At 63.8% G+C, this 54,652-nt stretch carries 59 protein-coding genes; 51 read left to right on the top strand and 8 right to left on the bottom strand.

Annotated elements, in window-relative coordinates; genetic code table 11:
• Positions 1 to 507: 507 nt before the first annotated feature.
• The 5 genes from rplJ (at position 508) to P6U27_RS14335 (ending at position 12,677) form a co-directional block, all read left to right on the top strand.
• Positions 508 to 1,026: a 50S ribosomal protein L10 gene (rplJ, locus tag P6U27_RS14315; protein ID WP_025037001.1), complete on the top strand. Its 519-nt coding sequence runs from the start codon at positions 508 to 510 to the stop codon at positions 1,024 to 1,026.
• Between the two features lie 54 nt (positions 1,027 to 1,080).
• Positions 1,081 to 1,461 (top strand): 50S ribosomal protein L7/L12, encoded by a 381-nt coding sequence (gene rplL, locus P6U27_RS14320; protein WP_122402689.1) that lies wholly within the window; start codon positions 1,081 to 1,083, stop codon positions 1,459 to 1,461.
• A gap of 517 nt (positions 1,462 to 1,978) precedes the next feature.
• Positions 1,979 to 6,103 carry a DNA-directed RNA polymerase subunit beta gene (rpoB, locus tag P6U27_RS14325; RefSeq protein WP_122402690.1) on the top strand — a complete coding sequence of 1,375 codons (4,125 nt, stop codon included), beginning with the start codon at positions 1,979 to 1,981 and terminating at the stop codon, positions 6,101 to 6,103.
• 129 nt (positions 6,104 to 6,232) lie between these two features.
• Positions 6,233 to 10,429 carry a DNA-directed RNA polymerase subunit beta' gene (rpoC, locus tag P6U27_RS14330; RefSeq protein ID WP_122402691.1) on the top strand — a complete coding sequence of 1,399 codons (4,197 nt, stop codon included), beginning with the start codon at positions 6,233 to 6,235 and terminating at the stop codon, positions 10,427 to 10,429.
• Positions 10,430 to 10,622: 193 nt separating this feature from the next.
• Positions 10,623 to 12,677 carry an FAD-dependent oxidoreductase gene (locus tag P6U27_RS14335; protein WP_122402692.1) on the top strand — a complete coding sequence of 685 codons (2,055 nt, stop codon included), beginning with the start codon at positions 10,623 to 10,625 and terminating at the stop codon, positions 12,675 to 12,677.
• Here the strand turns inward: P6U27_RS14335 and P6U27_RS14340 are convergent.
• Positions 12,674 to 12,811: a hypothetical protein gene (locus P6U27_RS14340; protein ID WP_407194258.1), complete on the bottom strand. Its 138-nt coding sequence runs from the start codon at positions 12,809 to 12,811 to the stop codon at positions 12,674 to 12,676. The genes P6U27_RS14335 and P6U27_RS14340 overlap by 4 nt on opposite strands.
• Between P6U27_RS14340 and P6U27_RS14345 the strand changes: the two genes are divergently transcribed.
• The 32 genes from P6U27_RS14345 (at position 12,810) to rplQ (ending at position 35,087) form a co-directional block, all read left to right on the top strand.
• Positions 12,810 to 14,789 (top strand): ABC transporter ATP-binding protein, encoded by a 1,980-nt coding sequence (locus tag P6U27_RS14345; RefSeq protein WP_129145683.1) that lies wholly within the window; start codon positions 12,810 to 12,812, stop codon positions 14,787 to 14,789. The genes P6U27_RS14340 and P6U27_RS14345 overlap by 2 nt on opposite strands.
• Before the next feature lie 905 nt (positions 14,790 to 15,694).
• Positions 15,695 to 16,066, top strand: a complete 372-nt coding sequence (gene rpsL / locus P6U27_RS14350; RefSeq protein WP_007603006.1) for a 30S ribosomal protein S12 — start codon at positions 15,695 to 15,697, stop codon at positions 16,064 to 16,066.
• A gap of 15 nt (positions 16,067 to 16,081) precedes the next feature.
• Positions 16,082 to 16,552 carry a 30S ribosomal protein S7 gene (gene rpsG / locus P6U27_RS14355; RefSeq protein WP_018647239.1) on the top strand — a complete coding sequence of 157 codons (471 nt, stop codon included), beginning with the start codon at positions 16,082 to 16,084 and terminating at the stop codon, positions 16,550 to 16,552.
• A gap of 33 nt (positions 16,553 to 16,585) precedes the next feature.
• Positions 16,586 to 18,658, top strand: a complete 2,073-nt coding sequence (fusA, locus tag P6U27_RS14360) for an elongation factor G (protein WP_122402694.1) — start codon at positions 16,586 to 16,588, stop codon at positions 18,656 to 18,658.
• A 40-nt stretch (positions 18,659 to 18,698) separates the two neighbouring features.
• Complete coding sequence (gene tuf / locus P6U27_RS14365; protein WP_027574053.1) at positions 18,699 to 19,889, top strand: elongation factor Tu; 1,191 nt, start codon at positions 18,699 to 18,701, stop codon at positions 19,887 to 19,889.
• A gap of 81 nt (positions 19,890 to 19,970) precedes the next feature.
• A complete protein-coding gene (gene rpsJ, locus P6U27_RS14370; protein WP_002712302.1) occupies positions 19,971 to 20,279 on the top strand; it encodes a 30S ribosomal protein S10 in 309 nt (102 codons plus the stop codon).
• 52 nt (positions 20,280 to 20,331) lie between these two features.
• A complete protein-coding gene (gene rplC / locus P6U27_RS14375) occupies positions 20,332 to 21,045 on the top strand; it encodes a 50S ribosomal protein L3 (RefSeq protein WP_122402695.1) in 714 nt (237 codons plus the stop codon).
• Between the two features lies 1 nt (position 21,046).
• Positions 21,047 to 21,667, top strand: coding sequence for a 50S ribosomal protein L4 (rplD, locus tag P6U27_RS14380; RefSeq protein WP_091894751.1), 621 nt, complete (start codon positions 21,047 to 21,049; stop codon positions 21,665 to 21,667).
• Entirely contained in the window at positions 21,664 to 21,966 is a 303-nt protein-coding gene (locus P6U27_RS14385; RefSeq protein ID WP_025036992.1) for a 50S ribosomal protein L23, read from the top strand. Before rplD ends, P6U27_RS14385 begins: the two co-directional genes overlap by 4 nt.
• A gap of 12 nt (positions 21,967 to 21,978) precedes the next feature.
• A complete protein-coding gene (gene rplB / locus P6U27_RS14390) occupies positions 21,979 to 22,812 on the top strand; it encodes a 50S ribosomal protein L2 (RefSeq protein ID WP_060736369.1) in 834 nt (277 codons plus the stop codon).
• Between the two features lie 12 nt (positions 22,813 to 22,824).
• Complete coding sequence (gene rpsS, locus P6U27_RS14395) at positions 22,825 to 23,103, top strand: 30S ribosomal protein S19 (protein ID WP_008136357.1); 279 nt, start codon at positions 22,825 to 22,827, stop codon at positions 23,101 to 23,103.
• Positions 23,104 to 23,113: 10 nt separating this feature from the next.
• Complete coding sequence (rplV, locus tag P6U27_RS14400) at positions 23,114 to 23,500, top strand: 50S ribosomal protein L22 (protein WP_008549264.1); 387 nt, start codon at positions 23,114 to 23,116, stop codon at positions 23,498 to 23,500.
• 17 nt (positions 23,501 to 23,517) lie between these two features.
• Positions 23,518 to 24,240, top strand: coding sequence for a 30S ribosomal protein S3 (rpsC, locus tag P6U27_RS14405; protein ID WP_122402696.1), 723 nt, complete (start codon positions 23,518 to 23,520; stop codon positions 24,238 to 24,240).
• 30 nt (positions 24,241 to 24,270) lie between these two features.
• On the top strand, positions 24,271 to 24,684 hold the full coding sequence (gene rplP / locus P6U27_RS14410) for a 50S ribosomal protein L16 (RefSeq protein WP_008136349.1): 414 nt from the start codon (positions 24,271 to 24,273) through the stop codon (positions 24,682 to 24,684).
• 5 nt (positions 24,685 to 24,689) lie between these two features.
• Complete coding sequence (rpmC, locus tag P6U27_RS14415) at positions 24,690 to 24,896, top strand: 50S ribosomal protein L29 (protein ID WP_011088144.1); 207 nt, start codon at positions 24,690 to 24,692, stop codon at positions 24,894 to 24,896.
• A gap of 13 nt (positions 24,897 to 24,909) precedes the next feature.
• Positions 24,910 to 25,158: a 30S ribosomal protein S17 gene (gene rpsQ, locus P6U27_RS14420; RefSeq protein ID WP_024342452.1), complete on the top strand. Its 249-nt coding sequence runs from the start codon at positions 24,910 to 24,912 to the stop codon at positions 25,156 to 25,158.
• An 84-nt stretch (positions 25,159 to 25,242) separates the two neighbouring features.
• Positions 25,243 to 25,611, top strand: coding sequence for a 50S ribosomal protein L14 (gene rplN / locus P6U27_RS14425; protein WP_007603030.1), 369 nt, complete (start codon positions 25,243 to 25,245; stop codon positions 25,609 to 25,611).
• Positions 25,611 to 25,925, top strand: a complete 315-nt coding sequence (gene rplX, locus P6U27_RS14430; protein ID WP_122402697.1) for a 50S ribosomal protein L24 — start codon at positions 25,611 to 25,613, stop codon at positions 25,923 to 25,925. Before rplN ends, rplX begins: the two co-directional genes overlap by 1 nt.
• Positions 25,918 to 26,475, top strand: a complete 558-nt coding sequence (gene rplE, locus P6U27_RS14435) for a 50S ribosomal protein L5 (RefSeq protein WP_122402698.1) — start codon at positions 25,918 to 25,920, stop codon at positions 26,473 to 26,475. The genes rplX and rplE overlap by 8 nt, the downstream gene beginning before the upstream one ends.
• A 46-nt stretch (positions 26,476 to 26,521) precedes the next feature.
• Complete coding sequence (gene rpsN / locus P6U27_RS14440; protein ID WP_122402699.1) at positions 26,522 to 26,827, top strand: 30S ribosomal protein S14; 306 nt, start codon at positions 26,522 to 26,524, stop codon at positions 26,825 to 26,827.
• Positions 26,828 to 26,841: 14 nt separating this feature from the next.
• Complete coding sequence (gene rpsH, locus P6U27_RS14445) at positions 26,842 to 27,240, top strand: 30S ribosomal protein S8 (protein WP_122402700.1); 399 nt, start codon at positions 26,842 to 26,844, stop codon at positions 27,238 to 27,240.
• 16 nt (positions 27,241 to 27,256) lie between these two features.
• Complete coding sequence (rplF, locus tag P6U27_RS14450) at positions 27,257 to 27,790, top strand: 50S ribosomal protein L6 (protein WP_122402701.1); 534 nt, start codon at positions 27,257 to 27,259, stop codon at positions 27,788 to 27,790.
• A gap of 11 nt (positions 27,791 to 27,801) precedes the next feature.
• Positions 27,802 to 28,164, top strand: coding sequence for a 50S ribosomal protein L18 (rplR, locus tag P6U27_RS14455; RefSeq protein ID WP_122402702.1), 363 nt, complete (start codon positions 27,802 to 27,804; stop codon positions 28,162 to 28,164).
• Positions 28,165 to 28,211: 47 nt separating this feature from the next.
• A complete protein-coding gene (gene rpsE, locus P6U27_RS14460; RefSeq protein WP_014494507.1) occupies positions 28,212 to 28,808 on the top strand; it encodes a 30S ribosomal protein S5 in 597 nt (198 codons plus the stop codon).
• Positions 28,809 to 28,833: 25 nt separating this feature from the next.
• On the top strand, positions 28,834 to 29,028 hold the full coding sequence (rpmD, locus tag P6U27_RS14465; protein ID WP_122402703.1) for a 50S ribosomal protein L30: 195 nt from the start codon (positions 28,834 to 28,836) through the stop codon (positions 29,026 to 29,028).
• Between the two features lie 75 nt (positions 29,029 to 29,103).
• The gene (rplO, locus tag P6U27_RS14470; protein WP_036011044.1) at positions 29,104 to 29,589 is read left to right on the top strand and encodes a 50S ribosomal protein L15; all 486 of its coding nucleotides are present in this window, start codon (positions 29,104 to 29,106) and stop codon (positions 29,587 to 29,589) included.
• Positions 29,590 to 29,737: 148 nt separating this feature from the next.
• A complete protein-coding gene (gene secY / locus P6U27_RS14475) occupies positions 29,738 to 31,069 on the top strand; it encodes a preprotein translocase subunit SecY (RefSeq protein WP_129145684.1) in 1,332 nt (443 codons plus the stop codon).
• A 277-nt stretch (positions 31,070 to 31,346) separates the two neighbouring features.
• Complete coding sequence (locus P6U27_RS14480; RefSeq protein ID WP_122402705.1) at positions 31,347 to 32,210, top strand: adenylate kinase; 864 nt, start codon at positions 31,347 to 31,349, stop codon at positions 32,208 to 32,210.
• A gap of 187 nt (positions 32,211 to 32,397) precedes the next feature.
• Entirely contained in the window at positions 32,398 to 32,766 is a 369-nt protein-coding gene (rpsM, locus tag P6U27_RS14485; RefSeq protein WP_027574068.1) for a 30S ribosomal protein S13, read from the top strand.
• A gap of 122 nt (positions 32,767 to 32,888) precedes the next feature.
• The gene (gene rpsK / locus P6U27_RS14490; protein ID WP_007603045.1) at positions 32,889 to 33,278 is read left to right on the top strand and encodes a 30S ribosomal protein S11; all 390 of its coding nucleotides are present in this window, start codon (positions 32,889 to 32,891) and stop codon (positions 33,276 to 33,278) included.
• A 112-nt stretch (positions 33,279 to 33,390) separates the two neighbouring features.
• Positions 33,391 to 34,422, top strand: coding sequence for a DNA-directed RNA polymerase subunit alpha (locus P6U27_RS14495; protein WP_029674561.1), 1,032 nt, complete (start codon positions 33,391 to 33,393; stop codon positions 34,420 to 34,422).
• A 248-nt stretch (positions 34,423 to 34,670) separates the two neighbouring features.
• A complete protein-coding gene (gene rplQ / locus P6U27_RS14500; RefSeq protein WP_122402706.1) occupies positions 34,671 to 35,087 on the top strand; it encodes a 50S ribosomal protein L17 in 417 nt (138 codons plus the stop codon).
• 79 nt (positions 35,088 to 35,166) lie between these two features.
• Here rplQ and P6U27_RS14505 read toward each other — a convergent pair whose 3' ends face one another.
• Entirely contained in the window at positions 35,167 to 36,048 is an 882-nt protein-coding gene (locus tag P6U27_RS14505; RefSeq protein WP_244607969.1) for a tripartite tricarboxylate transporter substrate binding protein, read from the bottom strand.
• 282 nt (positions 36,049 to 36,330) lie between these two features.
• On the opposite strand from P6U27_RS14505, the gene P6U27_RS14510 reads away from it, so the two are divergent.
• From P6U27_RS14510 to P6U27_RS14520, 3 genes are all read left to right on the top strand, one after another.
• The gene (locus tag P6U27_RS14510) at positions 36,331 to 37,119 is read left to right on the top strand and encodes an SDR family NAD(P)-dependent oxidoreductase (RefSeq protein WP_122402708.1); all 789 of its coding nucleotides are present in this window, start codon (positions 36,331 to 36,333) and stop codon (positions 37,117 to 37,119) included.
• Between the two features lie 8 nt (positions 37,120 to 37,127).
• Positions 37,128 to 37,424 carry a DUF1330 domain-containing protein gene (locus P6U27_RS14515; protein WP_122402709.1) on the top strand — a complete coding sequence of 99 codons (297 nt, stop codon included), beginning with the start codon at positions 37,128 to 37,130 and terminating at the stop codon, positions 37,422 to 37,424.
• Positions 37,425 to 37,485: 61 nt separating this feature from the next.
• Positions 37,486 to 37,992 carry a hypothetical protein gene (locus P6U27_RS14520; protein WP_244607970.1) on the top strand — a complete coding sequence of 169 codons (507 nt, stop codon included), beginning with the start codon at positions 37,486 to 37,488 and terminating at the stop codon, positions 37,990 to 37,992.
• 196 nt (positions 37,993 to 38,188) lie between these two features.
• Here the strand turns inward: P6U27_RS14520 and P6U27_RS14525 are convergent, their stop codons facing one another.
• Positions 38,189 to 39,202, bottom strand: a complete 1,014-nt coding sequence (locus P6U27_RS14525) for a zinc-binding alcohol dehydrogenase family protein (RefSeq protein WP_122402710.1) — start codon at positions 39,200 to 39,202, stop codon at positions 38,189 to 38,191.
• A 121-nt stretch (positions 39,203 to 39,323) separates the two neighbouring features.
• Between P6U27_RS14525 and P6U27_RS14530 the strand changes: the two genes are divergently transcribed.
• A complete protein-coding gene (locus P6U27_RS14530; protein ID WP_122402711.1) occupies positions 39,324 to 39,698 on the top strand; it encodes a helix-turn-helix domain-containing protein in 375 nt (124 codons plus the stop codon).
• Between the two features lie 156 nt (positions 39,699 to 39,854).
• Here the strand turns inward: P6U27_RS14530 and P6U27_RS14535 are convergent, their stop codons facing one another.
• Positions 39,855 to 41,456, bottom strand: a complete 1,602-nt coding sequence (locus tag P6U27_RS14535; RefSeq protein ID WP_122402712.1) for an OprO/OprP family phosphate-selective porin — start codon at positions 41,454 to 41,456, stop codon at positions 39,855 to 39,857.
• A gap of 411 nt (positions 41,457 to 41,867) precedes the next feature.
• On the opposite strand from P6U27_RS14535, the gene P6U27_RS14540 reads away from it, so the two are divergent.
• From P6U27_RS14540 to blaOXA, 8 genes are all read left to right on the top strand, one after another.
• Complete coding sequence (locus tag P6U27_RS14540) at positions 41,868 to 43,274, top strand: DegQ family serine endoprotease (RefSeq protein WP_162500231.1); 1,407 nt, start codon at positions 41,868 to 41,870, stop codon at positions 43,272 to 43,274.
• Positions 43,271 to 44,608, top strand: a complete 1,338-nt coding sequence (locus P6U27_RS14545; protein ID WP_122402713.1) for a replication-associated recombination protein A — start codon at positions 43,271 to 43,273, stop codon at positions 44,606 to 44,608. Before P6U27_RS14540 ends, P6U27_RS14545 begins: the two co-directional genes overlap by 4 nt.
• Before the next feature lie 52 nt (positions 44,609 to 44,660).
• Positions 44,661 to 45,875 carry an RluA family pseudouridine synthase gene (locus P6U27_RS14550; RefSeq protein ID WP_122402714.1) on the top strand — a complete coding sequence of 405 codons (1,215 nt, stop codon included), beginning with the start codon at positions 44,661 to 44,663 and terminating at the stop codon, positions 45,873 to 45,875.
• Between the two features lie 40 nt (positions 45,876 to 45,915).
• Positions 45,916 to 46,212: a hypothetical protein gene (locus P6U27_RS14555; protein ID WP_122402715.1), complete on the top strand. Its 297-nt coding sequence runs from the start codon at positions 45,916 to 45,918 to the stop codon at positions 46,210 to 46,212.
• 75 nt (positions 46,213 to 46,287) lie between these two features.
• Complete coding sequence (locus P6U27_RS14560; protein ID WP_122402716.1) at positions 46,288 to 47,076, top strand: ATP12 family chaperone protein; 789 nt, start codon at positions 46,288 to 46,290, stop codon at positions 47,074 to 47,076.
• Positions 47,077 to 47,130: 54 nt separating this feature from the next.
• A complete protein-coding gene (locus P6U27_RS14565; RefSeq protein WP_162500232.1) occupies positions 47,131 to 48,735 on the top strand; it encodes a flagellar hook-length control protein FliK in 1,605 nt (534 codons plus the stop codon).
• Positions 48,732 to 48,995 carry an EscU/YscU/HrcU family type III secretion system export apparatus switch protein gene (locus P6U27_RS14570; RefSeq protein ID WP_122402717.1) on the top strand — a complete coding sequence of 88 codons (264 nt, stop codon included), beginning with the start codon at positions 48,732 to 48,734 and terminating at the stop codon, positions 48,993 to 48,995. The genes P6U27_RS14565 and P6U27_RS14570 overlap by 4 nt, the downstream gene beginning before the upstream one ends.
• A gap of 51 nt (positions 48,996 to 49,046) precedes the next feature.
• A complete protein-coding gene (gene blaOXA, locus P6U27_RS14575; RefSeq protein ID WP_376707289.1) occupies positions 49,047 to 49,886 on the top strand; it encodes a class D beta-lactamase in 840 nt (279 codons plus the stop codon).
• Here blaOXA and P6U27_RS14580 read toward each other — a convergent pair.
• The 3 genes from P6U27_RS14580 to P6U27_RS14590 form a co-directional block, all read right to left on the bottom strand.
• Complete coding sequence (locus P6U27_RS14580) at positions 49,883 to 50,272, bottom strand: hypothetical protein (RefSeq protein WP_245162850.1); 390 nt, start codon at positions 50,270 to 50,272, stop codon at positions 49,883 to 49,885. The genes blaOXA and P6U27_RS14580 overlap by 4 nt on opposite strands.
• Positions 50,273 to 50,581: 309 nt before the next feature.
• Positions 50,582 to 51,178 (bottom strand): hypothetical protein, encoded by a 597-nt coding sequence (locus P6U27_RS14585; RefSeq protein WP_129146123.1) that lies wholly within the window; start codon positions 51,176 to 51,178, stop codon positions 50,582 to 50,584.
• 169 nt (positions 51,179 to 51,347) lie between these two features.
• On the bottom strand, positions 51,348 to 51,752 hold the full coding sequence (locus tag P6U27_RS14590; protein ID WP_122402720.1) for a DUF4260 domain-containing protein: 405 nt from the start codon (positions 51,750 to 51,752) through the stop codon (positions 51,348 to 51,350).
• Between the two features lie 142 nt (positions 51,753 to 51,894).
• Between P6U27_RS14590 and P6U27_RS14595 the strand changes: the two genes are divergently transcribed.
• Entirely contained in the window at positions 51,895 to 53,427 is a 1,533-nt protein-coding gene (locus tag P6U27_RS14595) for an acyl-CoA carboxylase subunit beta (RefSeq protein WP_122402721.1), read from the top strand.
• A gap of 131 nt (positions 53,428 to 53,558) precedes the next feature.
• The gene (locus tag P6U27_RS14600) at positions 53,559 to 53,906 is read left to right on the top strand and encodes a hypothetical protein (RefSeq protein WP_122402722.1); all 348 of its coding nucleotides are present in this window, start codon (positions 53,559 to 53,561) and stop codon (positions 53,904 to 53,906) included.
• 7 nt (positions 53,907 to 53,913) lie between these two features.
• On the opposite strand, the gene P6U27_RS14605 is transcribed toward P6U27_RS14600, so the two are convergent.
• On the bottom strand, positions 53,914 to 54,567 hold the full coding sequence (locus P6U27_RS14605; RefSeq protein WP_122402723.1) for a glutathione S-transferase family protein: 654 nt from the start codon (positions 54,565 to 54,567) through the stop codon (positions 53,914 to 53,916).
• Positions 54,568 to 54,652: the final 85 nt, after the last annotated feature.

Consider the following 54,652-nt stretch of genomic DNA (forward strand, 5'->3'; position numbering starts at 1 on the left):
CCGGAGCGGTTAAAGAACCGCCTCCGGACGTGCCGGCCTCGGCTGGCGCGTCCGTGCACGCATTCCGGAAACCCGACACGGCAGGAGATCATTCCTTTTCAGGACGTCCGCAAGGATTTGCCGGAAAAGGAAGGAAAACCCGTCGGTTGGCTGGGGTGCGGGCAGAGGTCGGACGGTTCGCCGGCTGACCTTGTCCTGTCCAAGACTGCAGGCGCCCGCGGGAAATTTCGATTTCTCAACGGCTTAATCGCATGGCCTGCATAGACGGGTGAAGACCGGATTTCACTTCGCACCCAGCTTTAAGGGCTGGCTTCGCGAAAAGGGTCTGGTTCGGACCTCGACACGCCGTGGGCCTCTAACGGGCTCCCGGAGGGCAGGCTTTGAATTGTCGTCTTGCCCGGCGTGTCTGATGGGTTTTTGACCCGGAGGTTCAGGTTTGGGCGGGACGATGGGTGCAACCCGGCGGTCCCGCTTCTCGCGATGACCGCCAACCGGAGAGAGCTTGCTGTGGAACGAGCGGCAAAAAAAGAAGCGGTCGAACAGCTCAATGAGGTCTTCAAGACCACGAGCGTCGCGGTCGTTGCTCAATATTCCGGCCTCACCGTCGCCCAGATGCAGAAGCTGCGCCAGCAGATGAAGCAGGCGGGCGCTGCGGTGAAGGTCTCGAAGAACCGTCTCGCCAAAATTGCTCTTGAAGGCACTGACGTCGTTGCCATCGGTCCCATGCTGAAGGGACCGACCGTGATCGCCACTTCGAACGATCCGGTAGCGGCGCCGAAGGTCGCCATCGAATTCGCCAAGGCGAACGAAAAGTTCGTCATCGTCGGCGGATCGATGGGTAAGACCGTCCTGAATGTCGACGGCGTGAAGGCGCTTGCCTCGCTGCCGTCGCTTGACGAACTGCGCGGCAAGATCGTCGGCCTCATCGTGGCCCCGGCGACCAAGCTGGCCCAGCTCGCCAACGCGCCCGCGGGCAAGCTCGCGCGCGTCATCCAGGCTCATGCCTCAAAGGGCGAAGCGGCCTGACGCCCTTCGCAAAACTCAAACCCGAACCAGACTTACACTCAAGGAAACTGAACAATGGCTGACTTGCAGAAGATCGTTGACGACCTCTCGAGCCTCACCGTGCTCGAAGCTGCTGAACTCGCGAAGCTCCTCGAAGAGAAGTGGGGCGTTTCGGCTGCCGCGGCTGTCGCCGTTGCCGGCCCGGCGGGTGCTGGCGGCGGCGCTGCCGCTCCGGCGGAAGAGAAGACCGAGTTCACGGTCGTTCTCGCCAGCGCCGGCGACAAGAAGATCGAGGTCATCAAGGAAGTCCGCGCCATCACCGGTCTCGGCCTGAAGGAAGCAAAGGACCTCGTCGAGGGTGCTCCGAAGCCGCTGAAGGAAGGCGTGAACAAGGAAGAAGCCGACAAGATCAAGGCCCAGCTCGAGAAGGCTGGCGCGAAGGTCGAGCTGAAGTAACGCAAGTTACTTCAGCGAAATCCCGGGCTCGCGAAGCGAGGCCCGGGATCTTGTCCGAAGATCGTGGATGGCCGGGTCAAGCCCGGCCATGACGACCTGAAAGACAGGGGCCGAATGCAAAAGGCATGCGACGGAACGACCCTACGCAGGCCGAACACGAAAAAGTGTGGGGATTTGAGGGTTTGACCCTCGAATCTGCACTATTGTCGCCCCATATCGGGTCGGCAGCACGAAAGCGCGGTGGGCAGGGATGCCGGATTTCCCTGTAAGCCGTTGGGAGAGCAGGCTATTTCGGGCTTTTGCAGTCCGTGAAGACGATCGTTGTGACGGGCGGGCGCGCATCTGCGCCTCGCGCGTCGTTTTGCGTTTTGAAGGTCTGAAGAACGGATTCAGGACATTCGCACCTGAAGCTGCGTCTCTGGCCCCCAAGACGGGTTCGAAAATTCAACCCGGAAAGCGGTGGCAGCCGCGTTCCGGACGGCGCGCCCAGAGCGGGCGACGAAAATGAGAGGCCACGATGGCGCAGCAGACATTCACCGGTCGCAAACGCGTTCGCAAGTTCTTCGGACACATCAAGGAAGTCGCCGAGATGCCGAACCTCATCGAGGTTCAGAAGGCGTCCTATGACCAGTTCCTGATGGTCGACGAACCCCCGGGCGGCCGTCTCGACGAGGGTCTGCAGGCGGTGTTCCGCTCGGTGTTTCCGATCTCCGACTTCTCGGGCACCTCGATGCTGGAATTCGTCCGCTACGAGTTCGAGCAGCCGAAATACGACGTCGACGAGTGCCGCCAGCGCGGCATGACCTTCGCCGCACCCCTCAAGGTGACGCTGCGCCTCATCGTGTTCGATATCGACGAGGAAACCGGCGCCAAGTCGGTGAAGGACATCAAGGAGCAGGACGTCTACATGGGCGACATCCCGCTCATGACGATGAACGGCACCTTCATCGTCAATGGCACCGAGCGCGTCATCGTCTCGCAGATGCACCGGTCGCCCGGCGTGTTCTTCGATCACGACAAGGGCAAGACCCATTCCTCGGGCAAGCTGCTGTTCGCAGCGCGCGTCATCCCGTATCGCGGCTCCTGGCTCGACATCGAGTTCGACGCCAAGGACATCGTCTATGCGCGTATCGACCGTCGCCGCAAGATTCCGGTGACGTCGCTGATGTTCGCGCTCGGCCTCGACGGCGAAGCGATCCTGTCCACGTTCTACAAGAAGATCCTCTACAAGCGGACCAAGGAAGGCTGGCGCGTTCCGTTCGACGCCAACCGTTTCCGCGGCTACTCGACCGTCAACGACCTGATCGATGCCGACACCGGCAAGGTCGTGCTCGAGGCCGGCAAGAAGCTCACCGTCCGCGCCGCCCGCCAGCTCCAGGAGAAGGGGCTGAAGGCGCTGCGCATGGCGGACGAGGAGCTGGTCGGCAACTACGTCGCCGAGGACCTCGTCAATCCGAAGACCGGCGAGATCCACGCCGAAGCCGGCGAGGAGATCACCGACAAGCTGATGAAGGCTCTCAACGAGCAGGGCTACAAGGAGCTGCCGCTGCTCGACATCGACCACGTCAATGTCGGTCCCTACATTCGCAACACGCTCGCGGCCGACAAGAACATGACGCGTGAGGACGCGCTGTTCGACATCTACCGCGTCATGCGTCCGGGCGAGCCGCCGACGCTGGAATCGGCCCAGGCCATGTTCCAGTCGCTGTTCTTCGACGCCGAGCGCTACGACCTCTCCGCGGTCGGCCGCGTCAAGATGAACATGCGCCTCGACCTCGATGCGCCGGACACCCAGCGCACGCTGCGCAAGGAGGACATCCTCTCCGTCATCAAGACGCTGGTGGATCTGCGCGACGGCAAGGGCGAGATCGACGACATCGACCATCTCGGCAACCGCCGTGTGCGTTCGGTCGGCGAGCTCATGGAGAACCAGTACCGCATCGGCCTGCTGCGCATGGAGCGCGCGATCAAGGAGCGCATGTCCTCGGTCGACATCGACACGGTCATGCCGCAGGACCTGATCAACGCGAAGCCTGCGGCTGCCGCCGTGCGCGAGTTCTTCGGCTCCTCGCAGCTCTCGCAGTTCATGGACCAGACCAACCCGCTCAGCGAGATCACCCACAAGCGCCGTCTCTCGGCGCTTGGACCGGGCGGTCTGACCCGCGAGCGCGCCGGCTTCGAGGTGCGCGACGTGCATCCGACGCATTACGGCCGCATCTGCCCGATTGAGACGCCGGAAGGTCCGAACATCGGCCTGATCAACTCGCTCGCGACCTTCGCGCGCGTGAACAAGTACGGCTTCGTCGAGACGCCGTATCGGAAGGTCAAGGATGGTCGTGTCACCGACGAGGTCGTGTACCTGTCGGCGATGGAGGAAGGGCGCTATTCCGTGGCCCAGGCCAACGTGCCGGTCGACGCCAAGGGCCGCTTCACCGAAGACCTCGTGGTCTGCCGCTCGAGCGGGACGCGCGACGTCGTGCCGATGACGCCCGACAAGGTCGACTACATGGACGTGTCGCCGAAGCAGCTCGTTTCGGTCGCCGCGGCGCTGATCCCGTTCCTCGAGAACGACGACGCCAACCGCGCGCTGATGGGCTCGAACATGCAGCGCCAGGCGGTGCCGCTGGTCCGCGCCGAGGCGCCGTTCGTCGGCACCGGCATGGAGGGCGTCGTTGCCCGTGACTCCGGCGCCGCGATCGCGGCGCGCCGCTCGGGCGTGATCGACCAGATCGACGCCACCCGCGTCGTCATCCGCGCCACGGAAGATCTCGATCCGACCAAGTCGGGCGTCGATATCTACCGTCTGATGAAGTACCAGCGCTCAAACCAGTCGACCTGCATCAACCAGCGTCCGCTGGTGAAGGTCGGCGACATCGTCAAGAAGGGCGACATCATCGCCGACGGTCCGTCGACCGATCTCGGCGAGCTCGCGCTCGGCCGGAACGTGCTGGTCGCGTTCATGCCGTGGAACGGCTACAACTTCGAAGACTCGATCCTGCTCTCCGAGCGGATCGTGAAGGAAGACGTCTTCACCTCGATCCACATCGAGGAGTTCGAGGTGATGGCCCGCGACACCAAGCTCGGACCTGAGGAAATCACCCGCGACATTCCGAACGTCTCGGAAGAAGCGCTGAAGAACCTCGACGAAGCCGGTATCGTCTACATCGGTGCGGAAGTGCGCGCCGGTGACATCCTCGTCGGCAAGATCACGCCGAAGGGCGAAAGCCCGATGACGCCGGAAGAGAAGCTCCTGCGCGCCATCTTCGGCGAGAAGGCCTCCGACGTCCGCGACACCTCGCTGCGCGTTCCTCCGGGCGTGCAGGGCACGATCGTGGAAGTGCGCGTGTTCAACCGTCACGGCGTCGACAAGGACGAGCGTGCGCTGGCGATCGAGCGGGAAGAGATCGAGCGCCTCGCCAAGGACCGCGACGACGAGCAGGCGATCCTGGACCGCAACGTCTACAACCGTCTTGCCGAGCTGCTCGAGGGGCGGCAGGGCATTGCGGGTCCGAAGGGCTTCAAGAAGGACACCAAGATCACCCGTGCGGTGCTCGAGGAGTACCCGAAGTCGCAGTGGTGGCTGTTCGCTTCGCCCAACGACAAGCTGATGGCCGAGATCGAGGCCATGCGAAAGCAGTACGACGAGTCGAAGAAGGGGCTGGAACAGCGCTTCCTCGACAAGGTCGAGAAGCTTCAGCGCGGCGACGAATTGCCGCCCGGCGTGATGAAGATGGTCAAGGTCTTCGTCGCGGTGAAGCGCAAGATCCAGCCCGGCGACAAGATGGCCGGCCGCCACGGCAACAAGGGCGTGGTGTCGAAGATCGTGCCGATCGAGGACATGCCGTTCCTCGAAGACGGCACGCATGCCGACATCGTGCTCAATCCGCTCGGCGTGCCCTCGCGCATGAACGTCGGACAGATCCTCGAGACCCATCTCGGCTGGGCCTGCGCCGGTCTCGGCAAGCGTATCGGCCAGACGGTCGATGCCTATTTGTCGAAGCAGGACATCAAGCCGCTGAAGGAAACCTTGAAGAGAGTCTACGGCGAGGACGAGACGATCAAGTCGCTCAACGACAACGAGCTGCTCGAACTCGGCCATAACCTCAGCCGCGGCGTGCCGATCGCGACGCCGGTGTTCGACGGTGCCAAGGAAGCCGATATCGAGGAGATGCTGAAGCTTGCCGGTCTCGATGCTTCGGGGCAGTCGACCGTCTATGACGGCCGCACCGGCGATCCGTTCGATCGCAAGGTGACGGTGGGCTACATCTACATGCTCAAGCTGCACCATCTCGTCGACGACAAGATCCATGCGCGTTCGATCGGTCCGTACTCGCTCGTCACCCAGCAGCCGCTGGGCGGCAAGGCGCAGTTCGGCGGTCAGCGCTTCGGCGAAATGGAGGTGTGGGCGCTCGAGGCTTACGGCGCGGCGTACACGCTCCAGGAGATGCTGACGGTGAAGTCGGACGACGTCGCCGGCCGCACCAAGGTGTACGAGGCGATCGTGCGCGGCGACGACACGTTCGAGGCCGGTATTCCGGAATCGTTCAACGTGCTGGTCAAGGAAATGCGCTCGCTCGGCCTCAACGTCGACCTGCACAACTCCAAGATGGGACCGGCGCCGACGTCGGAAGCGGCCGAGTAATTCGACCTGTCATGCCCGGCCTTCACGGCCGGGCATTGGCGCCCCTCCCGAGGCCTTGAGGGCAGGGCGCCCCGCTTGAGTGATTTTCGAATTTGCGGCCGGAGGCGACCGGCACGCGAGGAGAAGACGATGAACCAAGAAGTTATGAATCTCTTCAACCCGACGACGCCGGCTCAGGTCTTCGACCAGATCCGGATCTCGATCGCGTCCCCCGAGAAGATTCTGTCCTGGTCCTACGGCGAGATCAAAAAGCCCGAGACCATCAACTACCGGACCTTCAAGCCCGAGCGCGACGGTCTGTTCTGCGCCCGCATCTTCGGGCCGATCAAGGATTACGAGTGCTTGTGCGGCAAGTACAAGCGCATGAAGTACAAGGGCATCATCTGCGAGAAGTGCTCGGTCGAGGTCACGCTGTCGCGCGTCCGGCGCGAGCGCATGGGCCATATCGAGCTCGCAGCCCCCGTCGCCCACATCTGGTTCCTGAAGTCGCTGCCCTCGCGCATCGGCCTCCTGCTCGACATGACGCTGAAGGATCTCGAGCGGATCCTCTACTTCGAATACTACGTCGTGCTCGAGCCGGGCCTCACCGCGCTGAAGGACCGCCAGCTCCTGTCGGAAGACGAGTATCTGAAGGCGCAGGACGAGTACGGCCAGGATTCCTTCACCGCCATGATCGGTGCCGAGGCGATCCGCGAGCTGCTCAAGGGCATGGACCTCGAGAAGCTCGAAGCCTCGCTGCGTGCCGAGATGCAGGAGACCGACTCCGACATCAAGCACAAGAAGCTCGCCAAGCGCCTGAAGATCGTGGAAGCGTTCCGCCACTCCGGCAACAAGCCGGAATGGATGATCATGACCGTGGTCCCGGTGATCCCGCCGGACCTGCGTCCGCTGGTGCCGCTCGACGGCGGCCGCTTCGCGACGTCGGACCTGAACGACCTCTACCGCCGCGTCATCAACCGCAACAACCGCCTGAAGCGGCTGATGGAGCTGCGCGCGCCCGACATCATCATCCGCAACGAGAAGCGCATGCTTCAGGAGGCGGTCGATGCGCTGTTCGACAACGGCCGGCGCGGCCGCGTCATCACCGGTGCCAACAAGCGCCCGCTGAAGTCGCTCGCCGACATGCTCAAGGGCAAGCAGGGCCGCTTCCGCCAGAACCTGCTCGGCAAGCGCGTCGACTATTCGGGCCGTTCGGTGATCGTGGTTGGTCCCGAGCTGCGCCTGCATCAGTGCGGCCTGCCGAAGAAGATGGCGCTCGAGTTGTTCAAGCCGTTCATCTATTCGCGGCTCGACGCCAAGGGCCTGTCCACCACCGTGAAGCAGGCCAAGAAGCTGGTCGAGAAGGAGCGACCCGAGGTCTGGGACATCCTGGACGAGGTGATCCGCGAGCATCCGGTGCTGCTCAACCGCGCCCCGACGCTGCATCGCCTCGGCATCCAGGCGTTCGAGCCCGTGCTGATCGAGGGCAAGGCGATCCAGCTTCACCCGCTGGTCTGCTCCGCGTTCAACGCCGACTTCGACGGCGACCAGATGGCCGTGCACGTCCCGCTGTCGCTCGAGGCGCAGCTGGAAGCGCGCGTCCTGATGATGTCGACCAACAACATCCTGCATCCGGCGAACGGCCAGCCGATCATCGTGCCGTCGCAGGACATCGTGCTCGGTCTGTACTACGTCTCGATCATGCGCGAAGGCCTGCCCGGCGAAGGCAAGGTGTTCGGCGACATGGCCGAGCTCGAGCACGCGCTGCATGCGAAGGTCATCCACCTCCACACCAAGATCAAGTACCGGTGGGAAGGCATGGATGAGACCGGCAAGGTCTCCAAGCGCTGGATCGAGACCACCGCCGGCCGCGTCATGCTCGGCAACCTGCTGCCGAAGAATCCGCGGATCTCGTACGAGATCATCAACAAGCTGATGACGAAGCGCGAGATCTCGGGCGTCATCGACCAGGTCTACCGCCACTGCGGCCAGAAGGAGACGGTGATCTTCTGCGACCGCATCATGGCGCTCGGCTTCTACAATGCGTTCAAGGCCGGCATTTCGTTCGGCAAGGACGACATGGTCGTGCCGCACGGCAAGTGGAAGATCGTCGACACCACTCGTACGCTGGCGAAGGATTTCGAGCAGCAGTACAACGACGGTCTGATCACCCACGGCGAGAAGTACAACAAGGTCGTCGATGCCTGGTCGAAGGCCACGGAAGAAATCGCCAAGGCGATGATGAAGGAGATCTCCGCCACCAAGAAGACGGCGAGCGGAGCCGACGCCGACATCAATTCGATCTACATGATGGCTCACTCCGGTGCCCGCGGTTCGCCGGCCCAGATGCGCCAGCTCGCCGGCATGCGCGGCCTGATGGCCAAGCCGTCGGGCGAGATCATCGAGACGCCGATCATCTCGAACTTCAAGGAAGGCCTCTCGGTGCTCGAGTACTTCAACTCGACCCACGGCGCCCGCAAGGGCCTCGCGGACACCGCGTTGAAGACCGCGAACTCCGGCTACCTGACCCGTCGTCTCGTCGACGTGGCGCAGGACTGCATCATCACGCAGAGTGACTGCGGCACCAAGCTCGGCATCAAGATGCGCGCCATCGTCGACGCCGGCACCGTGGTCGCCTCGCTCGGCTCGCGCATCCTCGGACGCACGGCCTGCGAAGACGTGCGTGACGGCTCGGGTAAGGTGATCGTCAAGCGCGACACGCTGATGGAAGAAAGCCACGTGGATGCCATCCATCAGGCCGGCATCCAGGAGGTGAAGATCCGCTCGGCGCTGACCTGCGAACTCGTCAACGGCATCTGCGGCAAGTGCTACGGCCGCGACCTCGCCCGCGGCACGCCGGTCAATCACGGCGAAGCGGTCGGCGTCATCGCGGCGCAGTCGATCGGCGAGCCGGGCACCCAGCTCACCATGCGCACCTTCCATATCGGCGGTGCGGCGCAGCTCAACGAGCAGTCTTTCGTCGAAGCCAACTTCGACGGCAAGATCGTGATCAGGAACAAGTCCATCGCCCGCAACAGCGAAGGTCACCTGATCGCGATGGTGCGCAACATGGTCGTTGCGATCGTCGATGCCGACGGCACCGAGCGTGCGACGCACCGTATCCAGTACGGTTCGCGCCTGCACGTCGACGAGGGCGACATGGTCAAGCGCGGCCAGCGTATCGTGGAGTGGGATCCCTACACCCGTCCGCTGCTCACCGAAGTCGAGGGAACCATCGGCTTCGAGGATCTGGTCGAGGGTCAGTCGATCTCGGAAACGCTCGACGAAGCCACGGGTATCGCCAAGCGCGTGGTCATCGACTGGCGCTCGACGCGCGGCGGCTCGGACCTGCGTCCGGCCATCGTGGTCAAGGGCAAGGACGGCAAGGTGCTCAAGCTCGCCCGTGGCGGCGATGCCCGCTACATGCTGTCGGTCGACGCCATTCTCTCGGTCGATATCGGAGCCAAGGTCCAGCCGGGCGATATCCTCGCCCGTGTCTCGACCGAAAGCGCCAAGACGCGTGACATCACCGGCGGTCTGCCGCGGGTGGCGGAACTGTTCGAGGCTCGGCGCCCGAAGGATGCGGCGATCATCGCCGAAATCGCGGGCACCATCCGGTTCGGGCGCGACTACAAGAACAAGCGTCGCATCTCGATCGAGCCGATGGACAAGACCGACGAGCCGCGCGAGTACCTGATCCCGAAGGGCAAGCACATCCACCTTCAGGACGGCGACGTCGTCGAAAAGGGCGACTTCATCGTGGAAGGCAACCCGGCGCCGCACGACATCCTTGCGGTGAAGGGCATCGAGGAACTCGCGGCCTATCTGGTCAACGAGATCCAGGAGGTCTACCGGCTGCAGGGCGTGCTCATCAACGACAAGCACATCGAGGTGATTGTCCGTCAGATGCTCCAGAAGGTGGAAATCACCGATCAGGGCGATACGGACATGATCTCCGGCGAGCAGGTCGACAAGATCGAGTTCGACGCGCTGAACGCGAAGGCCAAGGAAGAGGGCAAGAAGCCCGCCACGGGAACGCCGGTCCTGCTCGGCATCACCAAGGCGAGCCTCCAGACCCGGTCCTTCTTCTCGGCGGCATCGTTCCAGGAGACCACCCGCGTCCTCACAGAGGCGGCGGTCAACGGCAAGATCGATCCGCTCGAAGGCCTCAAGGAGAACGTCATCGTCGGCCGGCTGATCCCGGCGGGTACCGGCGCCTCCATGGCCAAGATCCGCGAAGTCGCCATGAAGCGCGACAAGCTGATCCTGGATGAGCGCGAGAAGCAGGCGGCCGTCGTGTCGCCCGCGCCGGAAGCGGAGCCGATGGCGCTGCCGCCTGCGGAATGATGATTCATCCGTAGGAATACTGGGGACAATGAAAAGGCCGGCTTTTGCCGGCCTTTTTTTGCTGTTTCCTTCGCCTGCTGCGATGCGGGAAAATCTTTGTTCATCTTTCCTTCAGCCGCAAAAGCGCTTCTGCTAGGAGAGCTTAGCCCGGTGGTCCCGCGACGGGGCAGGGGCCGAAGACCACGGAACTCTCATGCTTGATCTCGCAATCGTAGGCGGCGGCCCCGGCGGGCTGATGAGCGCCTGGTATCTGAAGCGCAAACTCGGCGATCTCTGCCGCGTCACCATCTACGAGGCCTCCGACCGGCTCGGCGGCAAGATCGTCACGCGCAAATTCGATTCGGCACCCGCCATGTACGAGGCCGGCGTTGCCGAGATCTACGATTACTCGATGACCGGCCCCGATCCGCTGCGCGAGCTGATCCAGCATTTCGGCCTCCAGACCATTCCCATGGACGCCGAGCAGGTGCATTTCGGCGGCGAGCTCCTCAATGACGTGCCGGGCATGCGCCGCAAGTACGGCGCCAAGACCGCGGCCGCGATCGAGGCGTTCCGCAAGCGCTGTACCGAGGTGATGTCGCCGATCGAATATTACGAGGGCGTCGGCGCGCACGACAACGAGAATCCCTGGGCCTACAAGACCGCCGAGCAGGTGCTCGACGAGGAGGTCGAGGACGACACGGCAAAGCGTTTCTTCAAGGTGATGGCGCGCTCCGACATCGCGACCGAGAGCCACAACACCAACGGTCTCAACGCGCTGAAGAACTATCTGATGGATGTCGACGGCTATATCGGCCTCTATTCCATCCAGAATGGCAACGAGCAGCTGATCGAGTGCCTGCAGTCGGAGGTCAATGCCGACATCCAGCTCAATCACCGCGTGCTCACCGTCGGCAAGGCGCCGACCGGCCGCTATCAGCTCAAGATGATGAACGGCAAGGGACCGGAGACCCGCGACTTCGATCTCGTGCTGGTCTGCCTGCCGCATTCCTGGCTCGCCACCCTCGGCTGGGAGGGCGAGCAGCTGCGCAAGTCGATGGTCAAGCACGTCGCCTATTTCGACCGCCCCGCGCATTATCTGCGCGTCTCGATCCTGTTCGACGAGCCGTTCTGGGGCGAGAAGATTCCGGGCGCCTGGTTCATGTCGGAGGCCTTCGGCGGCTGCTGCGTTTACAACGAGGGCGCGCGCCACGACGTCGGCAAGCATGGCGTTCTGAACTGGCTCATTCCCGGCTCCGACGCGCTGGCTTTTGCCAATCTGTCGGATCAGGAGCTGATCGATGCCGCCCTGAAATCGCTGCCGGCTTCCCTCGGCGATGCGCGTTTGCATTTCATGGAAGGCAAGATCCACCGTTGGCTGTCGTCGGTGAATGCGCTGCCGGGCGGCTTGCCCGTGCGCGACGTCATGACCAATCACCGGCCCGAGCCGAAGGAGCATCCCGGCATCGTGGTGGTCGGCGACTATCTGTTCGATTCGACGCTGAACGGCCTGCTCGACTCCTCGGACGCGGCGACCGACATCATCCTGACCGAGATGATGCGCCTGCGCCGCGAACGCGCGCAGCAGAACGAGCCGCTCTCGAACAAGATCGATCGCGATTATTTCGAGAACTATCGCGGCCTCGGCCCCTATCACGAAGCGTGGCGGCACTTCACCGATCCCGATTACCTCGCCAGACTGATCGACATCGTCTGGGGCAAGGCTGCGGGGGCCAAGCTGCTGGTCGCGGGCTCCGCCAGCGGCGAGCTGGTCGGCGCGCTGCGCGATCGCGGCATCGACGCATGGGGAATCGAGAACAATCGGGCGATCCATGCCAAGACGCCGAAAGCGCTGAAGAAGTACAACAAGCTCGGATCAATCACCGACCTGCCGTTCAAGGACGGCACGTTCGACTTCGTCTTCGAGACCAGCCTCTGCCACGTCTCCCCGAAGCAGGTGACCCGCGCCATCCGCGAGCTCAACCGCGTGGTCAAGACCGGCCTCGTGTTCGGCTCGATCACCTCGGACATGGCGCCGGCATTGATCGACCGCTACGACCTCCTGCGTGGGGTCAAGAAGCTCGGCACCTGGTGGGAATGGTCCGAACTGTTCTTCGGCAACGGTTTCGAGCTTTCGATGCACCGCAAGGATTGTACCGATGCGCTCTGGGAGGCGACGCTCGCCGCCAACAAGGGGCCGGGGCAGTGGTATGCGGACGCGGACTCCTTGCGCTATTCGTTCTTCGATAAAGTCGAGGACGAGGACTAGCCGCGGGGCAGGTCGGATTCGCCAATTGTTTTGCCGAATTCATCCTGATCGCATAGAATCGGTGCAATAGCGGTTGCCGCTATTTTCTGGTTCTCTCTGCGGTCAGGCCGGCCGTCAGCATCGGTTGGTTTCATGGCGTCCAAGCCCCTCCCGCCCGACAAACAGAAGCTCGCCGCGGAAGAGGCGGCCGAGCTCGACGACAAGCTTGCCCTCGCCAAGCCGGACCTCGAAGACGACGAGGATCAGGAGGATGACGAGCTGGAGCTCGACGACGAGGACGAGGACCTCGTCGTCTTTACCGCGCGGGAAGCCGCCGGCGCGCTCGCGACCATCGTCGGGTTCGTCAAACCCTATCTCTCCAACTACAAGCGGATGCTGTCGTTCGTCGCATTCGGCGTCGTGGTCGAGACGTTGTTCAACGTCATCATGCCGCTCAGCCTCAAGTTCCTGATCGACGACGCACTCGGCGAGGAGGATTTTCAGGCGCTCTATAAGATACTCGGCGCGCTCGCCGTCGCCGGCATCTTCACTTCGATCGTTGCGGTCTGGTACGAGCGCTGGGACGCGCGGCTTGCCGCCTGCATCATCTCCGATGTCCGCAAGCGCCTGTTCGAGCACGTCCAGGACCTGCCGGCGGCCTATTTCGGCCGCACCAAGCGCGGCGAGATCCTGTCACGCTTCTCGGTCGACCTCTCGGCCTTCGAAGGCTCGGTCAAGACCTTTGCCAACAGCGCCGCGCTGCCGTTCCTGGAGTTGATCGCCGGCATCATCCTGATGCTGTTCCTGAACTGGCAGCTCGCGGTGGTCGCGCTTCTGGTGTTCCCGATCACGCTGATTGGCCCGCGCATCCTCACGCCGAAAGCGGTGCAGGCCAATTACGAGCAGAAGCTCAACGAGAGCGCGCTGCTCGGAATGGTGCAGGAGAACGTGGCGGCGCAGGCCGTGATCAAGGCGTTCAGCCTGCAACGCAAGATGTTCGGCTTCTTCACCTTGCGCAACGACGAGACCCGCAACAAGATCGCCTCGGCCGCGTTCCTGTCGACCATGGTGGAGCGGACGGTCACCGTCTCGGTGCTGCTCCTGCACCTCGTGGTGCTCGCGATCGGCGCCTATCTGGCGACCAAGGGCCAGATCACCATCGGCACCTTCGTCACCTTCGAGAGCGCGTTCTGGGAGGTCTCCTACAACATCGCCCACGTGATGCACTTCATCCCGGTGTCGATCTCCTCGGCCGCCGCGATCCGCCACATCCAGGAGCTGCTGGACGAGCCGACCCGCGGTGCCGATCGCCCCGGCGCGCCCGATCTGCCGCGCATCACCAACGACATTACTTTCGATCACGTCACCTTCCAGTACGAGGGCAGTCAGACACCGGTACTGGACAATCTCAGCCTCAAGCTCAAGGCCGGCAAGCGCATCGCCATCGTCGGCCCCTCAGGCTCCGGCAAGAGCACGCTGCTCAATCTGATTCTGCGGCTCTACGTGCCCAATGAAGGCCGCGTCACCATCGACGGCGTCGATGTCCGCAAGGTGACGTTGGATTCGCTGCGTCGGAGCATGGCGGTGGTGTTCCAGGAGAATATGCTGTTCAACATGTCGATCCGCGAGAACATCCGGCTCGGCAAGGAGGGGGCGACCGACGAAGAGGTGGAGGAGGCGGCCAAGAAGGCCGAGATCCACCGCTACATCATGAGCCTGCCGCAGCAATACGACACGCAGGTCGGCGAGCGCGGAGACACGCTGTCGGGTGGCCAGCGCCAGCGCATCGCGATCGCGCGTGCGATCATCCGTAACCCATCCGTTCTGCTGCTGGACGAAGCCACCTCGGCCCTCGACCAGACCACGGAAGCCGCGATCAACCGCACGCTGCTGAAGCTCGCCAAGGGCCGCACCATGATTTGGTCGACCCACCGCCTCGCGTCGGTGGTCGAGATGGACGAGATCATCGTGATTTCAGGGGGCAGGGCGATCGAGCGCGGCTCCCATGCCGAGCTGCTCGCCAAGAACGGCACCTATCGCAAGCTGTGGAACGATCAGATCCACCAGCCGCATGGCGTGTCGGCTCACGCCGACGACGACAGCGACGAGGACGACGAGGACGAGGAGGAGTGACCGGAGGCGTTCGGCTCCAAGGGAGCCGGCTTGGCCGATCCATGTCTCGTCTCCCAAGCGCGTGTGGTCCAGCACCGACTCATTGATTCTGTTGCGCAAGGCGTTCGGCCGACGTGGAGCCGCCAACTTTTTTCGACAAGCGGTTTGGGGGATCGGCCCCCGCGGATCGACCACTCCCATCGAAATCCCCGCGAGACCGCCCAACGCGGCACGCCGGGAATGCTGGAAAGCCTGTTCGCCAGCCGTCAGATCTGTGTATGGGCAGAAAAAAGCCCTCTGTTTGATAATAAAACTATATTTAATCCGGGTATAATCCTCTTTCGAGCCTAGCAGATCGGACTCTTCGTTCCCATGTCGGACGGGTGCGCGGAGGCGGCCAGGAGGCTATTTCTGCAGGCACGTGAGGCGCTTTGTGACTGTCGTTTCACCTTGACTTGACCGATTCTCACTTATAGAAAGCGCCTCACTTAACGACAGGCGGTGAGCATCGCCAGCGTCGGAACGGGCCACCCGTTGATCCCCAAGGACTAGATCCATAAGGGGTCGTAAAGGCGGGCACCAACCTCGACGAATGCCGCTCAAACGCTGTCGATCATAGCTAGGCAATGCCAGTGCGACTTTAGTTCTCTTGAGCATGTTCTCTTGAGATCGAATTCGGATGCATGACCTCAGTGCGCGGGCCGCGGCGTTACGCTGAACGGCCTCACTACTGCGGTCCTCTGTGGCGTCGAAGCGCTTTCCGCTCGTTGATGGAGCGGTTGGCGCAATTTCGCTTTGCGTGGGTTATTTCGCGCAAGGTGGCCCCTCGGGCGGGTGGCTCGAACAGAATTTGCGGACCCGGTGACGGGCCGCGGCAAGACAGCGGACCCGAGAGGGGCCGCGGCAGAAAAAGGGTGAAGGCCAGAATGCCGACGATCAACCAGCTGATCGCTCAACCGCGGGAAGTGCAGAAGTCGCGCAAGAAGGTGCCGGCGCTGCAGCAATCGCCGCAGAAGCGTGGTGTTTGCACGCGCGTCTACACCACGACCCCGAAGAAGCCGAACTCGGCGCTTCGTAAGGTTGCCAAGGTGCGCCTGACCAACGGCTTCGAGGTGATCGGCTACATCCCCGGCGAGGGTCATAACCTCCAGGAGCACTCGGTGGTCATGATCCGCGGCGGCCGCGTCAAGGACTTGCCCGGCGTGCGCTACCACATCCTCCGCGGCGTTCTGGATACCCAGGGCGTCAAGAACCGTAAGCAGCGCCGTTCGAAGTACGGCGCCAAGCGTCCGAAGTAAGCGGGAACCAAGCCTATGTCTCGTCGCCACTCTGCGGAAAAGCGCGAAGTTCTCCCGGATCCGAAGTTCGGGAACATCATCGTCACGAAGTTCATGAACTCGGTGATGTACGCCGGAAAGAAGTCGGTCGCCGAAGGTATCGTCTACGGCGCGTTCGGCATCATCGAGTCCAAGACCAAGCAGAACCCGCTCGGCGTGTTCGAGCAGGCGCTCGAGAACGTCATGCCGACGATCGAGGTGCGCTCCCGCCGCGTCGGCGGCGCGACCTATCAGGTTCCGGTCGAGGTTCGCTCGACCCGCCGGCAGGCCCTGGGCATCCGCTGGCTGATCGCGGCCGCGCGCGAGCGCAATGAGAAGACGATGACCGAGCGGCTCTCGGCGGAGCTCTTGGACGCATCGAACAACCGGGGGAACGCCGTCAAGAAGCGCGAAGACGTGCACCGCATGGCGGAAGCCAACCGCGCCTTCTCGCATTATCGCTGGTAACGGCGAAACAAACGGACTCGCAAGGAACACCCCATGCCCCGCCAACATGCCATCGAGGACTACCGTAACTTCGGTATCATGGCGCATATCGACGCCGGCAAGACCACGACGACCGAGCGCATCCTCTATTACACCGGCAAGAGCCACAAGATCGGCGAAGTGCACGAAGGTGCCGCGACGATGGACTGGATGGAGCAGGAGCAGGAGCGTGGCATCACGATCACCTCGGCTGCGACCACCGCCTTCTGGAACGGCAAGCGCCTGAACATCATCGACACGCCCGGCCACGTCGACTTCACCATCGAAGTCGAGCGTTCTCTGCGCGTGCTCGACGGCGCCGTCTGCGTGCTCGACTCCAACCAGGGCGTCGAGCCCCAGACCGAGACCGTCTGGCGCCAGGGCGACAAGTACAAGGTTCCGCGTATCGTCTTCGCCAACAAGATGGACAAGATCGGTGCGGACTTCTTCAAGTGCCTGTCCGACATCGTTGACCGTCTGGGTGCCAAGCCCGTCGCGATCCAGCTCCCGATCGGTGCCGAGAACAACTTCAAGGGTCTCGTCGATCTCGTGAAGATGAAGGGCGTCGTCTGGAACGATGAATCGCTCGGTGCGAAGTTCGATTATGTCGATATTCCGGAAGATCTCGTCGACCAGGCCAAGGAATACCGCGAGAAGATGGTGGAAGCCGCCGTCGAGCTCGACGACGACGCCATGGCCGCCTATCTCGACGGCAAGGAGCCGGACGAGGCGACGCTGAAACGCCTGATCCGCAAGGCGGTGCTGACCGGCGCGTTCTATCCCGTGCTGTGCGGCTCGGCCTTTAAGAACAAGGGCGTGCAGCCGCTGCTCGACGCCGTCGTCGACTATCTGCCGTCGCCGCTCGACGTGCCCGCGATCAAGGGCACGGACGACAAGGGCAACGAAGTCGTGCGCAAGGCGGACGACAAGGAGCCGCTGGCGCTGCTCGCGTTCAAGATCATGGACGACCCGTTCGTCGGCACCATCACCTTCTGCCGCATCTATTCCGGCATTCTGCAGAGCGGCACCGGCGTCGTGAACTCGACCCGCGAGAAGAAGGAACGGATCGGGCGCATGCTGTTGATGCATGCAAACAACCGCGAGGACATCAAGGAAGCCTATGCCGGCGACATCGTCGCGCTGGCCGGCCTGAAGGAAGCGCGCACCGGTGACACGCTGTGCGATCCCGACCATCAGGTCATCCTCGAGAAGATGGAATTCCCCGAGCCGGTCATCGAGATCGCGATCGAGCCGAAGTCCAAGGCCGACCAGGAGAAGCTGGGCGTGGCGCTGGCCAAGCTCGCGGCGGAGGATCCGTCCTTCCGCGTGTCGACCGACCATGAGTCCGGCCAGACCATCCTCAAGGGCATGGGCGAACTCCATCTCGACATCAAGGTCGACATCCTCAAGCGCACCTACAAGGTCGACGCCAACATCGGCGCGCCGCAGGTGGCGTTCCGCGAGCGCATCACCAAGCGGGTGGAGCACAGCTACACCCACAAGAAGCAGACCGGCGGTACCGGCCAGTTCGCGGCCGTGTCGTTCATCGTCGAGCCGAACGAGCCCGGCAAGGGCTTCGAGTTCGAATCGAAGATCGTCGGCGGTGCGGTGCCGAAGGAATACATCCCCGGCGTCGAGAAGGGCCTGGAGAGCGTGCTGTCGTCCGGCGTGGTCGCGGGCTTCCCCGTGGTCGACGTCAAGGTGCAGCTCGTCGACGGCAAGTATCACGACGTCGACTCGTCGGCGCTCGCCTTCGAAATCGCTTCGCGTGCCTGCTTCCGCGAAGCGCTGCAGATGGGCAAGTCCGTCCTGCTCGAGCCGATCATGAAGGTCGAAGTTGTGACCCCGGAAGACTACACCGGCTCGGTCATCGGCGACCTGAATTCCCGGCGCGGTCAGATCCAGGGGCAGGACATGCGCGGCAACGCCAACGTCATCAATGCGATGGTGCCGCTCATGAACATGTTCGGTTACGTGAACAACCTGCGCTCCATGAGCCAGGGTCGCGCGACCTTCACCATGCAGTTCGACCACTACGCAGAAGCGCCGGCCAACGTGTCGGCAGAAGTCCAGAAGAAGTTTGCCTGATTATCGTCGGTCTCAAGCCGACGATTGAACGGAGAGTCAAATGGCCAAAGCAAAGTTTGAACGTACCAAGCCGCACTGCAACATCGGCACCATCGGTCACGTCGACCATGGCAAGACGTCGCTGACCGCGGCGATCACCAAGATCCTCGCCGAGACCGGCGGTGCGACGTTCACCGCGTACGATCAGATCGACAAGGCGCCGGAAGAGAAGGCGCGCGGCATCACCATCTCGACCGCGCACGTCGAGTACGAGACCACGAACCGCCACTACGCCCACGTCGACTGCCCCGGCCACGCCGACTACGTCAAGAACATGATCACCGGCGCCGCCCAGATGGACGGTGCGATCCTGGTCGTGTCGGCCGCTGACGGCCCGATGCCGCAGACCCGCGAGCACATCCTGCTCGCCCGCCAGGTCGGCGTGCCCGCGCTCGTCGTGTTCCTCAACAAGTGCGACATGGTCGACGACCCGGAGCTGCTCGAGCTCGTCGAGCTCGAAGTCCGCGAGCTGCTCTCCAAGTACGAATTCCCCGGCGACAAGATCCCGATCATCAAGGGTTCGGCGCTTGCCGCTCTCGAAGACTCCGACAAGAAGCTCGGCCACGACGCCATCCTCGAGCTGATGCGCAACGTCGACGAGTACATTCCGCAGCCGGAGCGTCCGATCGACCAGCCGTTCCTGATGCCGGTTGAAGACGTGTTCTCGATCTCGGGCCGCGGCACCGTCGTGACCGGCCGTGTCGAGCGCGGCGTCGTCAAGGTCGGCGAGGAAATCGAGATCGTCGGTCTGCGTGCGACCCAGAAGACCACCGTCACCGGCGTCGAAATGTTCCGCAAGCTGCTCGATCAGGGCCAGGCCGGCGACAACATCGGCGCGCTGCTCCGCGGCACCAAGCGCGAGGACGTCGAGCGCGGCCAGGTTCTGGCCAAGCCGGGTTCGGTCAAGCCGCACACCAAGTTCAAGGCTGAGGCCTACATCCTCACCAAGGAAGAGGGCGGTCGCCACACCCCGTTCTTCACCAACTACCGTCCGCAGTTCTACTTCCGCACCACCGACGTGACCGGTGTCGTGCACCTGCCGGAAGGCACCGAGATGGTGATGCCGGGCGACAACATCGCGATGGAAGTGCACCTGATCGTGCCGATCGCGATGGAAGAGAAGCTCCGCTTCGCGATCCGCGAAGGCGGCCGCACCGTCGGCGCCGGCGTCGTCGCCTCGATCATCGAGTAATTACGAGAAAAGGGACGGCGAGTAGCGAATGGTGACATTCGCTATTCGCTATTCGCCACCCACTGAAGAGAGACCACGGCAATGAACGGCCAAAATATTCGTATCCGTCTCAAGGCGTTCGACCATCGTATCCTCGATACGTCGACCCGTGAGATCGTGAACACGGCGAAGCGCACCGGCGCGCAGGTCCGCGGACCGATTCCGCTGCCCACCCGCATCGAGAAGTTCACCGTCAACCGTTCGCCCCACGTCGACAAGAAGAGCCGCGAACAGTTCGAGATGCGCACTCACAAGCGCCTGCTCGACATCGTCGATCCGACCCCGCAGACCGTCGATGCTTTGATGAAGCTCGACTTGGCCGCCGGTGTCGACGTCGAGATCAAGCTCTAAGATTTTGGATCCCGTTCGCCAAAAGCGGACAAAGAGAACAGGAAGCAAGCCGATGCGCTCCGGAGTGATCGCACAAAAGGTCGGGATGACGCGGGTCTTCACGGAGGCTGGCGAACATATCCCCGTGACCGTGCTGAAGCTCGGCAATTGCCAGGTCGTAGGCCACCGCACCGAAGAGAAGAACGGTTACGTCGCGCTCCAGCTCGGTTCGGGCAGCCGCAAGACCGTTTACATGCCCAAGGCCGAGCGCGGCCAGTTCGCGGTCGCCAAGGTCGAGCCGAAGCGCCGGGTCGAGGAATTCCGCGTCTCTGCGGATGCCATGATCCCGGTCGGCGCCGAGATCCAGGCCGACCACTTCGTCGTCGGCCAGTTCGTCGACGTCACGGGCACCTCGGTCGGTAAGGGCTTCGCCGGCGGCATGAAGCGCTGGAACTTCGGCGGTCTGCGCGCCACGCACGGTGTGTCGATCTCGCACCGCTCGATCGGTTCGACCGGTGGCCGTCAGGACCCCGGCAAGACCTGGAAGAACAAGAAGATGCCCGGCCACATGGGTGTCGATCGCATCACCACGCTCAACCTTCGCGTCGTCCAGACCGATGTCGAGCGGGGCCTGATCCTCGTCGAAGGCGCCGTTCCGGGCTCCAAGGGCGGTTGGATCCGCGTGCGCGATGCCGTCAAGAAGCCGCTGCCGAAGGAAGCTCCGAAGCCCGGCAAGTTCAAGGTTGCTGGCGACGCGGAAGCCGCTCCGGCTACGCAGGAGGCGTGAGATGGAATTGAAGGTCACCACCCTCGAAGGTAAGGAAGCCGGCTCGGTCCAGCTCTCCGACGCCATTTTCGGCCTCGAGCCGCGCGAGGACATCATCGCGCGCTGCGTGCAGTGGCAGCTCAACAAGCGCCAGGCCGGCACGCACAAGGCCAAGGGCCGCGCCGAGATCTGGCGCACCGGCAAGAAGATGTACAAGCAGAAGGGCACCGGCGGTGCTCGTCACGGCTCGGCCCGCGTGCCGCAGTTCCGCGGCGGCGGCCGTGCCTTCGGTCCGGTGGTGCGTTCGCACGCCACCGACCTGCCGAAGAAGGTCCGCGCCCTGGCGCTCAAGCATGCGCTCTCGGCCAAGGCCAAGGACGGCGATCTCGTCGTGATCGAGAAGGCCGCGCTCGAGACCGCCAAGACCAAGGCGTTGCTCGGCCACTTCTCGGGCCTCGGGCTCACCAATGCGCTGATCATCGACGGCGCCGAGCTCAACAACGGTTTCGCCGCCGCGGCTCGCAATATCCCGAACATGGACGTGCTGCCGATCCAGGGCATCAACGTCTATGACATCCTGCGCCGTCAGAAACTCGTTCTGACCAAGGCCGCCATCGATGCGCTGGAGGCGCGCTTCAAATGAGCAAGAACATCGAGCCTCGCCACTACGACGTGATCCTGTCGCCGGTCGTGACCGAAAAGGCGACGATCGCTTCGGAGCACAACAAAGTGCTTTTCAAGGTGGCCGCCAAGGCGACCAAGCCGCAGATCAAGGAAGCGATCGAGAAGCTGTTCGACGTCAAGGTCAAGAGCGTCAACACGCTGGTCCGCAAGGGCAAGGTCAAGGCCTTCCGCGGCACCATCGGCTCGCAGTCGAACAGCAAACGCGCGATCGTGACTCTCGAAGAGGGTCACCGGATCGACGTCACCACCGGTCTGTAAGGTCGTACGACGATGGCACTGAAGACATTCAATCCCACGACGCCAGGCCAGCGCCAGCTGGTCATGGTCGATCGTTCGGCCCTCTACAAGGGCAAGCCGCTCAAGGCGCTCACCGAGGGCAAGAAGTCCTCGGGCGGCCGCAACAACACTGGTCGCATCACCGTGCGTTTCCGCGGCGGTGGTCACAAGCAGACGCTGCGCACCGTCGACTTCAAGCGCGAGAAGGTCGACGTCCCCGCGACCGTCGAGCGGCTGGAGTATGATCCGAACCGCACCGGCTTCATTGCGCTGATCAAGTATCAGGACGGCGAGCAGGCCTACATCCTGGCGCCGCAGCGCCTGGCCGTGGGTGACACCATCATTGCCGGCAACTATGTCGACGTGAAGCCGGGCAACGTCATGCCGCTCGGCAACATGCCGGTCGGCACGATCATCCACAACATCGAGGTCAAGATCGGGAAGGGCGGCCAGCTCGCCCGTTCCGCCGGCACCTACGCCCAGCTCGTCGGTCGCGACCAGGATTACGTGATCATCCGCCTGAACTCGGGCGAGCAGCGCCTGGTGCACGGCCGTTGCCGCGGCACGATCGGCGCGGTGTCGAACCCGGATCACATGAACACCTCGATCGGCAAGGCCGGTCGCAAGCGTTGGATGGGCCGCAGGCCGCACAACCGCGGTGTCGCGATGAACCCGATCGACCATCCGCACGGCGGTGGTGAAGGTCGCACCTCGGGCGGTCGTCACCCGGTCACTCCGTGGGGCAAGCCGACCAAGGGCAAGAAGACCCGTACCAACAAGTCGACCAACAAATTCATTCTCCTAAGCCGCCACAAGCGGAAGAAGTAAGGAACGCCGGACATGGTTCGTTCAGTCTGGAAAGGCCCGTTCGTCGAGGGTTCTCTGCTCAAGAAGGCAGATGCCGCCCGTGCGTCCGGCCGTCACGACGTCATCAAGATCTGGAGCCGTCGCTCGACGATCCTGCCGCAGTTCGTCGGCCTGACCTTCGGCGTCTACAACGGTCAGAAGCACGTGCCGGTGGCCGTCAACGAGGAAATGGTCGGTCACAAGTTCGGCGAGTTCTCGCCGACCCGGACCTTCCATGGCCACTCCGGCGACAAGAAAGCCAAGAAGGCTTGAGGATTAAACGATGAGCAAACCTAAGCGCGAACGGAGCCTCGCCGACAACGAGGCCAAGGCGGTCGCCCGGATGCTGCGGGTGAGCCCGCAGAAGCTCAACCTGGTCGCCCAGCTCATTCGCGGCCGGAAGGCGTCTGCTGCGCTCGCCGACCTGCAGTTTTCGCGCAAGCGGATCGCGGTCGACGTGAAGAAGTGCCTGGAATCGGCTATCGCCAACGCCGAGAACAACCACGACCTCGACGTCGACGATCTCGTCGTTGCGCAGGCCTTCGTCGGCAACGGCCTCGTGATGAAGCGCTTTGCCGCTCGTGGCCGCGGCCGCTCGGGCCGTGTCTACAAACCATTTTCGCAGCTGACGATCATCGTTCGTCAGGTCGAAGCTGAAGCCGCCGCTTAAGGGCGCAGGAGAACACGATGGGTCAAAAGATCAATCCGATCGGTCTGCGTCTCGGCATCAACCGGACCTGGGATTCCCGCTGGTTCGCCGGCAAGCAGGAATACGGCAAGCTGTTGCACGAGGACGTCAAGATCCGTGAGATCCTGCACAAGGAGCTCAAGCAGGCTGCCGTTGCCCGCATCGTGATCGAGCGTCCGCACAAGAAGTGCCGCGTCACCATCCACTCGGCCCGTCCGGGTGTGGTGATCGGCAAGAAGGGTGCGGACATCGACAAGCTGCGCAAGAAGGTCGCGGACATCACCTCGTCCGACGTCGTCATCAACATCGTCGAGATCCGCAAGCCGGAGCTCGATGCGACGCTGGTGGCGGAGTCGATCGCGCAGCAGCTCGAGCGCCGCGTGGCGTTCCGCCGTGCCATGAAGCGCGCCGTGCAGTCGGCGATGCGCCTCGGCGCGGAGGGCATCCGCATCAACTGCTCGGGACGTCTCGGCGGTGCGGAAATCGCGCGCATGGAGTGGTACCGCGAAGGTCGCGTGCCGCTGCACACGCTGCGCGCCGACATCGACTACGGCGTTGCGACCGCGTTCACGACCTTCGGCACCTGCGGCGTCAAGGTCTGGATCTTCAAGGGCGAGATCCTCGAGCACGATCCGATGGCCCAGGACAAGAGAATGGCCGAAGGCGAGGGCACTGGTAGCGGTGGTGGCGGCCGGCAGCGCCGCGACGCGGCTGCAGCCTGAGCTGACCTGAGAATTTGAGGGCTTAAAGCCATGATGCAACCTAAGAAAACGAAGTTCCGGAAGGCGCATAAGGGCCGCATCCACGGCGTTGCGTCTTCGGGCGCGACGTTGGCGTTCGGCCAGTTCGGCCTGAAGGCGACCGAGCCTGAGCGCGTCACCGCGCGTCAGATCGAAGCCGCCCGTCGCGCGCTGACCCGTCACATGAAGCGCGCCGGCCGCGTCTGGATCCGCGTGTTCCCCGACGTTCCGGTGTCCAAGAAGCCGGCCGAAGTCCGCATGGGCTCCGGTAAGGGTTCGCCGGAATTGTGGGTCGCGCGCGTCAAGCCGGGCCGGGTGCTGTTCGAGATCGACGGCGTCAACACCCAGACGGCGCGTGAAGCGCTGACCCTGGCGGCCGCCAAGCTGCCGATCAAGACGCGCTTCGTCGAGCGCATTGCGGAGTAATGGCCATGGCCCAGATGAAGATCGAAGACATCCGTGCGATGAGCCCCGATCAGCAGGATGATGCCATCCTGAACCTGAAGAAGGAGCGCTTCAACCTGCGCTTCCAGCGCGCCACCGGGCAGCTCGAGAACACCTCGCGCCTGCGCGAGGCTCGCCGTGACATCGCCCGGATCAAGACCGTCGCCGCGCAGACGCGCGCGAAGAAGAAGTAAGAGGCTTACGAAGATGCCGAAACGTACTTTGCAGGGCGTGGTCGTCAGCGACAAGCAAGCCAAGACCATCGTGGTGCGCGTCGATCGCCGCTTCACGCACCCGATCTACAAGAAGACGATCCGCCGTTCGAAGAACTACCACGCGCACGACGAGAGCAACCAGTTCAAGCCGGGCGACATGGTGTGGATCGAGGAAACGAAGCCGATTTCGAAGTTGAAGCGCTGGGTCGTGATCCGGGGCGAACACAAGAAAAGCGCCTGATCTGTTGGCTCTAGCCGACTGACTTCAGGGAAATGTTGAGCGCCGGCTGGGCTGGCGCAAAGAGAAAGAGGACGAGGTGCATCAATGATTCAGATGCAGACCAACCTCGACGTGGCCGACAATTCTGGCGCACGCCGTGTCATGTGTATCAAGGTGCTTGGGGGCTCCAAGCGCCGCTACGCAACGATCGGCGACATCATCGTCGTTTCGATCAAGGAAGCTATCCCGCGTGGCAAGGTGAAGAAGGGCGACGTGATGAAGGCCGTCGTGGTGCGCGTCCGCAAGGACATCCGCCGCGCCGACGGTTCGGTCATCCGCTTCGACCGCAACGCCGCCGTCCTGATCAACAACCAGTCCGAGCCGGTCGGCACCCGTATCTTCGGGCCCGTGCCGCGCGAGCTGCGCGCCAAGAACCACATGAAGATCATCTCGCTCGCGCCGGAGGTGCTGTGATGGCTGCGAAGATCCGCAAGGGCGACAAGGTCGTCGTGCTGACCGGCCGCGACAAGGGCCGCACCGGCGAAGTGTTCGAGGTTCGTCCCGACGCCGGCACCGCGCTGGTGCGCGGCATCAACATGGTCAAGCGTCACCAGAAGCAGACGCAGGCCCAGGAGGGCGGCATCATCTCGAAAGAGGCGCCGATCCACCTGTCCAACATCGCGTATGTCGGCAAGGACGGAAAGCCGACCCGCATCGGATTCAAGATTCTGGCGGACGGCAAGAAGGTTCGCATCGCCAAGAGCTCGGGAGCTGAGATCGATGGCTGAGGCCGCTTACACACCGCGCCTGCGCGCGGAATATGACGCGAAGATCCGTACGGCTCTGACCGAGAAGTTCGGTTACCAGAACGTCATGCAGGTTCCGCGGCTGGACAAGGTCGTGCTGAACATGGGCGTCGGCGATTCGGTCAACGACCGCAAGAAGGCCGAGACCGCCGCTGCCGAATTGACCCAGATCGCCGGCCAGAAGGCGATCGTGACCTATTCGCGCATCGCGATCGCGACCTTCAAGCTGCGTGAGAACCAGCCGATCGGCTGCAAGGTCACGCTGCGCAAGGCCCGCATGTACGAGTTCATCGATCGCCTGGTGAATGTCGCGCTGCCACGCGTCCGCGACTTCCGCGGTCTGAACCCGAAGAGCTTCGACGGCCGTGGCAACTATTCGCTCGGCATCAAGGAGCACATCATTTTCCCCGAGATCGACTTCGACAAGGTCGCGGAAGCTCGCGGTATGGACATCACCGTCTGCACCACGGCCAAGACCGACGAAGAGGCGAGGGCCTTGTTGACCGCTTTCAATTTCCCGTTCCGGCAGTGAGACGCTGACCTAGAGCCTCTCAAACGCGGATACCCAGGAGCCAAGCATGGCAAAGAAGAGTTCAGTCGAGAAGAACAACCGGCGCAAGCGGATGGTGAAGAACGCCGCCGCCAAGCGCGAGCGGTTGAAGGCGATCATCGCCGACAAGACGCTGCCGATGGAGGAGCGGTTCGCCGCGACCCTGAAGCTGGCGGAAATGCCGCGCAATTCGTCGGCGACCCGCATCCGCATGCGTTGCGAATTGTCGGGCCGTCCGCGCTCGAACTACCGCAAGAACAAGCTGTCCCGTATCGCGCTGCGCGACCTTGGCTCCAAGGGCATGGTCCCGGGCCTCGTGAAGTCCAGCTGGTAAGGAGGGTCGTTTAGATGTCTACGCACGATCCAATCAGCGATCTGATCACCCGTATCCGCAATGCGCAGTTGCGTTCGAAGACCAAGGTCTCCACGCCTGGCTCGAAGATGCGCGAGAACGTGCTCGAGGTTCTGAAGGCCGAGGGCTACATCCGCGGCTACGCCACGCTCGAGCATTCCTCGGGCCGCAGCGAGATCGAGATCGAGCTGAAGTATTTCGACGGCGAGCCCGTCATCCGCGAGATTGAACGCGTTTCCAAGCCCGGGCGCCGCGTCTACGCCTCGGTGAAGAACCTGCCGCGGGTGAACAATGGACTCGGCATTTCGGTGTTGTCGACGCCGAAGGGGATCATGGCCGACCACAGCGCGCGCGACGCGAATGTGGGCGGTGAAGTCCTCTTCACGGTGTTCTGAGAAGGATTTTCGATCCATGTCACGTGTTGGCAAGAAGCCTGTGACGGTGCCGTCGGGCGTTACCGCGACCGTCGACGGCCAGACCGTCAAGATGAAGGGGCCGAAGGGCCAGCTTCAGTTCATCGTCCACGACGACGTCGAGGTGAAGCTCGAGAACGGCCAGATCAACGTCAAGCCGCGGGCCGAGACCAACCGCGCGCGGGCGCTGTACGGCACCGCTCGCGCCCAGGTCGCGAATCTGGTCGAAGGCGTCACCAAGGGTTTCGAGAAGAAGCTCGAGATCACCGGCGTCGGCTATCGTGCCGCGATGCAGGGCAAGAACCTCCAGCTCGCGCTCGGCTACAGCCATGACGTGATCTATCCGATCCCCGAGGGGATCACGATCACCGTGCCGAAGCCGACCGAGATCACGGTGGCGGGCAGCGACGTCCAGCGCGTCGGTCAGGTCGCCGCCGAGATCCGCGCCTACCGTCCGCCGGAGCCCTACAAGGGCAAGGGCGTGAAGTACGTGGGCGAATTCATCTTCCGCAAGGAAGGCAAGAAGAAGTAACGGAGCCGGTCATGTCGAAAGCCAAGGTTACGAATGCCCGGCGCAAGCGGAGTGTGCGGCTGAAGCTGCGCCGTTCCGCCGGCGGCCGTCCGCGTCTGTCGGTGTTCCGCTCGTCCAAGCACATCTACGCCCAGGTCATCGACGACCTGAGGGGCGAGACGCTGGCCTCTGCCTCGTCGCTCGAGAAGTCGATGCGCGACGGCGGCAAGACCGGTGCGGACATCGATGCAGCGAAAGCAGTCGGCAAGTTGCTGGCCGAGCGCGCGGTCGAGAAGGGCGTCAAGGAAGTCGTGTTCGATCGCGGCGGCTATCTCTATCACGGGCGCGTCAAGGCTCTGGCCGACGCGGCGCGTGAGAGTGGGCTGAGCTTCTAACAGAATTTGAGGATTGGGGCGTAAGCCTCTGAAGGATTGGAAAAACCATGGCAGCTGAACGCGAACAACGTGGTGGACGCGATCAACGCGGCGGCGGACGTGAACGCAGGGAGCGCGAGGAGCGCGACAGCGAGTTCGTCGACAAGCTCGTCCACATCAACCGCGTGGCCAAGGTCGTCAAGGGCGGCAAGCGCTTCGGTTTCGCAGCGCTGGTCGTGATCGGCGACCAGAAGGGCCGCGCCGGCTTCGGTCACGGCAAGGCGCGCGAAGTGCCTGAGGCGATCCGCAAGGCGACCGAGTCCGCCAAGCGCAACCTGACGCGCGTGTCGCTGCGCGAGGGCCGCACGCTCCATCACGACATTGCCGGTCGTCATGGCGCGGGCCGTGTCTACCTGCGTGCAGCTCCGGCCGGTACCGGCATCATCGCCGGTGGCCCGATGCGCGCCGTGTTCGAGACGCTCGGCGTCCAGGACGTGGTGGCGAAGTCGATCGGCTCGTCGAACCCGTACAACATGGTGCGCGCGACCTTCGACGCGCTGAAGCATCAGGATTCGCCGCGTTCGGTCGCAGCCCGCCGCAACATCAAGGTGTCCACCCTCCAGTCCCGTCGTATCGGCGGCGACGCCGAGGCGGCTGCCGACTAACGGAAGCTTTTCGGAGTAGATCCACATGGCCAAGGCCGCAAAGACGATCAAGGTCGAGCAGATCGGCAGCGCGATTCGCCGCCATCACTCGCAGCGCTCGACGCTGATCGGGCTCAAGCTCAACAAGATCGGCCGTACCAGCGAATTGCCGGACACTCCGGCGGTCCGCGGCATGATCGAGAAGGTTCACCATCTCGTCCGCATCGTCGACGAGAAGTAAGCAAAGGCGCACGATCCGGGAAAGCGGGAAGCGGTTTTCGGTGAAGATCGTGCGCAAGACACAAGGAGAAGGGCGATGAAGCTCAGCGATATCGCCGACAACGCCGGCTCGCGCAAAAAGCGTATGCGCGTCGGCCGCGGCATCGGTTCCGGCAAGGGCAAGCAGTCCGGCCGCGGCGGCAAGGGCCAGACCGCGCGTTCGGGCGTGCGCATCAAGGGTTTCGAAGGCGGCCAGATGCCGATGCATCGCCGTCTGCCCAAGCGCGGCTTCAACAACATCTTCCGCGTCGAGTTCGCCGAGATCAATCTCGACCGGCTCCAGGAAGCGGTCGATGCCAAGAAGATCGACGCCGGCAGCGTCGTCAACGTCGAAGCCCTGGTGAAGGGTGGCGTGCTGCGTCGCGCCAAGGGCGGCCTGCGGCTGCTCGGCCGCGGCGAGCTCAAGTCCAAGCTCAACATCGAGGTGCACGGCGCGAGCAAGACCGCTATCGCGGCGGTCGAGAAGGCCGGCGGCTCGGTGAAGATCCTCGCCCAGCCCAAGGAAGAAGGCGAGGCGGCGTAACAACTGCGTCATCGGCCCGCGGCGCGCGGGCCTTTACGCATGCGGGACGTGGACTTATCGAAGCCGAGCCCCAGATAATGTCCGGCGTCCGCTAAACTAGCCCGGCCGCGGGCATGACGGCGCAACAGGCGGCGGGAGAAAGTCCAAGATGGTCTCTGCAGCGGAACAACTGGCAGCCAATCTCAATTTCGGCGCGTTTGCCAAGGCCGACGAACTGAAGAAGCGCATCTGGTTCACCCTGGGTGCGCTGCTCGTTTATCGGCTCGGGACCTACATCCCGCTGCCGGGCATCGATCCCAACATCTGGGAGCAGGTGTTCCGCTCCCAGGCGGGCGGCATCCTCGGCATGTTCAACATGTTCGCCGGCGGCGGCATCCACCGCATGGCGATCTTCGCGCTGAACATCATGCCGTACATCTCGGCCTCGATCATCATCCAGCTCCTGACCACCGTCTCGCCGCAGCTCGAGGCGCTGAAGAAGGAAGGCGAGGCCGGCCGCAAGACGCTCAACCAGTACACCCGCTACCTGACCGTCATCCTGGCTGCGTTCCAGTCCTATGGCATCGCGGTGGGTCTCGAAGGCGCCGGCAACGTGGTCAGCGACCCCGGCATGTTCTTCCGCCTGTCCACGGCGATTACCCTGACCGGCGGCACCATGTTCCTGATGTGGCTGGGCGAGCAGATCACCTCGCGCGGCATCGGCAATGGCATTTCGCTGATCATTCTCGCCGGCATCGTCGCCGAGCTGCCCGCGGCGCTCGCCAACATGCTCGAGCTCGGCCGTCAGGGCGCGATGTCGACCGGGCTGATCCTGGTCGTCATCGTCATGGCTGTCGCCGTGATCGGCTTCATCGTGTTCATGGAGCGCGCCCAGCGCCGGCTCCTGATCCAGTATCCGAAGCGCCAGGTCGGTAACAAGATGTTCGAGGGCCAGTCCTCGCATCTGCCTCTCAAGCTCAACACCTCGGGCGTGATCCCCCCGATCTTCGCATCCTCGCTGCTCTTGCTGCCGACCACGGTTGCGAATTTCAACGCGGGCAGCGGGCCGGAATGGTTCCAGTGGATCACCACCCAGCTCGGCCATGGCCGTCCGCTGTTCCTGATCCTGTATCTCGCGCTGATCGTGTTCTTCGCCTTCTTCTACACCGCGATCGTGTTCAACCCGACCGAGACCGCGGACAATCTGAAGAAACATGGCGGCTTCATTCCGGGCATCCGTCCCGGCGAGCGCACCGCCGAATATATCGATTACGTGCTGTCGCGCATCACCGTGCTCGGCGCGATCTATCTCGCCATCGTCTGCTTGATCCCGGAGATCCTGATCTCCTACGCCTCGGTGCCGTTCTACTTCGGCGGCACCTCGCTGCTGATCGTGGTCAGTGTCACCATGGATACGGTGGCGCAGGTGCAGGGCTATCTGCTGGCCCATCAGTACGAAGGCCTGATCCGCAAGTCCAAGCTGCGCGGTCGCCGCCGCTAACCGCGGCCTCGCCTGAAGGCGGCGCTACTGCGCCGCCGATTCGCCGCGCGAAGAGCGCACGGTGCGACCGGATGCGACCAGCGAGCCACCCGGTTGCATCGGCAGAGCAGCTCCTACTGCGACGCAATCACTGGTTTCCAAGGCCTTCTTGGCGTCCGGGCGTTCGCTCCCCTATGATATGGGTAGCGGTGCGCAGCCGATTGTGGTTTGCACTGTCCTTGATCTTCAAACGCAGGTGCGCGACGTATCGCTCACCAATCCGGGGGGGCGTACGCCGATGAGAATTATACTTCTGGGACCGCCGGGGTCGGGCAAGGGGACCCAGGCGCAGCTCTTGGTGCGGCGCTATGGCATCATCCAGCTCTCGACCGGCGAGATGCTGCGTGCCGCGGTTGCGGCCGGGACGCCTGTCGGGCTGAAAGCCAAGGAGATCATGGCCAGCGGTGGCCTCGTGCCCGACGATGTCGTGGTGGGAATCATCTCCGACCGCATCGACCAGCCAGACGCCAAGAACGGTTTCATCCTCGATGGTTTCCCGCGCACCGTGCCGCAGGCCGAGGCGTTGGACGAGCTGCTCAAGCGCAAGCATCTCAAGCTCGACGCCGTGATCGAGCTCCGTGTCAATGAGAGCGCGCTGCTGAGCCGCGTCGAAACTCGCGTTGCCCAGATGCGGGAGCGCGGCGAGGAGGTCCGGCTCGACGACACCCCGGAGGTCCTGACCAAACGGCTTGCCAGCTACCGCAGCCAGACGGAACCACTGATTCACTACTATTCCGAGCGTCGGAAGCTCTCGACCATCGACGGCATGATGGCCATCGACGAGGTCACCCGCGCCATCCACCGCCAGCTCCTGGCGCTGGGCGCGGTCGAGCCCAAGACGCATGCCCGAAGCGCAGCCAAGTCGGGACCGGCCAAAAAGACCAAGACGGCGAAGAAATCGGCCAAAAAGTCGCCGAAGGCAGGCAAAAAGGCCACCAGAGCGGCTAAAACCGTCAAAAAGTCGGTCAAAAAGGCCGGGAAGGCCAAGAAGGCGACCACGAAAACGGTCAAAATGGCAGCCCAAAGGACGGCCAAGAAGGCCGTCAAAAAAGGGGCCAAAAAGGCTGCAAAAAAGGTCACGAAAAAGCGAGCCAAGCGCTAGCAGCGGTTGACGAAAGCCCCCGGAATCCCCTAATAAGCCCCGCATCCAAGTCGGATAGTTTCAGACGATGCCGGGCCCCAGGAAGACCGGGGGTGGGCGTCGTGTTCGCGTTTGTGAACACCTGCCCGAGAGAGCAAGCACTTAAAGCCCGATTCCTGACGAGGGGTCGGCAACAGGAGAGAAGGCCGTGGCCCGTATTGCCGGCGTGAACATTCCCACCAACAAGCGCGTGCTGATCGCGCTCCAGTACATCCATGGCATCGGCCCGAAGATCGCCGGTGACATCATGGAGAAGGTGAAGATCCCCGAGGATCGTCGCGTCAATCAGCTCAGCGACGCCGAAGTGCTCCAGATCCGCGAAGTCATCGACCGTGACTATCTCGTCGAGGGCGACCTGCGTCGTGAGGTCGGCATCAACATCAAGCGTCTGATGGACCTCGGCTGCTATCGCGGCCTGCGTCATCGTCGCGGTCTGCCGGTGCGCGGTCAGCGCACCCACACCAATGCGCGTACGCGCAAGGGCCCGGCCAAGGCCATCGCCGGCAAGAAGAAGTAAGTTTTCGAATCCAGTCGCGGCGTGTGGCGGAAGGGGATGACCCGTTCGCCACGCGCTTTTCGTTCCACAGGTGTAGCCGCTGGCATTACGGCGGCGTTTGAGATCTTCAGGAAAGGGACTCAATGGGCAAGGAAGCCACCCGCGTTCGTCGTCGTGAGCGCAAGAACATCGCCTCCGGCGTCGCGCATGTGAACTCGTCGTTCAACAACACGACCATCACCATCACCGACGCGCAGGGCAACACGATTGCCTGGTCGTCGGCCGGTACGATGGGTTTCAAGGGCTCGCGCAAGTCGACGCCGTACGCCGCGCAGGTCGCCGCCGAGGACGTCTCCAAGAAGGCGCAGGAGCACGGCATGCGCACGCTGGAAGTCGAAGTCGCCGGCCCCGGTTCGGGCCGCGAGTCAGCGCTCCGCGCGCTCCAGGCCGCAGGCTTCACCGTCACCTCGATCCGCGACGTGACCACGATCCCGCACAACGGTTGCCGTCCCCGTAAGCGCCGGCGCGTTTGATACCAAGTTGCGGGCCCATCGGCGCCCGCAATGACTTTACTAAGAAGCCGCGGGAGTGACCCGCGGCCTTTCTCCAACGCCAGTATTTGAACGATCAAATTGACTGGCCTGTATGGGTGAAACAGTGACGATCCAGAAAAATTGGCAAGAACTGATTCGGCCGAACAAGCTCCAGGTCACGCCCGGCAGCGATCCCTCGCGTTTCGCGACCATCGTCGCCGAGCCGCTCGAGCGTGGTTTCGGCCAAACCCTCGGCAACGCGCTGCGCCGCATCCTGCTCTCCTCGCTCCAGGGCGCGGCGGTGCAGTCGGTGCACATCGACGGCGTGCTGCACGAGTTCTCCTCGATCGCGGGCGTCCGTGAGGACGTCACCGACATCGTGCTCAACATCAAGGACATCTCGATCAAGATGCAGGGCGAAGGCCCCAAGCGTATGGTCGTGAAGAAGCAGGGCCCGGGCGTCGTCACCGCCGGCGATATCCAGACCGTCGGCGATGTGGTCGTGCTTAACCCCGATCTGCAGATCTGCACCCTCGACGAGGGCGCCGAGATCCGCATGGAGTTCACGGTCTCGACCGGCAAGGGCTACGTGCCCGCCGAGCGCAACCGTCCCGAGGACGCGCCGATCGGCCTGATCCCGGTCGACAGCCTGTACTCGCCGGTCCGCAAGGTCTCCTACAAGGTCGAGAACACCCGCGAGGGCCAGATCCTCGACTACGACAAGCTGACGATGACGATCGAGACCAACGGCGCGATCACGCCGGATGATTCCGTGGCCTACGCCGCGCGCATCCTGCAGGACCAGCTCAACGTGTTCGTCAACTTCGAAGAGCCGCGCAAGGAAGTCGCCCAGGAGATCATCCCGGACCTCGCCTTCAACCCGGCCTTCCTCAAGAAGGTGGACGAGCTCGAGCTGTCGGTGCGTTCGGCCAACTGCCTGAAGAACGACAACATCGTCTACATCGGCGACCTCGTGCAGAAGAGCGAGGCGGAAATGCTCCGCACCCCGAACTTCGGCCGCAAGTCGCTGAACGAGATCAAGGAAGTGCTGGCCCAGATGGGTCTGCATCTCGGCATGGAAGTGCCGGGCTGGCCGCCGGAGAACATCGACGAGCTCGCCAAGCGCTTCGAGGATCACTACTGAGCATTCGTCGTTCCGGGGCGATGCGGAGCATCGAACCCGGAACTCGAGATTCCGGGTTCGGCTCTGCGAGCCGCCCCGGAATGACTGAGAGCATAGTCCCGGAAAAGTGCGAAGCGGTTTTCCGATAGGGATCATGCTCAACCAAGAAAGCGAAAGCGCGTCGCGCTTTCGCGGGCGAACGCAGGCAGCCCACCTGAGCAACATGTCCGACGAACCGTCGCGGCAGTTTTAACGTAAGGACTACACACATGCGTCACGGCAAGGTTCATCGGAAGCTCAACCGCACGGCCGAGCACCGCCGCGCGATGTTCGCCAACATGGCGGCCGCGCTGATCAAGCACGAGCAGATCGTCACCACGCTGCCCAAGGCCAAGGAGCTCCGCCCGATCGTCGAGAAGCTCGTCACCCTCGGCAAGAAGGGCGGCCTGTCGCTGCGCCGCCAGGCGATCGCGGAGCTGCGCGACGTCGACATGGTCAGGAAGCTCTTCGATACGCTCGCGACCCGCTACAAGGACCGCCAGGGCGGCTACACCCGCATCATCAAGGCCGGCTTCCGCTACGGCGACAACGCCGCGATGGCCGTGATCGAGTTCGTCGATCGCGACGTCGACGCCAAGGGCCAGGATTCCGGTCCGGTGCAGGAGAAGGCAGCCGAGGCGGCGTAAGCTGTTTCTGCAGATATGTACTGAAAACGGCGCCCTCGGGCGCCGTTTTTTGTTCCCGGAATTGTGCGGATCCGCAGGACTATTCCTCCTTGATCCCCGCCTTTTGCGCGATGTCCTTCATTTCGGCGGTCTCCTTGCCGATGGCTGCCGCCCAATCGCTGTAGCGCGTGAAGCCCGGCTCGAAGCCGACCTTGGTGAAGCGCTCGGTCACGGACGGGCTGTTGATCGTCTCCTCCAGGGCTGCCGACAGCTTGTCGTGAACGGCCGGCGGCAGGCCCTTGGGAGTGACGACGGCGCCCCATGACGCGAAGTCGATATTGCCATAGCCGAGCTCGGCGAGCGTTGGTACGTCGGGCAGGAACGGCGTGCGTTTGGCCGAGAACACGGCGAGCACCTTGACCGTGCCGGCGTCGATCTGTGGCTTGACCGCGATGACAGTGTCGACGTGATACTGGATGTGTTTTCCGATCAGGTCGTTCATCGCCGGCGCGCTGCCCTTGTAGGGCAGGTGGACCATCTTGATTCCGGCGGCCGATTTGAACAGCTCGCCGGCAAAATGTGACACGGTCGCGACGCCGAACGATGCCAGCGACAGCTTGTCGGGATTGGCCTTCGCTTCGGTAACCAGCGCAGCCACGTCCTTGATCGGGTTGTCCTTGTAGGTGACCAGCACCAGCGTGATCTTGCCGACCTGGCCGAGCGGCTCGAAATCCTTGGCCGCGTCGTAAGGCACGCTTTCCTTCACGGCGGCCGGCAGCGTGAAGCTCGAGTTCGAGCTGAAGAACAGGGTATATCCATCAGGCGCCGAGCGCGCGACTTCCTTCGCCGCGATCGTGGTGCCGCCGCCGGGACGGTTCATGATGATCACGGGCTTGCCGAGCCGCGTCTCCAGCTCGCCGCCGATGATGCGCGCGACCACGTCCGAGGCGCCGCCCGGCGGGAAGGGGACGATCAATTGCAACGACTTTTCCGGATAGACCGCCTGAGCCGGTGCGGGCGCATTGCCAGCAATCAAACCGGCCACCCCGAGCACAACCGTTAAAGCCGTTCTTTTCATCGCGTTGCTTCCGTTTCCATGTGAGCAGGAGAATCTCGGAATGGCCAAGCAACAATCGTTCCAGCAGCGATGCGCGGCGTCCAAGGGGCGCAGGAAGAGCGCGGGCCCTCACTGCTTGGTGAGCACCGATTGCATCCCGATCCGCCGCGTCCGATATCCCCGTCATCGATCTGATGGAGATAGTGCATGAACATCGACCTTTCCGGAAAAACAGCGCTGGTGACCGGCTCGACCGCCGGCATCGGCCATGCCATCGCCAAGGGCCTTGCCGCCTCGGGTGCGAGCGTCGTCATCAACGGGCGCGGCCAGGACAAGGTCGATGCAGCCGTACGCAAGCTGGAAGCGACGGGCGCCAAGATCCGCGGCATCGCCGCGGACGTCTCCACTGCTGCGGGGTGCCAGGCGCTGGTGGCCGCTCTGCCCGAGGTCGACATCCTCATCAACAACGCGGGCATCTTCGAGCCGAAGGAATTTTTCGACATCCCCGACGAGGACTGGAGCCGCTTCTTCGAGGTCAACGTGATGAGCGGCGTGCGGCTGTCGCGGGCTTACATGAAGGGCATGCTCAAGCGCAACTGGGGCCGCATCGTCTTCATCTCTTCCGAGTCCGGCCTCAACATTCCCGTCGAGATGATCCACTACGGCATGACCAAGACGGCCCAGCTTTCAGTTGCGCGCGGCCTCGCGCAGCTCACTCGCGGCACCGGCGTCACCGTCAACTCCGTGCTGCCGGGCCCGACCATGTCCGAAGGCGTCGAGACATTCGTGAAGGACCTCGCGAAGCAAAACGGGCAGTCCGTGGACGAGGCCGCGGCCAATTTCGTCAAACAGCATCGTCCGAGCTCTCTGATCCAGCGTTTTGCCAGCGTCGACGAGATCGCCAACATGGTTGTCTATGTCGCGTCCAAGGAAGCGTCCGCAACCAACGGCGCAGCGCTGCGCGCCGAGGGCGGCATCGTCAACACGATCGCCTGAGGTGGCGCATGGCGGCCTATGTGATTTCCGAAGTCGAGATGCGCGACCCCGACGGATTCGAGGCCTATCGCGCGCTCGCCGCCAAGACCATCGCGCAGTACGGCGGACGTTATCTCGTCCGCGGCGCGAGGGCCGAGCTTGCCGAAGGCAACCTGCCGCCGAAGGCCATCGTCATCGTCGAATTCGCCTCGATGACGAGGTTGAAGGAATGGTACACCTCGCCGGAATATGCCGAGGCGCTGAAGCTGCGGCGGACGGCGCTGGAGCGGCGTCTGATGTTCGTCGAGGGTGTGCCGCCGGCGTGAGAACTTTCTCGCGCAATGAAGCGTTGCTATGCTCGCCCGGTAGCCCAACCGGGAGAAGAGAATGCTTCAGTCGCGATTTAAGCTTTTCGGTTTTTTTCTTGCCCTGACGATCCTGTGGCCGCTTTCGCCCTCGCGTGCAGACCAACCGTTTCAGCGGCTCCTGCCGCTCCTGATCGATCTTGCCGGATGGGAAGGCGGCAAGGCGGACGGCATGTCGATGCAGATGTCGGAGGCCAGCATGACCACCGCGACGCGCGACTACACGCGCGGCTCAGCGCGAGTCCAGGCCGCAATCATGGTTGGGCAGGCGGCCACCGGCGCGCTGGCGCCGATCCAGAGCGGAATGAATATCCAGACGCCTGACGGTCACGTCATGTCGGCAACCATGCATGGCATGCAGGTGCTCAAGAACTATAACACCCCGCAGAAATCCGGCACGCTCATCGTGGCGCTCGGCAAGGACGCATTGTTCAATTTCTCCTTCGACGGCCTCAGTGAGGAGGAAGGGCTGGCGCTCGCTGAAAAATTCGACTGGAAGGCGCTCCAGACCGCAGCCCAGGCAAAGTAGGAGAGGGCGGGGCCAGCCACCTTGTAGAGACAGGTTCGTAGCTGGGTAGCCGGGCAGATGCGCGAGGTGCATCTGCTCGGCGTGTGTTTCCGCGGAAGCAGAAGAGGCGGGTTACGCCAGGCGAGCTGCGCTTTGCGCGTTCGCATGGCTAACTCATCACTCGGCGTAGCCCACCACTGCCCTACGAGGTCTTCGCCTACCACCCCTCCAGCACGATCTTGCCGCGTGACTTGCCGCTCTCGAGCAGCGCGTGCGCGCGCTTGAGGTTGGCGGCGTTGATGGTGCCAAAGGTCTGGTCGAGCGTGGTGCGCAACACGCCCTTGTCGATGAGGTCGGCGACATCGTTGAGCAGATGATGCTGCGCGATCATGTCGGGCGTCTGGAACGAGGAGCGCGTGAACATCGATTCCCAGTGCACCGAGATCGCCTTGCCCTTGAACGTGCTCATGGTGAACTCGGGCGGATCGTCGATCAGGCCGAACCGTCCCTGCGGCGCCATCAAATCGGCGATCGCCTTATAGTGCTGATCGGTGAAGGTGAGGCTTGCGACCAGCGCGACCGGCGGCAGCTTGAGCTTCTCAATCTGCTCCTTCATCGGTTTGCCGTGGTCGATCACTGCATGGGCGCCGAGATCGAGGCACCATTTTTGCGATTCAGGCCGCGTTGCGGTGGCGAGCACGGTCAATCCGGTGAGGCGGCGCGCGAGCTGGATCAGGATCGAGCCGACGCCGCCGGCTCCGCCCGTGATCAAGAGCGTGCGCGGATCGACGCTTTTGCCGGGCACGGCGCCGAGACGGTCGAACAGCAATTCCCACGCTGTGATGGAGGTGAGGGGAAGGGCTGCTGCCTGCGCGAACGAGAGCGACTTCGGCTTGTTGCCGACGATGCGCTCGTCGACCAGGTGGAACTCGGCGTTGGTGCCCTGGCGCAGGATCGAGCCGGCATAAAACACCTCGTCACCCGGCTTGAAGAACGTCACGTCGGGGCCGACGGCATCGACCACGCCGGCCGCGTCATAGCCGAGGATCTTCGTCTCGCCCTCGGGCGGGGCGGCGCGCTTGCGCACCTTGTAATCCACCGGATTGGCCGAGATCGCCTTCACGGCGACGCGAATGTCGCGCCCCTTGGGCTCAGGCTTTGCGGTCTCGAAATCGATCAGTGAATCCGCGTCCTCGATCGGAAGCGATTTCTTGTAGCCGACGGCCTTCATGGCTTGTCTCCATCAGATGGCGTGTTCGCCCGCCGCTCTAACTGTCGCCCTGGCCTCAATTTGGCAAGTACTGTAAATTTGGGGATATAGTCCCTGTTTGGATACTATTGGGAAATCACGCATGAAACGGCGCAATTTTGCTCGTCGTCCCGGCTGCTCCGTCGAGGCGACTCTGGACCTGATCGACGGCAAGTGGAAGGGCGTAATCCTCTATCACCTGCAGAGCGGAACCCAGCGCTTCGGTGAATTGCGCCGCCGGATGCCCGGCATCACCCAGCGCATGCTGACAAAACAGCTTCGCGCGCTGGAGGAGGACAATCTCGTCATCCGCAAGGTCTATGCCGAGGTGCCGCCGCGCGTGGAGTATTGCCTGTCGGAGCTGGGTGAGAGCCTCAAGCCTGTCATCGACATCCTGAAGGCCTGGGGCGAGAGCCATCAGGAGCGGCTGTCCTGCGCGCCGCCGCCGCCGGTCGTGAAGAAGAAGCGCGCGGCGTAACTGGTTGAACGGCGCCGTCGTTCTTCACCTCTCCCCAGCGGGGAGAGGTCGAATTGCGAAGCAATTCGGGTGAGGGGGTACCGTCGTCTCCGATGCGACGTAACCCCTCACCTGCGCCTTCGGCGCGACTTCTCCCAATGGGAGAGGTGTAGAGTCTCAGAACGCGAACTGCGTGCGCATCGCCACCGCGTCGAACTTCGAGCCGACATCGGCGGTCGAGAGCGGCGAGGCCTGTCGCGACACCGTTCCGTGCAAATAGTCGAGCATGAAGCGCACATTGCCGTTGACGTACCAGTTGAGCGCGAGCGTGTAGACGGTCTGCCGGCCGCCGGCGACGCCGGTCGCGGTTCCCAACTGATTGTTGAGGTCGACCGTCGAGAAGCGTCCCGCGATCTCCCATGCACCCCAGCCGCCACCGTCGAGCGAGAACGGATGCGCCGGCTTGACGCCGTTATAGGCCGCGTTCGCCGCATTGTAGGTCCGGCCTTCGCCCGTCAGCACGTAGCCGGCCTGCGCATAGCCGCCCTGGAATTTCAGGCTCGGTGCGCCGACGAGAGGCACACCGGTGTTGGCGGTGCGATCCACATTGTACCAGAAATACTCGCCCTGGACAATGAACGGCCCGTAGGTCGCCGCCGCCTCGACGCTGTAGACCTGGGCGCCTGAGGCATTGGCGATGGCGCCGGTGGAGATCAGCGTGGTCGGGTCGAGACGCAACTCCGGACGATCGCTGAGCGTGACCGTCTGGGTGTTGGCGATCAAGTTACGCGGCGGTTGGATCAGCCATTGCGCGTCGGCGCCGATATGGACCGAATAGTCCTTGCCGCTAACGGGATTGCCGGCGACACGCGCCACGGCGCCATATTGCTCGCTCGTGCCCGCGGGGGCAGCGCTCGAGGCGGAATGGATCGCACCGGTCGATGGTCCCGTGACATAGCCGCCGATCCAGAGCTGATCGTTGAACCAGCGCGCACCGGCTGCGGAGCGGAAGTCGCCGGCGGCGATATTGGTCGCGATCACGCCGGGCGAGGCGCGCTCCATGAACATGATGTCGTTGGAGCTCGTGGCCTCGTCCAGGGTGTAGGGCAGGTCCATGATGCCTGCCTCGATCGCCATCCGTCCGCCGAACGGCTTCAGGCCCGTGTAGCTGAGATAGGCGTTCTCGACGCCGGAGACGCCGCCGCCCGGCAGCGATCCCGGCGCGGCGCCGCCGAATCCGTCGGAGGAGCCGCCGAAGTCGTAGATCAGCGCAAAATTCCAGTCATTGAGGAATTTGCCGGTGACGCCGATGCGTGCGCGGCGGACGTTCTCGCCGCTGTCGAGCTTTTGCGGCACGGTAGCTGCCGTGTTTGGACGGTAGTCGTAGCCGCCGACATCCCAGTGCACGCGGCTGGTGATGGCAACGCAGTTGGCCTCATCGGCGGTGCAGATGGTCGGCCGGTTGTTCGGCATCGTCACCACGACCCCTGACGGATGCGCCGGTCCCTTGAGCGGGATTGCCGCGTTGGCGTTGGCGACGACCGCCTTCGCCTCGGAACGTGCTTCGGCCTTCGCCTCGGCCCTGGCCTTCGCTGTCGCGGCGGTGTTTGCCGCGGTCTGGCTTTGTAGCTTGTCGAGCTTCTGCTCCAGCAGCTTCAGCTGCTGCTTCAGCAGCGCAATTTCCTGCTCGCTGCTGCTTGCCGATTGGGCCTGGGCCTGCGAGGCCGCCAGCACGCCGGCGAGACCAATCGCCGTGGCTGCAATTCTTGTCCTGCTCACGTTACGCCTCCATCGTTTGACGAACTTCCCCAAGTCACTTGCCAAGTCACTTCCCAAGTCATTTCCCAAGTCACTTCCCAAGTCACTTCCCAAGTCACTTCCCAAGTCACTTCCCAAGTCACTTCCCAAGTCGCGAACGGAGAGCCTAGGTGTGATCGATGACTGCCCCGCGACGCTGCGCCCGGTTGCGTGGGTTCCCACTGGTGTTAATTCGCTGCAACCGAATCCGCTTCTCACCACAATGCTGGATGATGCGCATCATGCCAATGGACAGTCTGGCCAAATTGCCGATTCGCACACTGGGCTTGCAGGCCGGACACACCGGAAAAAGGGGGCGAATATTGCCGTCCGGCGCCCTTCTATTGAGGGGCGAACGCGCCTATATTCCGGCGTCTTTTCCAAGAGGTAGGAATGTTTCGATCGACCTGGACTGCCGCCGTCACCGCATTGTGCATGGCCTTTTCGGCCCATTTCAATCCGGCCTCAGCGCAGGACCGCCGCGTCCCGTCGTCCCCGGCCGAGCTGCGGCTGTCCTATGCGCCGATCGTGCAGCGGGTGCAGCCGGCGGTCGTCAACGTCTATGCCGCCAAGGTGGTGCAGAACCGCAATCCGCTGCTGGACGACCCGATCTTTCGCCGCTTCTTCGGCGTGCCGGGCCAGCAGCCCGAGCAGATGCAGCGCTCGCTCGGTTCCGGCGTGATCGTCGATGCCTCCGGCCTCGTCGTCACCAACGTGCACGTCATCGAGGGCGCGGACCAGGTCAAGGTGTCGCTGTCGGACAAGCGCGAGTTCGAGGCCGAGATCCTGCTCAAGGATTCCCGCACCGATCTCGCCGTGCTGCGCCTGAAGGACACCAAGGAGAAATTCCCGACCCTCGACTTCACCAATTCCGACGAATTGCTCGTCGGCGACGTCGTGCTCGCGATCGGCAATCCTTTCGGCGTCGGGCAGACCGTGACCCACGGCATCATCTCGGCGCTCGCGCGCACGCAGGTCGGCATCACCGACTACCAGTTCTTCATCCAGACCGATGCGCCGATCAATCCCGGCAATTCCGGCGGCGCCCTGGTCGACATGAGCGGCAGGCTCGCCGGCATCAACACGGCGATCTATTCGCGCTCCGGCGGCTCGCAAGGCATCGGCTTTGCGATTCCCGCCAACATGGTGCGCGTCGTCGTCGCCTCCGCCAAGAGCGGCGGCAAAGCGGTGAAGCGGCCATGGCTCGGGGCAAAATTGCAAGCGGTGACACCGGAGATCGCCGAAAGCCTCGGCCTGCGCTCGCCGACCGGTGCACTGGTCGCAAGCGTGGTGCCGAATGGCCCCGCGGCGAAGGCCGGCTTGAAGTCCTCCGACCTCATCACCGGGATCGACGGCCAGACCGTGGATGATCCCAACGCTTTCGACTACCGCTTCGCCACCCGTCCGCTCGGTGGCACCGCGCAAATCGACGTGCAGCGCGGCAGCAAGCCGGTCAAGCTGACCGTGGCGTTGGAGACCGCACCCGACACCGGGCGCAACGAGCTCGTCATCACCGCGCGGTCGCCGTTCCAGGGCGCGAAGATTGCGACCATCACGCCGGCGGTCGCTGACGAGCTGCATCTGGATGCCGACACCGAAGGCGTGGTGATCACCGATATCGGCGGCGATACCGCGGCCGCAAGTGTCGGCTTCCAGAAGGGTGACATCATCCTCGCCGTCAACAACCAGAAGATCGGCAGGACCGGCGACCTCGAGAAGGCCGCAGGCGAGCGGCCGCGGCTCTGGCGCATCACGCTGGTGCGCGGCGGCCAGCAGATCAACGTCACGCTGGGCGGATGAGTCCGAAGCGACCACAGCAGACGCCGACTCTCTTTGCCGCGGCAGGGCTCGACCACGAGGCTCCGCATCCGCTGCCGGACCGGCTACGTCCGCGCACATTGTCGGAGGTCGTCGGCCAGGACCACATCCTCGGCCCCGACGGTGCGCTGACGCGCATGCTGGAGACGCGCACGCTCGGCTCGCTGATCTTCTGGGGCCCGCCGGGTACCGGTAAGACCACGGTGGCGCGGCTGCTGGCGGACGCGACGGATTTGCATTTCGAGCAGATTTCGGCGGTGTTCTCCGGCGTCGCCGATTTGAAGAAGGCCTTCGATGCCGCGCGCGCCCGCCGCGAGATGGGCAAGGGCACGCTGCTCTTCGTCGACGAGGTGCATCGCTTCAACCGCGCCCAGCAGGATTCGTTCTTGCCCGTGATGGAAGACGGCACCGTCGTCTTGGTCGGCGCCACCACCGAGAATCCATCCTTCGAACTCAACGCGGCGCTTCTGTCCCGTGCACGCGTGCTGGTGTTTCGCTCGCTCGATGCTGCTGCGATCGAAAAATTGTTCGCGCATGCTGAAGCGGTCGAGGGCAAGAAGCTGCCGCTCGATGCCGAGGCGCGTGCGGTGCTGGTGCGGATGGCTGACGGCGATGGCCGCGCCTCGCTGACGCTTGCCGAAGAGGTCTGGCGTTCGGCGCGAGCGGACGAGATTTTCAATGCCGCGCAGTTGCAGGAGATCCTGCAGCGCCGTGCGCCGATCTACGACAAGTCGGCCGACGGCCATTACAACCTGATTTCGGCACTGCATAAGTCGGTGCGCGGCTCCGATCCCGACGCCGCGTTGTATTATCTTGCGCGCATGCTGGATGCCGGCGAGGATCCGCTGTTCCTGGCCCGCCGCGTCGTGCGCATGGCGGTCGAGGACATCGGACTTGCAGATCCGCAGGCGCTCGTCATCGCCAATGCCGCCAAGGACGCCTTCGACTTTCTCGGCCATCCCGAAGGCGAGCTCGCGATTGCGCAGGCTGTCGTCTACCTCGCCACCGCGCCGAAATCGAACGCCGTCTACACCGCTTTCGGCACCGCGATGCAAGTTGCCAAGCAGGCCGGCTCGCTGCTGCCGCCAAAGCACATCCTCAATTCCCCGACCAAGCTGATGAAGTCGGAAGGTTACGGCACCGGTTACGAATACGACCACGACGCCCCGGATGCCTTCTCAGGCCAGGACTACTTCCCGGAAGCCCTTGGCCGCCAGACCTTCTACGACCCGCCCGAGCGCGGCTTCGAGCGCGAGATCCGCAAGCGGCTGGATTACTGGGCCAAGCTGCGCAAGGAGCGGGGCGGCTCGCGCTAGAGGCGACCATTTCGTCGTGACGAAAGGCCGCTTTTAGGCTAGGCAGGCAATCATGAGCCGCCGCATCAAAAGAATGAATCCAAGGCCCCGTTCGCGTGACGAGCGTGAGGACGCGCGTCCGCATCAGACGCGCGGCGCGAAGAAGGTGGGGTCGCGTCCGGGCGGCAAGCCCGGCAGCAAGCCACCCCGCTTTGCGGGCGAGCACGCCGAGCGGCGTACGCCCAAAGTTATGTTGGAAAAAGCTGCGCCGGCAAAACCGGTCGAAGCATTGCTGCCGACCAAGGTGCAGACCGTCACCGTGACGGCGGACGAGAACAACATGCGCGTCGATCGCTTCCTCGAAGCGCGCTTTCCCGGCCTGTCGTTCTCCCACATCCAACGCGTCGTCCGCAAAGGCGAGCTGCGCGTCGACGGCAAGCGCGTCGACAGCAAGGACCGTCTGGAGGAGGGACAGAGCGTCCGCATTCCTCCGTTGAAGCTCGACGCGCCGAAGGTGGTCGGCGAGCTTTCGGAAGCTGCGCAGAAGACGCTCAAGGCGCTGAAGGAGATGACGATCTGGGAGGACGACGACGTCCTCGTCCTGAACAAGCCTGCCGGCCTTGCGGTGCAGGGCGGCTCGGGCATGACACGCCACATCGACCAGATGCTGGAGGTGATGCGCGACGCCAAGGGCCAGAAGCCGCGCCTCGTGCACCGCATCGACCGGGAGACGTCGGGCTGTCTCCTGATCGCCAAGACGCGCTTTGCCGCCTCGCATCTGACCGGCGCGTTCCGCTCGCGCTCGGCGCGAAAGGTCTATTGGGCTCTGGTGCCCGGTCTGCCCAAGCCCAAGCAGGGCCGCATCTCGACCTTCCTGGCGAAAGAGGAGGGCGAGGAGGACACCATCATGCGCATCGCCCAGCATGGCGATGAAGGCGCAAGCCACGCGGTGACCTATTATGCGGTGGTCGAGACCGCCGGCAACAAGCTGACCTGGGTCTCGTTGAAGCCGGTGACGGGCCGCACCCACCAGCTGCGCGCCCACATGGCTCATATCGGCCATCCCATCGTTGGCGATCCCAAATATTTCAATATCGAGAACTGGCAGCTGCCGGGTGGTTTGCAAAACCGGCTGCATCTCTTGGCGCGGCGCATCGTCATTCCGCATCCGCGCGGCGGCGTGATCGACGCCACCGCGCCGTTGCCGCCACACATGCAGCAGTCGTGGAACCTGCTCGGGCTTGACGCAGCCAGATTTGATCCGATCGAAAACGCGCCTGAAGAATAGCTGAGTTGAACGGGAGCGGTCGCAGCACAACATACGGCCCATGAAACGGCTCTCGATCTGTCTCATGGCTTCGATCGCGCTGCTCATGGGGCATGGGGCTCAGGCACAATATGTGTTGCCGGCCCCCTCGCAGGTCGTTCCGCCGCCTTCGTCGCCACCGCCGCCGAAGATCGAGGCGCCGAAGGTTCCGCGGCTCGATGCGCCGCCGAGTTACAACGATCGGCCGCTTCCGCGTAATTCGTTCAGCGATCGCGTCTCGAAGTGCCTCGACGACGCTGCAGCCGCAGGACTGGGCCCGGCCGATCGCGGCACTTATGCGCGCAGTTGCGCGAACTAGCAGCTCCATCGTCATCGTGGCGAAGCCACGACGGCACTGGTAACTTGGTTGACGACAAGGGATCGAAACACCGACATGCGCGAATTGTTCGATGAAGCTGCGGGGCAATCCCCGACCGATCCGCGCGAGGCGGCACGCCAATCGGCACGTCCGCCGCAGCGCAAGCGCTTCTACCAGGAGGCGGGCGTGAGCGAGGCCGAGGGCGGGTATGTCGTTGTGCTCGACGGCAAGCCGATCCGCACGCCGTCCGGTCGTCAGGTGGTGATCCCTTCGCGCGAGCTCGCGGATGTAGTCGCCGCCGAATGGGCAGCCCAGGGCGAGACGATCGATCCCCTGGCCATGCCGCTGACGCGGATAGCCAACAGTGTGGTGGAGGGAGTCGTCGACCGCGTCGAGCTCGTCAGCGCCGACCTCGCAAAATATTTCGAGTCTGACCTGCTGTTCTATCGTGCCGGCCATCCCGAGGGACTGGTCGCCCGCGAGGCCGCGCACTGGGATCCCGTGCTGTTCTGGGCCGCGGAGACGCTGGGCGCGCATTTCATCCTGTCCGAGGGCATCATGCATGTGAAGCAGCCGGAGGAGGCCGTTCGGGCCGCACGCGCCGCGCTGCCGCAGGATGCCTGGTCGGTCGCCGCGCTCCACGTGGTGACCACCCTGACCGGCTCGGCGCTGCTGGCGCTGGCGCTCGCCCATGGCGCGCGGGACGCCGGCCAGGTCTGGGCCGCCGCCCATGTCGATGAGGACTGGAACGCCGAGCAATGGGGCGTGGACGAGGAAGCAGCTGAACGTCGGGCCGTCCGCCTCAGGGATTTCGAGGCGGCCGTGGCGGTGCTGGCGGCCGTAAGACCGCCCACAGGTCCTTAACGAGAGGTTTACGACGCAGCGTTAGGGTAGCCGGCGCTCCCCAAGGCTCTTGAAATGCCGACGCCGGTCACCTCCATCGTTCCCGTCAGCGCCGCAAGCCCCTTGGCTGACGCGGCGACACCTGATCTTGTCATTCAAGCCGGCAGTGTCGTCGATGCCAGGGTGGTCAGCGTCCTCGCCGATAATCTGGTGCGGATCGCGATCGCAAATCTATCGCTCGAGGTGATGTCGGAAGTCGCGCTGTCGCCCGGGCAGAATCTCCAGCTGGCGGTGTCGCAGCAGGACGGTACCATCCGCCTCGCCATCGTGGGCGGGGCAGGCGAGGCGTCCGCCGACCTGGTCACGCTGACGCCGCGTGCGGCCTCGCTGGTGGAGAGCCCGCCGCTTGCGCCATCGGCTGGCGCAGCACGCAGCACGCTGACGCCTTCGGAGCAGGTCGCCGTCACGGTGGCTTCGGCCGAGGCCGTCACCAGGCAGGGCAGCCAGGCGCCGCTGTTTGCCAATCTGGCCTCCGTCGTCACCGGCAGTCATCTGCCCCCGGGGTTGAAGCAGGCGGTGCTGGACGTGCTGGCGCAGCAGACGCCGCTCGACACCGGCCTCGGTGGCGGCGATATCGAATCGGCCTTCCAGAAATCAGGGCTTTTCCTGGAGGCTTCGCTCGCCGCGGGCGCGACGCCGTCGTCTGGCACAATGCCCGATTTGAAAGCGGCGCTGCTGGTGCTGCGCCAGGCACTGGCCACGATTGAGACCGCGGTGCCGCCGACGCAGGGCACCTTGGTTCCGACTGGCGCCGCGGGGACACCGCAGGCCGGCGCCGCACCGGCGGCAGCAGGTGAGCCGGCGCAGGCCGCATCGCCAGCAACCGAACTCGCCCAACAGCCGCAAGTGCCGCGCAGCGCCAATCCCGCGGCTGCCGTGCTCGCCGACATCGCAGGTGGCGTTTCGCAGGCGGCGACACGGACCATGTCCGCAGGTCTTGCCGCGAGCCTTCTGCAAGAGGTTGCGCAAAACCTGCCGCGCCTGACCGGCAACGCGCCGGGAGCCAACAAGGCCGTGCCGGATGGCGATATCCTCGAGGCCGCACACGCGCCGCCGCCGCCATTCCGCGGTGCATTGCCCGCGCCGCAGTCCATCGCCGCGCCATCGCTCGCGCCGGATACGCCGCTCGCTGCCATCGTGCATCGCCTGCTCGACGATACCGATGCCGCGATCGCGCGGCAGACGCTGTTGCAAGTTGCCTCGCTTCCCGATCGCACCGATGCCAGCGGGCATCGCATCGATCCGGCCGTGCCGCAGTGGAATTTCGAGATTCCCTTCGCAACCCCGCAGGGCACCGCGATGGCGCAGTTCGAGATCTCGCGCGATGGGGGCAACGAGCCCGCCGATCCCGCCAAGCGCGCCTGGCGCGCGCGCTTTTCGCTTAATGTCGAGCCGGCGGGGCCCGTGCATGCGCTGATCACGCTGAACGGCGACAAGACCTTCGTGCGGATGTGGGCGGAGCGGCCGGCAACGGCGCAGCAGCTCCGTGCGGGCGTCGGTGAGCTCAGCCGGGCATTGACGAGGGCCGAGCTCAACCCCGGTGATATCGTGGTCCGCGACGGCGCGCCGCCGCAACCGGCGCCGGCCCGCGCCGGCCACTTCCTGGATCGAGCGACATGAGCGATCCATCCAGGCTCGCGATCGCGCTGCATTACGAGAAGGGTTCTGGCGCGCCTGTCGTCGTCGCCAAGGGCAGGGGCACGATCGGCGAAAAGATCGTCGAGATCGCCAAAGCGCACGACATCCCGATCGAGGAGAACGAAATTCTGGCCGGCGCGCTGTCCAAGGTCGAGCTCGGTGAGGAGATTCCGCCGGATCTCTACAAAGCCGTCGCCGAGGTGCTGGTGTTCGTGCTGCGGCTGTCGGGCCGGGGACGCTAGCACGCTGTCATCGTTTGACCAGATATCGGCGGCATTGTAGCCGTCCCTTTCATGGCTCAATGGACACCGCCCTTGCTCACCCGCCGCTCCACCCTCGGCCTCCTCGCCGCAACCGCGATCCTGCCGCTACCTGCGCGCGCTCATGTCGCGCCGCCGCGCAACGAAATCCGCGACACACTTGCAAGACGCTTCACCGATCTCGGTACGTCAGGCACCTTCGTCGGCTACAAGGTCGAGGACTATCTGATCGTCGCCAGCGACAAGGAGCGCTCGGGCGAGGGCAAGTTGCCGGCCTCGACCTTCAAGATTCCGAACTCGCTGATCGCGCTGGAGACCGGTGTCGTCGCCGATCCCGACAAGGACGTATTTCCCTGGGACGGCGTCAAGCGTCCGATCGAGGCCTGGAACAAGGATCACACGCTGCGCAGCGCGATCGCGGTCAGCGCGGTGCCGGTCTATCAGGAGATCGCGCGCCGCATCGGCCAGGAGCGTATGCAAAAATATATCGACGAGTTCGACTACGGCAATCGCGACATCGGCGGCGGCATCGACCAGTTCTGGCTCACGGGTGCTCTGCGCATCGATCCGGTTGAACAGATCGATTTCGTCGATCGGCTGCGCCGCCGTGCGCTGCCGATCAGCAAGCGCAGCCAGGATCTCGTCGCCGACATCCTGCCGGTGACCAAGGTCGGCGACAGCGTCATCCGCGCCAAGTCCGGATTGCTGGGGGCCGAGCGCGGTGAGCCGTCATTGGGCTGGATGGTCGGCTGGGCCGAGAAGGGCGAGGCGCACACCGTATTCGCGCTCAACATGGATTGCCGCGAGCAGCGGCTCATCGCCGAGCGAATGCCGCTGACGCAGGCGTGTCTCGCCGAGATTGGCGCGATCTAGCGCCGATTGAGCGCCAACGAAACTCCCGTGACATTGGTGCCCTGTGGGCGGATCGAGATGCTCTGGCGGCTTCCCCGCGTCGTCAGCGACAGATTGGCCGAAAAGTTGTTGCCGCGCGCGGCTGCGTCGACATGGTCTCCGACCGCGCGCCCCGAGATCGTGCCGGATGCGTTGCGCGTGGCTTCGCTCCATGAGCCGGAAATGGCGCCGCCGCGATATTCGACATCGCCCGTGAGATCGAAATTGTAGCTTTCGCTGGCGCATCTCAGATTGAGCCGAAGCTCGGTGCCGCTTGCGGCGACGTTGTAGGCTGCGCGGCAGCGCAGGCGCTCTTGCCCGCCATCGGTCGTGCTCAGCGTGCCGCCGCCCGACCATGTGCCGGCCATGGCGACAAACGGAGATGCCGCAGCCTGGGCTGCATCAGCCCTACAAGGAAGGCACAGCGCCGTCATGAGTAGGCCTGCCCGCGCAATACCATATCCTGTCATTTGCGGATCTCCATCGTAGGGATTTGACCGTTCCAACGCGCGAACCGGACAACGGTTCTTGGAGGTCCGCCGGTTTCGCCGAGGCTGCCGGGTTGGCCTCGCGACCGGGAAAGGGGACAATGATGCCTGGGCGGACTTCCTGATGAGATCTTTTGCCCTGCGGGAACGTGCTGGCTCCTCATGGTGAGGGGCCCGCGCGCATCCGCCTCAGGCCGAGTCGGCCGTCTTCTTCGCCGTCAGCGCCTGGTCGATCGCAAATCCGCCGATCTCGCTCATCGCCTGCGAGATGACATCGCCTCTGCCGGCAAAGCCGTTCGAGAGGTAATCGAATTGCGTGCGCGCCTGCCGCAGCACTTCGATCGGCACGGAGACGACGGTGTCGTTGAAGCCGTCGACGGAGGCGCGCAGCGCCTCCAGCTCGGCGGTGAGCCTGCGGATATGGCTTTCCGCATCCTGCATCAGACAGAGCAGCTTGCCGCGCTCGTCATCGAATGCGGTGCGCTCGGCGGCGGCAGCGCTGGTCACCTCCGTGAGCTGCGTCCGCATCGTCTCGATCTGCCCGATCATGGCATCGGAGGCGAGCTCGGCGGCCTCATGCAGCTCCGCATGGCGTCTGCTTTCTTGCTGCGCCTCGTGAAACAGCCGCTCCGCCGACATTGCCCGCTGTGACAGCGATTGGATCAGGCTCGCTGCGCGCAGCAGCTTCTCGCCGTTGCGCCCTGACACCATGCTGGCCATTCTCCGCAGGAAGTCGATGGTTTCGGACGCGCTGTTCGGCGGCAGGGGGACGACCGTCGCGGACATGTGTGAATGCCAAAAGGGGCCAGTCGGGCGCGATGACCGCCGCCGTACCGACTGAGCTCACGCTACATTCGGCGCCTGTCCGCGAGTTGCAGCAAGCCTGAATCGGCTGATCCGGTCAACGGAAAGCCGTGGCAAAATTGCCGTCCCGTCCGCCGCCAAGACCGAGAGGTCAGGTCCTGTCCTGCCGTCCGATCCGCCCGAGATGGGTGAAGCCGAAGCCGGCCGAATATTTCAGGCCATAGCCCAGCGCCCGGTCGATGCCGATATGGGCGAGCCAGATCAAGGCGATGGACAAGGTGAGGGGCGAGGCAAGGCCGAAGCCCAGCGTCATCAGCGTAACCGGCGCCATGTAGCTGTGGGCAGCGTTGTAGACGATCGCGCCGAACCTCGCGTCCGACAGGTAGGCGAGGAAGCACAAGTCCGGCGCCAGGAAGAGCAGCAGGTAGAGCATCCAGGAGCCGCCCCAGGCGGCGTAGAGCAGGGTCATGCCTGCAAACAGCGTCAGCCCCTCCAGCCGCAAGAGCAGCCTGACGCCGCCGGTCGCCGTGCCGGTCTCGGCTACGCCCTCATCCATGGTCCGCCTCTTCGTGCCAAAACTCTGTAATTCCTTGCGCTTTCCCGCTACGGCAGGGCAGCCCTGCGACCGCGAAAGCGGCTTTCCGGCCCGCAAAATGCCGTGTTAGAACCCCGCATCACTTAAGACCTGGCGGGAGCAAATGAAACACATTCTGGACGCCCTTGAAGATCGTCGTGCCGGCGCCAAGCTCGGCGGCGGGGAGAAGCGCATCGAGGCGCAGCACGCCCGCGGCAAGCTGACGGCGCGCGAGCGCATCGAGCTTTTGCTCGACAAGGGATCGTTCGAGGAGTTCGACATGTTCGTCGAGCACCGCTCCACCGAGTTCGGCATGGAGAAGACCAAGGTGCCGGGCGATGGCGTCGTCACCGGCTGGGGCACCGTCAACGGCCGCAAGACCTTCGTCTTCGCCAAGGACTTTACCGTGTTCGGCGGCTCGCTGTCCGAGACCCACGCGCTGAAGATCACGAAGCTCCAGGACATGGCGATGAAGGCGAGGGCGCCCATCATCGGCCTCTATGACGCCGGCGGCGCCCGCATCCAGGAAGGCGTTGCCGCGCTCGCCGGCTATTCCTACGTGTTCCGCCGCAACGTGCTGGCCTCGGGCGTGATCCCGCAGATCTCCGTCATCATGGGCCCCTGCGCCGGCGGCGACGTCTATTCGCCGGCGATGACCGACTTCATCTTCATGGTGAAGAACACCTCTTACATGTTCGTCACCGGCCCCGACGTGGTGAAGACCGTGACCAATGAGGTCGTCACCGCCGAAGAGCTCGGCGGCGCCTCGGTGCACGCCACGCGCTCCTCGATCGCGGACGGCGCCTTCGAGAATGACGTCGAGACGCTGCTGCAGATGCGGCGCCTGATCGATTTCCTGCCGTCCAACAACACCGACGGCGTGCCGGAATGGCCGAGCTTCGACTCCATCGAGCGGGTCGACATGTCCTTGGACACGCTGATTCCCGATAATCCGAACAAGCCTTACGACATGAAGGAGCTGATCCTGAAGGTCGTGGACGAGGGCGATTTCTTCGAGATCGCGGAAGCCTTCGCCAAGAACATCGTCACCGGCTTCGGCCGCATTGCGGGGCGCACCGTCGGCTTCGTCGCCAACCAGCCGATGGTGCTGGCCGGCGTGCTCGACAGCGACGCCTCGCGGAAAGCCGCGCGCTTCGTCCGCTTCTGCGATGCCTTCAACATCCCGATCGTCACCTTCGTCGACGTGCCGGGCTTCCTGCCGGGCACGAGCCAAGAATATGGCGGCCTGATCAAGCATGGCGCCAAGCTCTTGTTCGCGTACTCGCAGTGCACCGTGCCGCTGGTCACCATCATCACCCGCAAGGCCTATGGCGGCGCCTTCGACGTCATGGCCTCCAAGGAGATCGGCGCCGACATGAACTACGCCTGGCCGACCGCCCAGATCGCGGTGATGGGCGCCAAGGGCGCGGTCGAGATCATCTTTCGCAGCGACCTCGGCGATCCCGACAAGATTGCCGCAAGAACCAAGGAATACGAGGACCGCTTCCTGTCGCCGTTCATCGCGGCCGAGCGCGGCTACATCGACGACGTCATCATGCCGCACTCGACGAGGAAGCGGATCGCAAGGGCATTGGCGATGCTGAAGGACAAGAAAACGGAAATGCCGGCGAAGAAGCACGACAATTTGCCGTTGTGAGGAGGTCACAGGCGCTTTTATGTACAAAACCGCATGGTGCCTCGAATGGACGGTTGGGGGCAAGCTGCCTGGCTGAGAATGACCTAGCGACGACGCTCCATCCGCAATCGAGCTCCTAATCTTGAAATCCAATGACCGAAGACGATCTGACCGATGAAATTTCACAGATCGAAGATCGGATCGAGGCGCTCGCCGAGATCGCCGACCGGTGCCGCAAATACATCCTGGCGTCCAAGATTGCCATCGGTGGCGGGGCGGCGCTGCTGCTCGTTACGATCCTCGGCCTGTTTGGCTTCGGTCAGACCGCGGCGCTCGGCTCGATCGCGTTGGTTCTTGGTGGGATCGTCTCGCTCGGCTCGAACATCAGCACGTTGCGGCAGACGGAAGACGCCATCGGTGCCGCCGAGGCGCGGCGTTCAGCGTTGATCGGCAGCATCGATCTTCGTGTGGTCGCCGATACGCCGCTCAAGCTGGTGTGAGGCGCCTTCACGAGCCTCGCGCCTTATCCGCCGCCGCGAAATGAGCGATCTGGTCGGCGCGCGCCTTGACGAACGCCGGCCGCGCCGTGGCGCGCGTCACGTAGGCGCGGCAGGCTGGGCTGTTCGCCAGTCCCTCAAAGCGATCGACCACCCGGAGCACGTCTGCCATCAGGATGTCGGCGATGGAGAAGGGGCCCGCCAGCCATTCGCGGGCAGCCAGCACCGGCTCGAGGTGCTTGAGGCGGAGCTTTAAGAAGTCGTCTACGAACTTCACGGCAGGCGAACCGTCGTCAATGCCCATGAATTTGTACATGGTCCAGGGCAGGCTGGGCATCTCCACTGAATTGAGCGCCGCGAACACCCACTTCGTCGCCTCGTTGCGGCCGCGCGGATCTGCTGGCAGCAACGTCTCGCTGAGTTCGCCGAGATGCAGCAGGATCGCGCCACTCTCGAAGATCGAGAGGTCGCCGTCGGTCAGCCACGGTACCTGGCCGAAGGGCTGGTGCGAAAGATGCGCCGCGCCGCGATCGCCGAACGGCACGCTGGCGACGCGATAGGGCAGGGCGGCTTCTTCCAGTGCCCAGCGCACGCGGAGGTCGCGCACGAAACCCCTGGGCATCTCGGGAACCCAGTCGAAGGTGGTCAGCGTGAGGTCGGCCATGCCGCATCTCCATGTCGTAGTTCGAAGCAAGGTCGTACGAAGAACACGCGTTCCGACATGGGCGCCAGCTTTTTTTGTACCCGGC

Source organism: Bradyrhizobium sp. STM 3566 (assembly GCF_045571445.1).
Classification (GTDB): domain Bacteria; phylum Pseudomonadota; class Alphaproteobacteria; order Rhizobiales; family Xanthobacteraceae; genus Bradyrhizobium; species Bradyrhizobium vignae.

Coding starts and splice junctions, on each gene's coding strand:
- rplN (WP_007603030.1), top strand. CDS start 25,243: ATGATTCAGATGCAGACCAACCTCGACGTGGCCGACAATTCTGGCGCA.
- P6U27_RS14565 (WP_162500232.1), top strand. CDS start 47,131: ATGCCGACGCCGGTCACCTCCATCGTTCCCGTCAGCGCCGCAAGCCCC.
- rpsG (WP_018647239.1), top strand. CDS start 16,082: ATGTCTCGTCGCCACTCTGCGGAAAAGCGCGAAGTTCTCCCGGATCCG.
- rplD (WP_091894751.1), top strand. CDS start 21,047: ATGGAATTGAAGGTCACCACCCTCGAAGGTAAGGAAGCCGGCTCGGTC.
- P6U27_RS14340 (WP_407194258.1), bottom strand. CDS start 12,811: ATGAAACCAACCGATGCTGACGGCCGGCCTGACCGCAGAGAGAACCAG.
- P6U27_RS14600 (WP_122402722.1), top strand. CDS start 53,559: ATGACCGAAGACGATCTGACCGATGAAATTTCACAGATCGAAGATCGG.
- rpsE (WP_014494507.1), top strand. CDS start 28,212: ATGGCAGCTGAACGCGAACAACGTGGTGGACGCGATCAACGCGGCGGC.
- P6U27_RS14560 (WP_122402716.1), top strand. CDS start 46,288: ATGCGCGAATTGTTCGATGAAGCTGCGGGGCAATCCCCGACCGATCCG.
- secY (WP_129145684.1), top strand. CDS start 29,738: ATGGTCTCTGCAGCGGAACAACTGGCAGCCAATCTCAATTTCGGCGCG.
- rpmD (WP_122402703.1), top strand. CDS start 28,834: ATGGCCAAGGCCGCAAAGACGATCAAGGTCGAGCAGATCGGCAGCGCG.
- P6U27_RS14530 (WP_122402711.1), top strand. CDS start 39,324: ATGAAACGGCGCAATTTTGCTCGTCGTCCCGGCTGCTCCGTCGAGGCG.
- P6U27_RS14590 (WP_122402720.1), bottom strand. CDS start 51,752: ATGGATGAGGGCGTAGCCGAGACCGGCACGGCGACCGGCGGCGTCAGG.
- blaOXA (WP_376707289.1), top strand. CDS start 49,047: ATGGCTCAATGGACACCGCCCTTGCTCACCCGCCGCTCCACCCTCGGC.
- P6U27_RS14540 (WP_162500231.1), top strand. CDS start 41,868: ATGTTTCGATCGACCTGGACTGCCGCCGTCACCGCATTGTGCATGGCC.
- P6U27_RS14570 (WP_122402717.1), top strand. CDS start 48,732: ATGAGCGATCCATCCAGGCTCGCGATCGCGCTGCATTACGAGAAGGGT.
- rplB (WP_060736369.1), top strand. CDS start 21,979: ATGGCACTGAAGACATTCAATCCCACGACGCCAGGCCAGCGCCAGCTG.
- tuf (WP_027574053.1), top strand. CDS start 18,699: ATGGCCAAAGCAAAGTTTGAACGTACCAAGCCGCACTGCAACATCGGC.
- P6U27_RS14555 (WP_122402715.1), top strand. CDS start 45,916: ATGAAACGGCTCTCGATCTGTCTCATGGCTTCGATCGCGCTGCTCATG.
- P6U27_RS14525 (WP_122402710.1), bottom strand. CDS start 39,202: ATGAAGGCCGTCGGCTACAAGAAATCGCTTCCGATCGAGGACGCGGAT.
- rplE (WP_122402698.1), top strand. CDS start 25,918: ATGGCTGAGGCCGCTTACACACCGCGCCTGCGCGCGGAATATGACGCG.
- rpsQ (WP_024342452.1), top strand. CDS start 24,910: ATGCCGAAACGTACTTTGCAGGGCGTGGTCGTCAGCGACAAGCAAGCC.
- P6U27_RS14480 (WP_122402705.1), top strand. CDS start 31,347: ATGAGAATTATACTTCTGGGACCGCCGGGGTCGGGCAAGGGGACCCAG.
- P6U27_RS14585 (WP_129146123.1), bottom strand. CDS start 51,178: ATGTCCGCGACGGTCGTCCCCCTGCCGCCGAACAGCGCGTCCGAAACC.
- P6U27_RS14385 (WP_025036992.1), top strand. CDS start 21,664: ATGAGCAAGAACATCGAGCCTCGCCACTACGACGTGATCCTGTCGCCG.
- rplQ (WP_122402706.1), top strand. CDS start 34,671: ATGCGTCACGGCAAGGTTCATCGGAAGCTCAACCGCACGGCCGAGCAC.
- P6U27_RS14580 (WP_245162850.1), bottom strand. CDS start 50,272: ATGGCCGGCACATGGTCGGGCGGCGGCACGCTGAGCACGACCGATGGC.
- P6U27_RS14335 (WP_122402692.1), top strand. CDS start 10,623: ATGCTTGATCTCGCAATCGTAGGCGGCGGCCCCGGCGGGCTGATGAGC.
- rplO (WP_036011044.1), top strand. CDS start 29,104: ATGAAGCTCAGCGATATCGCCGACAACGCCGGCTCGCGCAAAAAGCGT.
- P6U27_RS14510 (WP_122402708.1), top strand. CDS start 36,331: ATGAACATCGACCTTTCCGGAAAAACAGCGCTGGTGACCGGCTCGACC.
- rplR (WP_122402702.1), top strand. CDS start 27,802: ATGTCGAAAGCCAAGGTTACGAATGCCCGGCGCAAGCGGAGTGTGCGG.
- rpsL (WP_007603006.1), top strand. CDS start 15,695: ATGCCGACGATCAACCAGCTGATCGCTCAACCGCGGGAAGTGCAGAAG.
- rpmC (WP_011088144.1), top strand. CDS start 24,690: ATGGCCCAGATGAAGATCGAAGACATCCGTGCGATGAGCCCCGATCAG.
- rplP (WP_008136349.1), top strand. CDS start 24,271: ATGATGCAACCTAAGAAAACGAAGTTCCGGAAGGCGCATAAGGGCCGC.
- rpsJ (WP_002712302.1), top strand. CDS start 19,971: ATGAACGGCCAAAATATTCGTATCCGTCTCAAGGCGTTCGACCATCGT.
- rpsN (WP_122402699.1), top strand. CDS start 26,522: ATGGCAAAGAAGAGTTCAGTCGAGAAGAACAACCGGCGCAAGCGGATG.
- fusA (WP_122402694.1), top strand. CDS start 16,586: ATGCCCCGCCAACATGCCATCGAGGACTACCGTAACTTCGGTATCATG.
- rpsK (WP_007603045.1), top strand. CDS start 32,889: ATGGGCAAGGAAGCCACCCGCGTTCGTCGTCGTGAGCGCAAGAACATC.
- rpsH (WP_122402700.1), top strand. CDS start 26,842: ATGTCTACGCACGATCCAATCAGCGATCTGATCACCCGTATCCGCAAT.
- P6U27_RS14515 (WP_122402709.1), top strand. CDS start 37,128: ATGGCGGCCTATGTGATTTCCGAAGTCGAGATGCGCGACCCCGACGGA.
- rpoB (WP_122402690.1), top strand. CDS start 1,979: ATGGCGCAGCAGACATTCACCGGTCGCAAACGCGTTCGCAAGTTCTTC.
- rplL (WP_122402689.1), top strand. CDS start 1,081: ATGGCTGACTTGCAGAAGATCGTTGACGACCTCTCGAGCCTCACCGTG.
- P6U27_RS14520 (WP_244607970.1), top strand. CDS start 37,486: ATGCTTCAGTCGCGATTTAAGCTTTTCGGTTTTTTTCTTGCCCTGACG.
- rplV (WP_008549264.1), top strand. CDS start 23,114: ATGAGCAAACCTAAGCGCGAACGGAGCCTCGCCGACAACGAGGCCAAG.
- P6U27_RS14605 (WP_122402723.1), bottom strand. CDS start 54,567: ATGGCCGACCTCACGCTGACCACCTTCGACTGGGTTCCCGAGATGCCC.
- rplF (WP_122402701.1), top strand. CDS start 27,257: ATGTCACGTGTTGGCAAGAAGCCTGTGACGGTGCCGTCGGGCGTTACC.
- rpsS (WP_008136357.1), top strand. CDS start 22,825: ATGGTTCGTTCAGTCTGGAAAGGCCCGTTCGTCGAGGGTTCTCTGCTC.
- P6U27_RS14495 (WP_029674561.1), top strand. CDS start 33,391: ATGGGTGAAACAGTGACGATCCAGAAAAATTGGCAAGAACTGATTCGG.
- P6U27_RS14545 (WP_122402713.1), top strand. CDS start 43,271: ATGAGTCCGAAGCGACCACAGCAGACGCCGACTCTCTTTGCCGCGGCA.
- P6U27_RS14550 (WP_122402714.1), top strand. CDS start 44,661: ATGAGCCGCCGCATCAAAAGAATGAATCCAAGGCCCCGTTCGCGTGAC.
- rplC (WP_122402695.1), top strand. CDS start 20,332: ATGCGCTCCGGAGTGATCGCACAAAAGGTCGGGATGACGCGGGTCTTC.
- P6U27_RS14595 (WP_122402721.1), top strand. CDS start 51,895: ATGAAACACATTCTGGACGCCCTTGAAGATCGTCGTGCCGGCGCCAAG.
- rpoC (WP_122402691.1), top strand. CDS start 6,233: ATGAACCAAGAAGTTATGAATCTCTTCAACCCGACGACGCCGGCTCAG.
- P6U27_RS14345 (WP_129145683.1), top strand. CDS start 12,810: ATGGCGTCCAAGCCCCTCCCGCCCGACAAACAGAAGCTCGCCGCGGAA.
- rpsC (WP_122402696.1), top strand. CDS start 23,518: ATGGGTCAAAAGATCAATCCGATCGGTCTGCGTCTCGGCATCAACCGG.
- rplX (WP_122402697.1), top strand. CDS start 25,611: ATGGCTGCGAAGATCCGCAAGGGCGACAAGGTCGTCGTGCTGACCGGC.